General features: G+C 34.3%; 52 protein-coding genes and 1 pseudogene (2 of these 53 cut by a window edge). 32 read left to right on the plus strand and 21 right to left on the minus strand.

Annotated features, from left to right (window positions below):
• Nucleotides 1–797, minus strand: the 5' portion of a protein-coding gene (gene rfbB / locus ABWH96_RS00270) for a dTDP-glucose 4,6-dehydratase (protein ID WP_375579545.1). It extends 259 nt beyond the left edge of the window; the window shows 797 of its 1,056 coding nt (coding positions 1–797); the start codon lies at nucleotides 795–797; the stop codon falls past the left edge of the window.
• Between the two features lie 123 nt (nucleotides 798–920).
• On the opposite strand from rfbB, the gene ABWH96_RS00275 reads away from it, so the two are divergent.
• Entirely contained in the window at nucleotides 921–1,973 is a 1,053-nt protein-coding gene (locus ABWH96_RS00275) for a hypothetical protein (RefSeq protein WP_375579546.1), read from the plus strand.
• Nucleotide 1,974: 1 nt separating this feature from the next.
• Here the strand turns inward: ABWH96_RS00275 and rfbC are convergent, their stop codons facing one another.
• Entirely contained in the window at nucleotides 1,975–2,526 is a 552-nt protein-coding gene (gene rfbC, locus ABWH96_RS00280; protein ID WP_375579547.1) for a dTDP-4-dehydrorhamnose 3,5-epimerase, read from the minus strand.
• A 79-nt stretch (nucleotides 2,527–2,605) separates the two neighbouring features.
• Between rfbC and ABWH96_RS00285 the strand changes: the two genes are divergently transcribed.
• From ABWH96_RS00285 to ABWH96_RS00315, 7 genes are all read left to right on the plus strand, one after another.
• A complete protein-coding gene (locus ABWH96_RS00285; protein ID WP_375579548.1) occupies nucleotides 2,606–3,271 on the plus strand; it encodes a heme exporter protein CcmB in 666 nt (221 codons plus the stop codon).
• Nucleotides 3,272–3,373: 102 nt separating this feature from the next.
• Nucleotides 3,374–4,039, plus strand: coding sequence for a cytochrome c biogenesis protein CcsA (gene ccsA / locus ABWH96_RS00290; RefSeq protein WP_375579549.1), 666 nt, complete (start codon nucleotides 3,374–3,376; stop codon nucleotides 4,037–4,039).
• On the plus strand, nucleotides 4,026–4,280 hold the full coding sequence (locus ABWH96_RS00295) for a CcmD family protein (protein WP_375579550.1): 255 nt from the start codon (nucleotides 4,026–4,028) through the stop codon (nucleotides 4,278–4,280). Before ccsA (ABWH96_RS00290) ends, ABWH96_RS00295 begins: the two co-directional genes overlap by 14 nt.
• Nucleotides 4,281–4,330: 50 nt before the next feature.
• Nucleotides 4,331–4,732, plus strand: a complete 402-nt coding sequence (locus ABWH96_RS00300) for a cytochrome c maturation protein CcmE (RefSeq protein ID WP_308350389.1) — start codon at nucleotides 4,331–4,333, stop codon at nucleotides 4,730–4,732.
• Between the two features lie 15 nt (nucleotides 4,733–4,747).
• A complete protein-coding gene (gene ccsA, locus ABWH96_RS00305; RefSeq protein ID WP_375579551.1) occupies nucleotides 4,748–7,279 on the plus strand; it encodes a cytochrome c biogenesis protein CcsA in 2,532 nt (843 codons plus the stop codon).
• Nucleotides 7,276–8,061 carry a Rossmann-like and DUF2520 domain-containing protein gene (locus ABWH96_RS00310; RefSeq protein WP_375579552.1) on the plus strand — a complete coding sequence of 262 codons (786 nt, stop codon included), beginning with the start codon at nucleotides 7,276–7,278 and terminating at the stop codon, nucleotides 8,059–8,061. The genes ccsA (ABWH96_RS00305) and ABWH96_RS00310 overlap by 4 nt, the downstream gene beginning before the upstream one ends.
• A gap of 379 nt (nucleotides 8,062–8,440) precedes the next feature.
• On the plus strand, nucleotides 8,441–9,295 hold the full coding sequence (locus ABWH96_RS00315) for a geranylgeranylglycerol-phosphate geranylgeranyltransferase (RefSeq protein WP_375579553.1): 855 nt from the start codon (nucleotides 8,441–8,443) through the stop codon (nucleotides 9,293–9,295).
• A gap of 296 nt (nucleotides 9,296–9,591) precedes the next feature.
• Here ABWH96_RS00315 and ABWH96_RS00320 read toward each other — a convergent pair whose 3' ends face one another.
• The 3 genes from ABWH96_RS00320 to ABWH96_RS00330 all read right to left on the minus strand — a co-directional run bounded on the left by ABWH96_RS00320 (nucleotide 9,592) and on the right by ABWH96_RS00330 (nucleotide 12,332).
• Nucleotides 9,592–11,256, minus strand: a complete 1,665-nt coding sequence (locus tag ABWH96_RS00320; RefSeq protein WP_375579554.1) for a hypothetical protein — start codon at nucleotides 11,254–11,256, stop codon at nucleotides 9,592–9,594.
• 84 nt (nucleotides 11,257–11,340) lie between these two features.
• On the minus strand, nucleotides 11,341–12,105 hold the full coding sequence (locus ABWH96_RS00325; protein WP_375579555.1) for a M28 family peptidase: 765 nt from the start codon (nucleotides 12,103–12,105) through the stop codon (nucleotides 11,341–11,343).
• A gap of 8 nt (nucleotides 12,106–12,113) precedes the next feature.
• Nucleotides 12,114–12,332: a hypothetical protein gene (locus tag ABWH96_RS00330; protein WP_375579556.1), complete on the minus strand. Its 219-nt coding sequence runs from the start codon at nucleotides 12,330–12,332 to the stop codon at nucleotides 12,114–12,116.
• Between the two features lie 362 nt (nucleotides 12,333–12,694).
• Between ABWH96_RS00330 and ABWH96_RS00335 the strand changes: the two genes are divergently transcribed.
• Nucleotides 12,695–12,829: a hypothetical protein gene (locus tag ABWH96_RS00335; protein ID WP_375579557.1), complete on the plus strand. Its 135-nt coding sequence runs from the start codon at nucleotides 12,695–12,697 to the stop codon at nucleotides 12,827–12,829.
• 82 nt (nucleotides 12,830–12,911) lie between these two features.
• Here ABWH96_RS00335 and ABWH96_RS00340 read toward each other — a convergent pair whose 3' ends face one another.
• The 3 genes from ABWH96_RS00340 to ABWH96_RS00350 all read right to left on the minus strand — a co-directional run bounded on the left by ABWH96_RS00340 (nucleotide 12,912) and on the right by ABWH96_RS00350 (nucleotide 15,334).
• Nucleotides 12,912–13,373: a MaoC family dehydratase gene (locus ABWH96_RS00340; protein ID WP_375579558.1), complete on the minus strand. Its 462-nt coding sequence runs from the start codon at nucleotides 13,371–13,373 to the stop codon at nucleotides 12,912–12,914.
• Between the two features lie 146 nt (nucleotides 13,374–13,519).
• Complete coding sequence (locus ABWH96_RS00345) at nucleotides 13,520–14,242, minus strand: SIMPL domain-containing protein (RefSeq protein ID WP_375579559.1); 723 nt, start codon at nucleotides 14,240–14,242, stop codon at nucleotides 13,520–13,522.
• Between the two features lie 87 nt (nucleotides 14,243–14,329).
• Nucleotides 14,330–15,334, minus strand: coding sequence for a hypothetical protein (locus ABWH96_RS00350; RefSeq protein WP_375579560.1), 1,005 nt, complete (start codon nucleotides 15,332–15,334; stop codon nucleotides 14,330–14,332).
• A 120-nt stretch (nucleotides 15,335–15,454) separates the two neighbouring features.
• Between ABWH96_RS00350 and ABWH96_RS00355 the strand changes: the two genes are divergently transcribed.
• From ABWH96_RS00355 to ABWH96_RS00375, 5 genes are all read left to right on the plus strand, one after another.
• The gene (locus ABWH96_RS00355) at nucleotides 15,455–16,381 is read left to right on the plus strand and encodes a M20/M25/M40 family metallo-hydrolase (RefSeq protein WP_375579561.1); all 927 of its coding nucleotides are present in this window, start codon (nucleotides 15,455–15,457) and stop codon (nucleotides 16,379–16,381) included.
• 69 nt (nucleotides 16,382–16,450) lie between these two features.
• Nucleotides 16,451–18,238: a glycoside hydrolase family 15 protein gene (locus ABWH96_RS00360; RefSeq protein WP_375579562.1), complete on the plus strand. Its 1,788-nt coding sequence runs from the start codon at nucleotides 16,451–16,453 to the stop codon at nucleotides 18,236–18,238.
• Between the two features lie 63 nt (nucleotides 18,239–18,301).
• Complete coding sequence (locus ABWH96_RS00365; protein ID WP_375579563.1) at nucleotides 18,302–19,051, plus strand: zinc-dependent peptidase; 750 nt, start codon at nucleotides 18,302–18,304, stop codon at nucleotides 19,049–19,051.
• 268 nt (nucleotides 19,052–19,319) lie between these two features.
• On the plus strand, nucleotides 19,320–19,871 hold the full coding sequence (locus ABWH96_RS00370) for a hypothetical protein (protein ID WP_375579564.1): 552 nt from the start codon (nucleotides 19,320–19,322) through the stop codon (nucleotides 19,869–19,871).
• A gap of 233 nt (nucleotides 19,872–20,104) precedes the next feature.
• Nucleotides 20,105–21,250, plus strand: a complete 1,146-nt coding sequence (locus ABWH96_RS00375) for a PDZ domain-containing protein (protein WP_375579565.1) — start codon at nucleotides 20,105–20,107, stop codon at nucleotides 21,248–21,250.
• Nucleotides 21,251–21,380: 130 nt separating this feature from the next.
• Here ABWH96_RS00375 and ABWH96_RS00380 read toward each other — a convergent pair whose 3' ends face one another.
• The gene (locus ABWH96_RS00380; RefSeq protein WP_375579566.1) at nucleotides 21,381–26,111 is read right to left on the minus strand and encodes a CARDB domain-containing protein; all 4,731 of its coding nucleotides are present in this window, start codon (nucleotides 26,109–26,111) and stop codon (nucleotides 21,381–21,383) included.
• A gap of 267 nt (nucleotides 26,112–26,378) precedes the next feature.
• On the opposite strand from ABWH96_RS00380, the gene ABWH96_RS00385 reads away from it, so the two are divergent.
• The 4 genes from ABWH96_RS00385 (at nucleotide 26,379) to ABWH96_RS00400 (ending at nucleotide 29,969) form a co-directional block, all read left to right on the plus strand.
• Entirely contained in the window at nucleotides 26,379–27,296 is a 918-nt protein-coding gene (locus ABWH96_RS00385; RefSeq protein ID WP_375579567.1) for a YihY/virulence factor BrkB family protein, read from the plus strand.
• A 191-nt stretch (nucleotides 27,297–27,487) separates the two neighbouring features.
• Complete coding sequence (locus ABWH96_RS00390) at nucleotides 27,488–28,516, plus strand: carboxypeptidase-like regulatory domain-containing protein (RefSeq protein ID WP_375579568.1); 1,029 nt, start codon at nucleotides 27,488–27,490, stop codon at nucleotides 28,514–28,516.
• 134 nt (nucleotides 28,517–28,650) lie between these two features.
• A complete protein-coding gene (locus ABWH96_RS00395) occupies nucleotides 28,651–29,070 on the plus strand; it encodes a DUF1801 domain-containing protein (protein ID WP_375579569.1) in 420 nt (139 codons plus the stop codon).
• 218 nt (nucleotides 29,071–29,288) lie between these two features.
• Nucleotides 29,289–29,969, plus strand: coding sequence for a hypothetical protein (locus tag ABWH96_RS00400; RefSeq protein WP_375579570.1), 681 nt, complete (start codon nucleotides 29,289–29,291; stop codon nucleotides 29,967–29,969).
• A 150-nt stretch (nucleotides 29,970–30,119) separates the two neighbouring features.
• Here the strand turns inward: ABWH96_RS00400 and ABWH96_RS00405 are convergent, their stop codons facing one another.
• From ABWH96_RS00405 to ABWH96_RS00415, 3 genes are read right to left on the minus strand one after another with little or no spacing between them, the layout of a single operon-like run.
• Nucleotides 30,120–30,716, minus strand: coding sequence for a lipoprotein signal peptidase (locus ABWH96_RS00405; RefSeq protein WP_375579571.1), 597 nt, complete (start codon nucleotides 30,714–30,716; stop codon nucleotides 30,120–30,122).
• A 2-nt stretch (nucleotides 30,717–30,718) separates the two neighbouring features.
• Complete coding sequence (gene ileS / locus ABWH96_RS00410; protein WP_375579572.1) at nucleotides 30,719–34,081, minus strand: isoleucine--tRNA ligase; 3,363 nt, start codon at nucleotides 34,079–34,081, stop codon at nucleotides 30,719–30,721.
• A gap of 2 nt (nucleotides 34,082–34,083) precedes the next feature.
• Nucleotides 34,084–36,522: an RND family transporter gene (locus ABWH96_RS00415; RefSeq protein ID WP_375579573.1), complete on the minus strand. Its 2,439-nt coding sequence runs from the start codon at nucleotides 36,520–36,522 to the stop codon at nucleotides 34,084–34,086.
• 156 nt (nucleotides 36,523–36,678) lie between these two features.
• Between ABWH96_RS00415 and ABWH96_RS00420 the strand changes: the two genes are divergently transcribed.
• Nucleotides 36,679–37,806 carry an NAD(P)/FAD-dependent oxidoreductase gene (locus ABWH96_RS00420; protein WP_375579574.1) on the plus strand — a complete coding sequence of 376 codons (1,128 nt, stop codon included), beginning with the start codon at nucleotides 36,679–36,681 and terminating at the stop codon, nucleotides 37,804–37,806.
• Between the two features lie 36 nt (nucleotides 37,807–37,842).
• Here the strand turns inward: ABWH96_RS00420 and ABWH96_RS00425 are convergent, their stop codons facing one another.
• Complete coding sequence (locus tag ABWH96_RS00425; protein ID WP_375579575.1) at nucleotides 37,843–39,222, minus strand: choice-of-anchor Q domain-containing protein; 1,380 nt, start codon at nucleotides 39,220–39,222, stop codon at nucleotides 37,843–37,845.
• On the minus strand, nucleotides 39,206–40,276 hold the full coding sequence (gene prfA / locus ABWH96_RS00430; protein WP_375579576.1) for a peptide chain release factor 1: 1,071 nt from the start codon (nucleotides 40,274–40,276) through the stop codon (nucleotides 39,206–39,208). Before prfA ends, ABWH96_RS00425 begins: the two co-directional genes overlap by 17 nt.
• Before the next feature lie 253 nt (nucleotides 40,277–40,529).
• Between prfA and ABWH96_RS00435 the strand changes: the two genes are divergently transcribed.
• The 4 genes from ABWH96_RS00435 to ABWH96_RS00450 all read left to right on the plus strand — a co-directional run bounded on the left by ABWH96_RS00435 (nucleotide 40,530) and on the right by ABWH96_RS00450 (nucleotide 43,730).
• A complete protein-coding gene (locus ABWH96_RS00435; protein ID WP_375579577.1) occupies nucleotides 40,530–40,772 on the plus strand; it encodes a YfiR family protein in 243 nt (80 codons plus the stop codon).
• The gene (locus ABWH96_RS00440; RefSeq protein ID WP_375579578.1) at nucleotides 40,756–41,049 is read left to right on the plus strand and encodes a YfiR family protein; all 294 of its coding nucleotides are present in this window, start codon (nucleotides 40,756–40,758) and stop codon (nucleotides 41,047–41,049) included. Before ABWH96_RS00435 ends, ABWH96_RS00440 begins: the two co-directional genes overlap by 17 nt.
• Before the next feature lie 97 nt (nucleotides 41,050–41,146).
• The gene (locus tag ABWH96_RS00445; RefSeq protein WP_375579579.1) at nucleotides 41,147–43,066 is read left to right on the plus strand and encodes a GAF domain-containing protein; all 1,920 of its coding nucleotides are present in this window, start codon (nucleotides 41,147–41,149) and stop codon (nucleotides 43,064–43,066) included.
• 4 nt (nucleotides 43,067–43,070) lie between these two features.
• A complete protein-coding gene (locus tag ABWH96_RS00450) occupies nucleotides 43,071–43,730 on the plus strand; it encodes a DUF3365 domain-containing protein (RefSeq protein ID WP_375579580.1) in 660 nt (219 codons plus the stop codon).
• A gap of 24 nt (nucleotides 43,731–43,754) precedes the next feature.
• Here ABWH96_RS00450 and ABWH96_RS00455 read toward each other — a convergent pair whose 3' ends face one another.
• Together ABWH96_RS00455 and ABWH96_RS00460 are read right to left on the minus strand one after the other, a co-directional pair.
• Nucleotides 43,755–44,156, minus strand: coding sequence for a response regulator (locus ABWH96_RS00455; protein WP_375579581.1), 402 nt, complete (start codon nucleotides 44,154–44,156; stop codon nucleotides 43,755–43,757).
• 34 nt (nucleotides 44,157–44,190) lie between these two features.
• The gene (locus ABWH96_RS00460; RefSeq protein ID WP_375579582.1) at nucleotides 44,191–45,444 is read right to left on the minus strand and encodes a phospholipase; all 1,254 of its coding nucleotides are present in this window, start codon (nucleotides 45,442–45,444) and stop codon (nucleotides 44,191–44,193) included.
• 88 nt (nucleotides 45,445–45,532) lie between these two features.
• Here ABWH96_RS00460 and ABWH96_RS00465 point away from each other — a divergent pair, with 88 nt between their 5' ends.
• From ABWH96_RS00465 to ABWH96_RS00490, 6 genes and pseudogenes are all read left to right on the plus strand, one after another.
• Nucleotides 45,533–46,486 (plus strand): threonine/serine dehydratase, encoded by a 954-nt coding sequence (locus tag ABWH96_RS00465; protein ID WP_375579583.1) that lies wholly within the window; start codon nucleotides 45,533–45,535, stop codon nucleotides 46,484–46,486.
• 12 nt (nucleotides 46,487–46,498) lie between these two features.
• Complete coding sequence (locus ABWH96_RS00470) at nucleotides 46,499–47,164, plus strand: hypothetical protein (protein WP_375579584.1); 666 nt, start codon at nucleotides 46,499–46,501, stop codon at nucleotides 47,162–47,164.
• A gap of 1 nt (nucleotide 47,165) precedes the next feature.
• The gene (locus tag ABWH96_RS00475; RefSeq protein WP_375579585.1) at nucleotides 47,166–47,609 is read left to right on the plus strand and encodes a hypothetical protein; all 444 of its coding nucleotides are present in this window, start codon (nucleotides 47,166–47,168) and stop codon (nucleotides 47,607–47,609) included.
• A 41-nt stretch (nucleotides 47,610–47,650) separates the two neighbouring features.
• Complete coding sequence (locus ABWH96_RS00480) at nucleotides 47,651–48,571, plus strand: Brp/Blh family beta-carotene 15,15'-dioxygenase (protein ID WP_375579586.1); 921 nt, start codon at nucleotides 47,651–47,653, stop codon at nucleotides 48,569–48,571.
• A 97-nt stretch (nucleotides 48,572–48,668) separates the two neighbouring features.
• Nucleotides 48,669–50,483, plus strand: a complete 1,815-nt coding sequence (locus tag ABWH96_RS00485) for a hypothetical protein (protein ID WP_375579587.1) — start codon at nucleotides 48,669–48,671, stop codon at nucleotides 50,481–50,483.
• A gap of 173 nt (nucleotides 50,484–50,656) precedes the next feature.
• A pseudogene (locus ABWH96_RS00490) lies at nucleotides 50,657–52,232 on the plus strand (amidohydrolase family protein).
• Between the two features lie 164 nt (nucleotides 52,233–52,396).
• On the opposite strand, the gene ABWH96_RS00495 reads toward ABWH96_RS00490, so the two are convergent.
• A complete protein-coding gene (locus tag ABWH96_RS00495; RefSeq protein ID WP_375579588.1) occupies nucleotides 52,397–53,815 on the minus strand; it encodes a Glu/Leu/Phe/Val dehydrogenase in 1,419 nt (472 codons plus the stop codon).
• Between the two features lie 43 nt (nucleotides 53,816–53,858).
• Nucleotides 53,859–54,530, minus strand: coding sequence for a 3-hydroxyacyl-CoA dehydrogenase family protein (locus tag ABWH96_RS00500; RefSeq protein ID WP_375579589.1), 672 nt, complete (start codon nucleotides 54,528–54,530; stop codon nucleotides 53,859–53,861).
• Between the two features lie 49 nt (nucleotides 54,531–54,579).
• Here ABWH96_RS00500 and ABWH96_RS00505 point away from each other — a divergent pair, with 49 nt between their 5' ends.
• From ABWH96_RS00505 to ABWH96_RS00515, 3 genes are read left to right on the plus strand one after another with little or no spacing between them, the layout of a single operon-like run.
• Nucleotides 54,580–54,960, plus strand: coding sequence for a RidA family protein (locus ABWH96_RS00505; protein WP_375579590.1), 381 nt, complete (start codon nucleotides 54,580–54,582; stop codon nucleotides 54,958–54,960).
• Complete coding sequence (locus ABWH96_RS00510; protein ID WP_375579591.1) at nucleotides 54,960–55,445, plus strand: hypothetical protein; 486 nt, start codon at nucleotides 54,960–54,962, stop codon at nucleotides 55,443–55,445. The genes ABWH96_RS00505 and ABWH96_RS00510 overlap by 1 nt, the downstream gene beginning before the upstream one ends.
• Before the next feature lie 18 nt (nucleotides 55,446–55,463).
• A complete protein-coding gene (locus tag ABWH96_RS00515) occupies nucleotides 55,464–55,814 on the plus strand; it encodes a DUF4260 domain-containing protein (protein WP_375579592.1) in 351 nt (116 codons plus the stop codon).
• Between the two features lie 97 nt (nucleotides 55,815–55,911).
• Here the strand turns inward: ABWH96_RS00515 and ABWH96_RS00520 are convergent, their stop codons facing one another.
• From ABWH96_RS00520 to ABWH96_RS00530, 3 genes are all read right to left on the minus strand, one after another.
• Nucleotides 55,912–56,349, minus strand: coding sequence for a TPM domain-containing protein (locus ABWH96_RS00520; protein WP_375579593.1), 438 nt, complete (start codon nucleotides 56,347–56,349; stop codon nucleotides 55,912–55,914).
• A 66-nt stretch (nucleotides 56,350–56,415) separates the two neighbouring features.
• Nucleotides 56,416–56,922, minus strand: coding sequence for a peptidylprolyl isomerase (locus ABWH96_RS00525; RefSeq protein ID WP_375579594.1), 507 nt, complete (start codon nucleotides 56,920–56,922; stop codon nucleotides 56,416–56,418).
• Between the two features lie 338 nt (nucleotides 56,923–57,260).
• Nucleotides 57,261–57,671 carry the 3' portion of a LemA family protein gene (locus tag ABWH96_RS00530; protein WP_375579595.1) on the minus strand. 186 nt of this gene lie beyond the right edge of the window, so the window shows 411 of its 597 coding nt (coding positions 187–597); the start codon falls outside the window, past its right edge; the stop codon is at nucleotides 57,261–57,263.

A 57,671-nucleotide genomic window follows, 5' to 3' on the forward strand; every position in this document is an offset into this window, starting at 1 on the left:
ATAACCTTGCACATGACCTTGATCAAATCTAGGTTTTTCCATTCGTTGAAACCACCAATATTGTAAGTCTCTTTGTTTTTGCCCTTGTGATAGACCATATCAATTGCTATTGCATGGTCTATTACATAAAGCCAATCCCTGATATTTTCACCCTTTCCGTAAACCGGAAGAGCTTTATTATTTCTGATATTATTGATAAAAAGCGGAATTAATTTTTCTGGAAACTGATTAGGGCCATAATTATTGGAGCAGTTGCTGATGACAATGGGCAGTCCATAAGTATTGGCATAAGCTCTTACGAAATGATCAGAACCCGCTTTGGAAGCAGAATAGGGTGATTGCGGATCATAGGAAGTTTCTTCAGTAAAAAAACCACCATCATCAACTGAGCCATAAACCTCATCAGTGGAAACGTGGTAAAAGCGCTTGCCTTCAAAATTATCTTGCCATTTATCCTTGGCGGCATTAAGCAAAGTTACTGTGCCAAATATATTGGTTTTTAAAAACTCTAAGGGCTTGCTAATGGACCTGTCCACATGAGATTCAGCAGCCAAATGGATCACTCCATCAAAATCATATTTTTCAAAAAGATCGAAGATAAAAGCTTCATTAGTTATATCTCCTTTTTCAAAAATATAGTTAGGCTCATCTTCAATATCCATAAGGTTTTCCAAATTCCCTGCATAAGTCAAAGCATCAAGATTAACAATTTTATAGTCAGGATATTGGTGTACAAATAATCGAACAACATGGGAGCCTATAAAGCCAGCTCCTCCTGTAATTAAGATAGTTTTCAATGTTTTAGGGTTTTTATTTGAAATCAAAAATAAAGATTGTATTACACAAAACAGGATTCATCACAATTTTTATTTCAATAGTATTCAAAACTTCCGTTTATTTGTAAAAATTTTTAATATACTATGTCAGAAGTAGATAAAAAACCACAAAATTCGAATAGTTCAGACGAAATAGATTTACGGGAATTGTTTTCCTCTATAGGGAGATTTTTTAAAAATATATTTACAGGCATTCTAATGATGATTATTCACTTTAGGAATGCAACCATTAAACATTTTAAAATAATTTTGATATTCGGTATTCTTGGAGGATTTACTGGTATTGCTTTAAATTATTATCTGCCAGATTATTACAGTAGCTATATGTTAATCAATTCTAAGCACTCAAGCGGAAGATTGATGGAGAACTCTGTTGATAAGCTGCAGCAACTTTGCGCAGAGCAGAACTATTCTCAATTAGCTAAAATTTTGGATATAGATAGTTCCCAAGCTAAAAACCTTAAAGGGTTTAGTTATGAGCCTTTTGTTTCGGAAGAAGAAATTGTAGAGTTAGAGGTTTTAAAAGAACAACTTAAAGGCAAAATTGAGGATGAAGAAACTATAAATAAATTTGTTGAAAAGCTGAAATTAGATAATAAAGCTACCTATAAGATTTTTGTTCATGTGTTTGATAATCAGGGATTGGTAGAGTTGCAAGAACCTCTTGTAAATTATTTTAGAGAAAATCAATATGTCTCAAAGAGATTGGAAATTGAGCAAGATAACCTTAAAGATAAAGCCAATAATATAAAGGAAGAGCTATCAAAGTTAGACAGCTTAAAAAGAATCTTGATGGATAGCTATAATTTATTAAGTGATAATGGTAAATCTGGAAGTAATAATGTGATTTTAAGTGAAGAAAAGCTTGATCCGATTGCAGTTTTCGAGGAAAGTAAAATTCAATACAGAGAGTTACAAAGAGTGAAGGAAGAGATTTTTCTAATGCCAAGTTTTGAGCTTATTGATGGATTTACTGTATTCTCGAAACCTGATAGCCCAGGCTTAATTAAACTAGGTTTTTATTCTGGATTAGTCGGGGTAGGAATTGGTTACATCATTATTTTATTACTTGGTTTTAATAAATACTTAAACAAAGTAGAATCAGAAAACAGAAGGAAAGAAGAACTTGCTAGTTAATTTAGAAAGGAGATTTAAAATCAGTAAATATTAGATTTTTCTGATCTTTTTCAGAAACAATTCTTTTTTCTACATCTATTTTCCAATCAATATTTAAAGAGGTGTCATCATACATGATGCCTCTTTCATTTTCTGGGCTGTAATAATTATCACATTTATAAAAGAATTCGGCTTCTTCACTAATTACCGCAATTCCATGAGCAAAGCCCCTAGGGATGTATAATTGCTCTTTATTATCTGCTGAAAGGTGTATTGAGAATGTTTTGCCATATGTAGGTTTGTCTTTTCTTAAATCAATCGCAATATCCAATACTTCGCCCTTCAAAACCCTAACTAATTTGGCTTGCGCCATTGGCGGTACTTGCATGTGCAATCCACGGATCACCCCATAAACTGAGCGTGATTGATTATCTTGAACGAATTCACATTGAATACCTGTAGCATCTTCGAATTTCTTTTGGTGGAAACTTTCAAAAAAATAGCCCCTTGCATCTTTAAAAACAGTAGGCTTAATGATGTATAAATCGTCAAATTCGGTTCGTGTAATATTCATGTTCAAGTTTTTATGCAAAAAAAACACAACATTCGGTTTTTACCATGTCTTATTAGGCTTTATCTATTAAATTTGCAGCGTGATAAAACAAGTGATATCCATTTTTGAAAAAGAAGTAAAATTAGAATGGCGAAATAAAACCGCCTTCAATGGAATATTACTGTATTTAGTAAGTACAATTTTCATCTGCTACCTTAGCTTCAATGTAAAAACAGGGCAGATGCAAACCGTTACTTGGAATGCACTTTTCTGGATTATCATTGTGTTTGCCAACATTAATGGTGTAGCTAAAAGTTTTTTACAAGAAGGCGAAGGAAGAATGCTGTATTATTACACATTATGTAAACCTCAAGTCATCCTGAGCGGAAAGCTTATTTTCAATGTATTGCTATCAGTTTTGATTGCTTTGATTGGCTTTTCAGTTTATGCACTTATTTTAGGAAATCCTGTATCGAATCATATTTATTTTCTATTGACGATATTATTTGCGTCAATTGGGTTTTCAGGCGTTTTGACTTTGGTTTCAGGAATTGTATCCAAAGCCAATAATAGTACAGCCTTGATGGCGGTGCTAAGTTTCCCAATTTTATTGCCCATTTTATTGATGTCAGTAAGGCTTTCTAAAAATGCAATAGATGGGATTGACATTAGCTTAATGAATGACAAACTGTTTACTTTAATATCCGTAGATGCAATTGTTATCACTACGGCATTTATATTATTTCCTTTTATCTGGAGAAATTAAATAGAGCCTATTAGGCAAATACAAGAGATGAACTTGTCTCTGCTTGATAATGAGTACCAAATAATAATTGTCTGTGAAATTTATTATTATTCTATATATGAAATGAGAAAAACTTGGTGGAAAATTATAGGGGTTGCGCTGGTGTTCTACACACTCATAGCTGGATTGTTGATGGATGCACCCCGATTAGCAATTTTAAATGAAACCATTCGTGCCATGCATTTTCATGTGCCCATGTGGTTCGGAATGGTCATCATGTTGACGGCTGCCGTTATTTTCTCAATCCGCTACCTAAGAACAGGCAATCAAAAATTTGATACTTACGCCATTGAGCTAGTAAACACCTCTATTCTTTTTGGAATATTAGGTTTGGCTACGGGTATGATTTGGGCAAACTATACCTGGGGTGCACCTTGGAGTGGAGACCCAAAACAAAATGCTTCAGCAATCGGGATGTTGATTTATTTTGCCTATATTCTTTTGAGAAATTCCATTACCGACCCACAGCAAAAAGCTAAAATAGGTGCAGTTTATAATATTTTTGCCTACGCCACCTTAATCCCATTATTATTTATTTTACCTAGACTCACCGATTCTTTACATCCCGGAAATGGAGGTAATCCAGGCTTTAATGCTTATGAACTGGATGGCAGATTAAGAATGGTGTTTTATCCAGCCGTAATCGGATGGACATTGCTAGGCGTTTGGCTAACGGAATTGAGAATTAGGTTATCATTTATAAAATCAAAGATTGATGAAGAAGATTAAATATATTTTGGTTTTCTCTTTACTGATGATGAGTTTAGGGCTTTCTGCTCAGAAAACTGAAATAGTAGAGGAAGACTATGCCAACGATAGAATTGAAATGGCAGATAGTATGAGAGCAGATGGAAAAATCTATGTCTTGGTTGCTATTATCGTGACACTTTTTGTTGGTTTCACACTTTACGCAATAATGACAGAGCGAAAAGTAAAAAAATTAGAAAAATCCTTAAAAGAGAGAGAATAAAGAATTTTTTGGGTAGTACCTTTGTTCCAATCGGAGAATAAATTTTAGTTATGAAGAAATCGTATATTTTTGGCATAATTGTAATCGCAGCCGCTATTATGATGATTGTTTCCACAGCAGGAGACGCCAGTTCCTATGTTACTTTCAATGACGCGCATGATATGGCATTGGATGGGAATAATACAAAAATCCATGTGGTGGGTGAATTAAAGAAAAGTGCAGAAGGTGAAATTATTGGTTTAAATCCTTCTGACGACAAATTATCTTTCACTTTCATGATGGTTGATGAAAATGGAATGGAACAAGAAGTATTTTACAATGAACCTATGCCAGCAGATTTTAAACGTTCAGAGCAAGTGGTGGTGATTGGATCATTCCAAAAAGGAACTTTTGTTGCGGATAAGATTTTAATGAAATGCCCGTCAAAATATCAAGAAGAAACTGTTATTTAATTTGATTCCAAAAATATGATACATACTACAATAGGTGACATTGGTCACCTTTTTGTTATTATAAGCTTTGTAGCTGCCCTCATTTCAATATTCAATTTCTACAAAGCAGAAAAAAGTCCATTACCCGAACTGCAAAAAGGCTGGTTAAAAAACGGGCAAATCACTTTTTTACTTCACGGATTAGCTGTTTTTGGCATTGTCATAACACTTTTCACTATCATTTCTAATCATTACTACGAGTACTTCTACGCATGGAGTCACTCATCTAGAGCGCTTCCAGTGGAATATATCATTTCCTCTTTCTGGGAAGGTCAGGAAGGGAGTTTCTTGTTATGGTTATTCTGGAATGTCCTTTTAGGTTTTATCATTTTATTAACCAATAAAAAATGGGCGCCATCTGTTATGCTGAGTTTTGCTGTAGTTCAAGCATTCCTTTCTTCCATGATACTGGGAGTAGTTATAGGCGATTTCAAAATCGGTAGTTCTCCATTCATTTTGTTGCGAGAAGCGATGGATGCACCTATTTTCAATATTAATCCTGACTATGTTCCAGAAGACGGAACAGGATTAAATCCATTATTGCAAAATTACTGGATGGTGATTCACCCACCAGTTTTATTCTTAGGATATGCTACCACTTTAATTCCTTTTGCTTATGCGATTGGTGGTTTATGGAAAAAAGATTTTAAAGGGTGGGTTAGACCTGCTTTGCCATGGGCGTTATTTTCTGCTGCTATTTTAGGAGTTGGAATTTTAATGGGTGGTTATTGGGCTTATGAAACTTTGAACTTTGAAGGTTTCTGGAACTGGGATCCAGTTGAAAATGCTTCATTAGTACCTTGGTTAGTTTTGGTGGCGAGCATCCACACCATGATTACCTACAAAAAGAGTGAAACGGCATTGAAAGCTTCCATTATTCTAGTTCTTTCAGTTTTTCTAATGGTTTTATATGCTACTTTCATGGTAAGAAGTGGAGTACTTGGAGAATCATCTGTACACTCATTCACTGATTTAGGCTTGTCAGGTCAATTGCTATTGTATTTATTGAGCTTCTTAATTGTTTCGATTGTTTTAGCAGTTGTTCGCTGGAAGCACATTCCTTCCACTGAAAAAGAAGTTTCTACCTATTCAAGAGAATTCTGGATATTTATGGGAGCTACTTTACTTTGCTTAATGGGCTTTCAAATTTTACTACCGACTTCAATTCCGGTTTACAATTCAATCATTCAATCATTTGGAGGAATCTCCAATTTAGCTCCTCCGGCTGACCAAGTAGAGTTTTACACCAAATGGCAAATGTGGTTTGCTGTAGGCTTAGCTATTTTATCAGGAACAGGCCAATTTTTCTGGTGGCAAAAAATGAAAAAGTCAGAAGTGAAAGAATCGCTTTTATTTCCAATTTTGATCACTTTAATGATTTCCGCTTTAATTATAGTATTGGCAGGGATGACCAATATTCCATATATTATTTTGGTGATTGCAGCGGTTTACACTATAGTGGCAAATGCTAAAATATTCTTCAAAATTGTTAAAAGTAACTATAAACTTTCCGGTGGTGCCATTGCACATATTGGCTTGGGTATGATGCTTTTGGGAATCTTATTTTCCACTGGTTATTCCAGAACTATTTCATTGAATGAAACAGGCTTATTATTAACTAATTCAGAAGAAGTAGAGGATAATTTTAATCAGGAAAATATTCCGCTTTTCATTAATGATCCTCAAACAATGGGAGAATATACGCTTACATATAGAGGGCGATTTTATGAGACTCATAGTGGAGGATATGTAAAAGCTTCTTATTTAGAAGATACACCCAATGAAAATTTTAAAATTGTGAAAAGAGAGATCCAAAGGGAAGATGAAAACTTAATAAAAGGGGATACTTTGGAGGTTTATGGCGCTAATCATTACTATAAAGTAGATTACCTACATGCTAGTGGCGATAAATTTTCACTTTTCCCTCGTGCTCAGATAAATGCTGATATGGGAGGATTGATTTCTTCACCTGACATCAAAAGAACACTTACCAAAGATTTATACACTCATGTATCCTCAGTACCTGACCCAACCCAAGAAATTGAATGGTCAGAAGCTAAGGAAATGGATGTTACCTTTGGCGAAAAGTTTTTCTTAAACGATTTTGTCACCGTTTTGGAAGATGTGAAAAGAGTGGAAGAAATTGAAGGTGAAAAATTGAAAGGAAATGATCTAGCTGTAAGAGCTACAATCAAGGTTTACGGAGATGGAGAAGATTATATCCTAAATCCATATTACCTAATTCGCGATAATATGGCTGGCAGAATATCTGATGAAAATAGAGAGATTGGTGTGAAACTGAATATTGAAAACATCAAGCCTGAATCCAATACTTTTACACTTTCAGTAAGAACTACTCAAAAAGATTATATCATTCTGAAAGCACTAGAAAAACCATTGATAAACCTCCTTTGGATTGGTACTTTGGTCTTGACTTTTGGTTTTGGAATGGCAATCTTCAGAAGGTATTCTGAATTTTATAAAATGAAGCGTAAAGGCTTAGAGTGAAAAATGCTGCTTACCATATCAGTTTTATAGGAGCAGGAAATGTTGCCTGGCATTTGGCACCTGCTCTTGAAAATGTTGGTCATTTTGTGAATGAAGTTTATTCGCCAGATGGGAAGTCAGCTAAAAAACTCGTTGGTAATTTATATAACGCCCAAGTTAAAGCAGATTTAGATTTTTCAGATAGCCCTTCACAAATTTTCATATTAGCAGTTCCAGATGATGCTATCCAACGTATTGCTCAAGAGATCAAACTTCCTGAACAGAGCTTGATGGTGCATACTTCAGGAAGCAAAGGTCTTGATGTAATGGAATATTCATCAGCAGCTGCAACAGGAGTTTTTTATCCTTTGCAGACATTTTCCAAAAGCAAAAAGCTTGATTTTGAAAGGATCCCTTTTTTGTTGGAAAGCGAAAACAAGGAGGCTTTAAAAATCCTTAATAATCTTGCAAAGTCATTAGGCAAAAATGTTCAAATAGTTTCTACTGCCCAAAGAAAACAAATGCATTTGGCGGCTGTATTTGCCTGTAACTTCACTAACCACATGATGAGCATTTCAGAAAAAATCATGAAAAATGCTCAACTAGATTTTGAGCTGCTTCATCCGCTGGTTTTAGAAACAATTGAGAAAGCATTAAAACATTCTCCCAAATCAGTGCAAACAGGCCCCGCTAAAAGAGGTGATTTGGAAACTTTGGATAAGCATATGGAAATGCTGCAAAGTGATGAGAATGTGCAGGAGATTTACAGATTGATTAGCCAGAATATTTTGGATAACCAGTAAGAATTATACCGTATTGAAAAATAACTAAGGTTATTTTACTATAACCACTAAGTGACACCAAGATTTTCACTAAGATCCACAGAGGTAAAAATAACCGAGGTTATTTTCTATTGTGTTCTCGTATGTTTGATTCTTGATTAGGTTAGGACATGCCATGGCAAAGAAATAAAGCTTTATGTAGTTTATTTAGTGACCTTTGTGAAGCCTCTGTGTCACTTAGTGGTTAAAGTAATAGTAGCCTTTGGCTACCTTTTGTTTTGTGGTGGGAATGTGCTACCGAAATTGAGAACATAATAATTTCCGAAAAATAAAAGTCACCCTATTAGGACAAAAGCAATTGATTGGTGAAATTTAAATCATAATCAGTTGAAGCTTTAAAATGACACAGCAGTTGCCTAAAAACTTTTCATTTCCCGGTTTTGTCAAGCTGATTCGTATTCAAAATCTGCTTATCATAGTGCTTACTCAATACCTTACGGCACTATTTTTACTGGATGGAATACACATCTTCAATCTTGAGCTTTTTCTTTTGAGTTTAAGTACTGTCTTTTTAGCAGCGGCTGGCTATATCATCAATGATTATTATGATGTAAAAATTGATTACATCAATAAACCCGAAAAAGTAATAGTCGGAAAAGTAATCAAACGAAGAGTAGTTCTTTTCTGGCATACTTTCCTGAATTTTTCGGCCATCATTATAGGATCATTTTTAGATTGGAAAATTGGAGCCATTCACTTTGGAGCAGCTTTTATGCTCTGGTTATATTCCAATCAATTAAAAAGATTGCCATTGATCGGAAATATAATAGTAGCAGGACTTACAGGTCTATCAATTTCAATAATTTCGCTTTACTTCGGACAAAAACCCATTTTAGTCCATACTTATGCACTTTTTGCTTTTGCTATTAGTCTTATTCGGGAAATTATAAAAGACATGGAAGATTGGAAAGGCGATGCCAATTTTGGTTGCAAAACGCTGCCAATTATTTGGGGAATTCGAAAGACAAAATTGCTTTTGTATATTCTTATTTCAGTTTTTTACTTCTTGATTTTTTATATGACTCAGTTTCTGGAAAATGATATTTTATATTTCTATTTCTCAGGATTGACGCTTTTTGTTATTTATTTTATTCACAAATTAAGTCTTGCGGATACTATTAAGCATTACCATTTTCTGAGCAACTTCTGTAAGGTCATCATGCTAAGTGGTATTTTAAGCATGTTGTTTTTTTAAGCTATAGTTCTCATTATAGATGTTTTAAGGTCTTTTTTTGACGAAATATAAGTTATTATTGAAACATTTGACATTCAAATTAAATCTTGCAATTTCTTTCATTCCTCTTTGCTATTATATAACAATACTTGACCGCAGGATAACAATACTTGACCGCAGGCGTCTTTGACGCAAAAAATGTCTCGCAAAACCTGTCCCGCACTTTAAGTCGGGAGTCGCTAAGCCGCAAAGTTTTCGCAAAGTAATTTTATTTCTCCATATAGGAGGATGGTGGTCTTAATGAAGATATAGGTAACCTAATCATCATTTCCAAAGCCCAATTTCTCCCAGAAGTTTTTATCCTCATCTTCCATTCTCTCTTTCGTTTCCTCGATCTCATCAATGCCAAAAGTAGCTTTAAATCCTGCCACTACACTTTTAGCCCAAAAGTTGAACATGGACTTCCGAGTATCTCTTTCATGTTCAAAACGACCGATTTCCATTTCATCTTCTTCTGATTTTGGATTATTTTGGGCTAAAACCCAATTGCCTACCTTGGTGACCGCTTTATCTAATAATTTTCCTTCTTCATCCTTAATTTCTGATTCAAGCTTCAAACCTGAATAATAAAATCTGAGCTCTCCTTTAGATTTTATATTATCCCCAGAAAAATCGAATTCAACCTTATCTGTTTTCCCTGATTTAACTTTTACGGGATAAATGTTTTGAATGAAATTATTAATTGGCGCAATCTCCATTTCGGATAAGCTACCTTCAATTTGAAAGGCTGAAGATTCTAAAGAATAATTCATAGTGGTTTCTAATTTACCTTTACCATAAAAATTACCAGAAGCTTCGATTGTAAGACTATTCCCTGTGTTTTTGATGCTATCTTTTACATTACTAATGTTGGTGATTTCCCCTTCAACATTATCAAAATGTAACTTTCCTGTCTTTTCCTTTCCCTTTGAAAGCTGTTCATACCCGATAAAAGAATCTTCAACTTTTACTTTTTTAATATAGATAGGAATATCTGATTTTCTTAATTCCTCCGTTAGAATTGGAACAAATCGGTCATCAGGAAGCTCATAATTTTTATCTTTATGAGCATATAAATTACCACCAACTAATGTAATTTCCTCTGCAAATACACCTTCAAGTTCCTTCCACTTCCAATCTGAAACAGTCAGGCTATCGGCTTTAATTTTAAGGTATGTCTTTTCAACTCCTTTTCTTTCAGCAAATCTCTTTTTACTGTATATTGGTTCAAAAACCGCATTCTTCAAACCAATACCTCCTTTACTAAAATTAATATTTACTAATTCAATTTTTGCTCTGTGAAAATCATCCTTTAATCGATAATCAACATTAAATAAAGATGCACCAAAACTAGCTGGAGAGAAATTCTCCAAAGAAAAGTTTTCATCTATCAATAAGCTGTCACAATCTATCTTTATTCCAGTAGTCAAAAGCCCAACCTTTTCATTAGGCTTATCATATAAAGCAATATTTCCTTCATTCAGATTTATGCTTTTAAGAAATAAGATGATTTGTTTTTCAGTTTTCTCCTTAGAATCCTTTATTCGTATTTTTTCAGTATCCATCGGTAGAAATGCTTCAGGATTTTTCAGATTCAAATATTTTATAGAGAGGCTATCCAAAGAGGTGAAATCAAAATAACTATTACCTATCTGGAATGAAATTTCGTCTAAAGTTAGACGTGCAATTGTATCTTCAGGTTTTTCTTTATCAACTAAAGAGAATTTTATATTTGTGATGTTAGCTGATTTATTGAGAAAATTTATGCTTAAATCCTCATAACTGAAAACTGCACTATCCTGAAGCTTGTTACTTATTTCCTTCTGAACAAGAGGTTGGATTTTGGGTTTTAAATTATACTTAAAGTAGAAAGTACCTACTATTATTCCAATGATTAGTAATAGTAAAATATATGCGAAGAACCATTTGAAAAATTTAAGCACAGTATCAAGTTAGTTAAAAAATAAGTTCCTTTTAACTAACTGATAAAATAGGTATAGGTTTATATTTTGATTTAACGCTCCCTATTATTCTTCATATATTACCTGCAATAAAGTTTGCCCTACAGCCTTTAAAGTTTCCTGTGAGATGATATCCATATTGTCCTTATGTGTATGGTGAAAATCAGGAAAGAAATCGCCTGAGGTTGGATCATGTGCAATAATGTCGATCATAGGGATTTTGCCCACTTCATTTACAAAATAATGGTCATCTGTGATACGGGCAACCTGGTTGTTGATGAAATAATTACCATATCCAATTTGATCAGCCGTATTCCATACTTTTTCCACTATACTAGGAGCATAGTTCATGGAATAACCCTCTTTATGAAACTGTGCGTTATTTCCGCCTACCATATCCAATAGGATTCCATAATATGCTGAATAACCCGGGACATGCTTATTTTTGCTCCAATGCTGCGAGCCTAAACACCACCATGTTTTAGATGGATCATTGCTGGCTAAACCTTGAGGTTCCCCATTATCCTCTCCATCAAAAAATATCACATCTATTCCTACATTAGGTTTGTTCTTTGCTTTTTGAATGGCATTAATGACTTCTAAAATCACACCTACTCCACTGCCACCGTCATTTGCGCCATCAATTGGTTCATCTTTTCTATTAGTATCTTTATCTGCTATTTTTCGAGTATCCCAGTGTGCAGCTAATAAAATGCGTTTCTTTTTTTCAGGCTGAATGGAAGCAATGATATTGGTTAAATCCCATACTTCCCCATCATAAGTGTCAGCTTCAAACTTTTGGGTTTGAACTTTAGCCCCAAAGCTTTCCAATTGATTGATTATATATTTTTCCGTTTCGGCATGAGCTGCTGTATTCGGTACTCTGGCAGAAAGTCCACTTGTGATTGAATATATTGATAAGCATTTCCTCCATTAAAAGAGGGAACTTGTAAGTCCTTTTTTTTGGATTCTTCAGGAGTTTCTTTACTCTTATCTTTAGAAGAGTCACAAGAAATGACCATTAAGGCAATAAATATAAATGAGATGAAGTTTTTCATATGAGTATTTTTTCAAAAATAAGGATTTAGAAAGTTTTGATTTAAATTTTTTCTCTAAAAATTAAATTTATCCTGCAATTAACAATTAAATAACATATGCTTTGATGTATTATTTTATGCGCAAAAGTAAACTTTATTAATGTAGCGACAGTTAAAAACCTAAACTTACAGGTAAAACTACAAGTGCTGAAATTTTAATCTTAAGATTTCTACCTTTTAATGATATTTTTACACCGTTTATCGATTTTAGTTCCCAGCAGAGGTAATAAATGGAAGGAAGTAACAAAACAAGCAATCCGTCTTTTTTATCTATAAATATCAACCTAAATTTGTCGTATAAATAATTTAAAAAAAAGAGCCGTATGAAAAAATCTATAAAAATATTCGCAGCAATATCAGGTTTAATACTTTTTGCTTCAGCATGTGCACAGAGAACTTGTCCAACTTATGCATCTGAAGAAGTGAAAAAAGACAGCAACATTGAAGCTACTGTCTAATTTTTGATATTGGAATTATCCCTATTATTAAAATAGGCACTTAAAGTTTAATAAATTCTTTAAGAACTTTGAATATCAAATATTAATTGAAATGATATAGGAATATGAGAGATGCTGTATATGCATGTTTCTTCTCATCTTTAATTTCCATCACTATATCAATTTGTGCTTTGCTAACCCCTCTTAAATCCACTATTGAATTTAAACTTGCTTTCAATCTAACCGAAGAACCAACCTTCACCGCCTGATTGAATTTCATTTTCTCAATTCCATAGTTAATCATCATTTTCAGATTTGTGACATTTGCAATTTGCTCCCATAAATAAGGTGCTAATGAAAGTGTCAAATATCCATGTGCAATGGTACCTCCGAAAGGACTTTTAGCAGCTCTTTCTTCATCTAGATGAATCCATTGGTGGTCTAGAGTGGCATCTGCAAATTGATTTACTTGCTTTTGGTCGATGGTATGCCAATCAGATACGCCTAATTCTTGTCCTTCATAGGCTTTAAAATCTTCATAGCTACTGATTTCAATTGGTTGCATAGTATAGGTCTTTTATATAGATTCTAAAGTTTTATTAGTAAAAATCTCCATGTAGTGCTATCTATTAGACAATAACTCAAGTATTTCTAATTATTGCCTAATAGACACAAATTAAATCAGCTGCAATATATAAGCTTATTTACAATTTACTGAATCAAAAAGACAATATGTACCTCTGCTTTTAATTTGATATTCTTAAAATCTAGGTCAGATTCCATTGAAGCACTTTCATCAGCCGATACTGACATCATGCGGTTGTTTTGATAGGATTTGTAATGAATGGGTTGAAAATTCTGCTGATTTTCAGACACCTCTAAGACTTTTCCTACCTTTTCATCTAAAGGTTTTAACAATGCTTCTGCTTTAGCTTTAGCATTTTTTACTGCCTCCACTTGTAAATCTTGATTAAGTTCATTTATACGAGAATGTGTATATTGGCTTACTCGCACATATTCGATTGCCTTCGGATCAATTTTAGAAAGAATTACATTTAATTTTTTCGCATCTGGCAATTTAAGCTGGAATTGCTTCCTTGCCATAAAATCTTTATTTTCATTCTTTTTATTCCAGCTGTAGTTATAACCATATACATTTTCAACGGTTAAGCTTTCCTTATCTATTCCAGCTTTTTCAACTGAATTAACCAATTGATTTTCCAACTCATTCATTTCGAATTTGCTGCCTGTTTTCAATTGATATTCCTTCAATGAAATAGTAAAATAAATAATATCAGGCTGGATTTCTTTTTCCGCTTCTCCACTAACAGAAATAGTTCTTTGACTTATATCAGATGGTTTCTCTTGAGCTCGCAATTCGGTCACAAAGGAAATCAATAGAATAGCGAGAATAAATACATTAAGCTTTTTCATATTCAATTTTATTAAGTTTTATTAGTAAAACTATGTTATCAAATGTCGTGCCTTTTAAGCTATTTTAATGTCCCATAAAAGAAAGAATTACTTCTTCAATTTAGACTTTAGATTTTCTACATGGTTAATTAGTGCTTCTTGCCAAGTTTTGCCTGCATCCCAACTTTCGCCCAAATATATATCTTTGGTATAAAGTTGTTGTACATAATATTTATGAACATGCTCATCTATTCGGTATTTCATTACCTTATCATTCTCACCATTTCTTACCGAAATCAATATCGTCTCGCCCTCTGATAAGTCATAACCCAACATTCTGCGCAAGCTTTCACCATTATTTTGCAGTTTTTTGAGCACCATCAAATAACCTTCACTTATCATTTCTTCTGTACTCATTTCAGGGTCAACTAAGCCGTATTTGAAAGGATAATGCTCCTTCATAATTGAATCTAATTCGGCATTTGCTTTTTCCACATCTACATCAAGCATAATATTATCTTCAAATTTGGGGACTGCCAGCTTATCTATTCTGATATCATGATTAAAATTGGCTACCCTTCGAGATTTGATGACATTTGTCCGCTTGAAAGTCTCAGGTACGTCAATGATGAGAAAATTTTCTCTTTCCAAATCTGATTTATTCACTAATATCTCTAAATCGGCACCTAATTCTTGTAATGAAGGAGCTTGCATAAAAAACGCTTGCATTCCCTTTTGAAAGAAGCCACCTTCCTCTGGTATTTTAGTGGCATAAAGCTCAAATCCATTTTCGGCTTGATGGACAATCAGCATGTTTTCTATGCTCCTTTCAGTGATATCAGAATAAAAAGCAGTGGTGGCATCTTCCCCGGACATAATATCGGATAAAGCATAATAAGCAACTGCATCCACTCCAATTTCTATAAAACTATCATGGATCTTTTGCGCTTCTTCATCCCATTTCAATGAATTAACATTCATGAAAACAACAGCCCTTTTGCTTAGGAGGTCTTCGGGTAATTGCTTGCTTTTATTTAAAAAAGGAAATGGCTCCTGAGAAAAGCCTGTTAGGCTTAAAAAAATCAATAAAACAGAAAAGATATAGTGTTTCATAAAAGTAAATTCGCAGGAAATTTAAAGATTTTTGGATAATCGGCTGAATCTTAACGTCATTATCTATAAATTTATTCTTTGTCACTCAAAATGAAACAACAAAACAGAACCTTATTTAAGATGAAGTCATTGAAATTTAGCCTTATTTTTATTGCGATGCTGATTACGCAGCAAAGCATTGCCCAAAAAGATTCCACTTTAGTTTTTCCTGATTCCGCCAAGGTAATGAATGATTTATATTTCTTGGCATCGGATTCCTTACAAGGCAGAAAAACGAATACCAATGGAAATGAAATAGCAAGAAGTTATATTATCCAAAGACTACAAAAGTTAGGGGTTTCGGCCTATGTGCAGGATTATACCCAGTCCTTTACTTTTGGGAAAGACACTATACCCGCAGTGAATATTCTAGGATTTATAGAAGGATTTACCGGTGAAGACTTCATTGTGCTTTCTGCGCATTACGACCATGTTGGCATGAAAGACAGTACCAAAATCTTTAATGGTGCTGATGATAATGCCAGTGGAGTGTCAGCTCTTTTGTCTTTAGCTGAATATTTCAGAGAAAACCAGCCCGAAAATAATTTACTTTTCGCCTTTTTTGATGCAGAAGAAATGGGATTGCAGGGGGCAAAGCACTTTATGCAATCTGTGGTAGTGGATACTAGCAAAATTAAAATGAATGTTAACTTAGATATGGTAAGCCGTGGTGATAAAAATGAATTATATGCAGTAGGCACGTATTTCACACCTTTTTTAAAACCTTTGATAACCGAAGCCGCAAAAGACAAAAGTATTAAGTTATTATTTGGCAGGGATGAACCAAAGAAAAAACCCAATTGGGTCACAGCTTCAGATCACGCTCCTTTTCATAAGGCTGAAATCCCATTTGTTTATTTTGGGGTAGACGACCATGAAGATTATCATAAAATCACAGACACAGCTGATAAAATTAATCCTGATTTCTATTTGGAAGCCATTCACCTGATAAAAGATGCAATTGAAAATTTCGATGCCAATTTGGGTGAAATTGTTTATGGCAAATGATGTTTTAGGGCATTTTACTTTTTTCCCATCTAATTATTTTAAAAATTTAAGACTTTAAGAAATAAGAATATGCAAGAAAGACATACCTACAACCTCGGAATGATTGGAAACTGCGCTTATTTGGCGTTGATTGGCAAAGATACCGACATCAAATGGATGTGTATGCCCCGATTTGACAGCTCCTTTATTTTCGGTAGTTTAATTGGAGGGGAAAAAGGCGGGGAATTTTCTATTAAACCTACTTCAGAAAATTACAAAATAAACCAAGCCTATATACCGAACACAAATGTTCTGGAAACAACGGTTGAAACCGATGAATTTGCTTATAAGATCACTGATTGTGCTCCACGATTCCGTCAATTTGACCGCTATTACCGTCCGCAAATGCTCATTAGAAAAATTGAGCCTTTACGTGGATTGCCGCAATTGCGAGTAGTCTGTAATCCTGTAGGAGATTATGGACAGAAGAAATTGACCCGAGAAAGAGGTAGCAGCCATATTCGCTATTTTGGCTTGCCTGAAACCTTGAGGCTTACGACTAATATTCCTATTAATATGTTAATGGACAGCAGTCCTTTTGTGCTGACCAAAACCCGTTATATGGTGATGACCTATGGTGCGCCATTAGAAGCTGAATTACAAGAAACAGCAGAAAATTTCATTAATAAAACTGTTTTCTACTGGCAAAATTGGGTGAAGTCTACCAGTATAGGTCAACATTATCAGGAAGAGGTGATTCGCTCCTCTTTAGCATTAAAAATTCATCAATATGAAGATACGGGAGGTATAATTGCTTCACCTACTATGTCATTGCCAGAATCTCCAGGAAGCACCCGAAACTGGGATTATCGCTATTGTTGGATGCGTGATACTTATTATACACTTACCGCTTTTAACAATATTGGGCACTTTGAAGAGATGGAAAATTATTTTCTTTATTTGACCAATATTCCAATGAGGGGGAAGCAAAGAGTACAGCCACTTTATAATTTGGTTGGTGAAGAAACCATAATCGAAAAAGAATTGGATTTGCCTGGCTATATGGGAAATCTGCCCGTTAGAGTGGGAAATGATGCTTATACCCATATTCAAAATGACGTTTATGGGCAAATATTATTGGCTATTTTGCCACTTTATACGGATAAGCGATTTGCTAATATGGAGAAATCGCAATCGTCTTATTTGCTGAAAACCATTTTGGAAAAAATTGAATTCACCATGGATGAAGCTGATGCTGGGCTGTGGGAATTCAGAAACTTAAAGCAAAAGCATGCTTATACTCATCTTTTTCAATGGGCAGGAAGTCACGCGGCCATGAAAATAGCCAAAGAAATTGGGGAGCTTGAATTGGGAAGAAAAGCGGAGAAGTTATTAAAACAAGCAGCTACGCACCTGGAGAAATGCTATGCGCCAAACCGTAAGGCTTATGCACAAGCTGAAGGTGTGGATAGAATGGATGCCAGTACATTGCAGCTCATTATGATGAATTATATTCCACATGATAGCCAAAAAGCTAAAGATCATTTAAAAGCTTTGGAGGAAGATTTGAGAGTGGGCAAAGGACTGTTTTACCGCTACAAACATGCAGATGATTTCGGTGAGCCAGAAACTACTTTCTTGATTTGTGCATTTTGGTATGTAGAAGCACTTGCTTGCGTGGGAAGAACCGAAGAAGCTATGGAAGCATTTGAAGAAGTGATAGGTTATTCAAACCATGTGGGCTTATTAAGTGAGGATGTAAAATCATCTGATGGTTCTATGTGGGGAAATTTTCCCCAAGCCTATAGCCATGTTGGTTTGGTAAATGCCGCATATAGAATCAATAATAAGTTGGATAAACCTGATTTTCTGCCTTAAGTTTTGGTTGATAATATATTTTTAGCAATTGCTTTATCATTTCCATTATTGATTGTCCTTCTAATGTTGAAGGCAGTAAGGGATGTGATAAAAGCAACCTTAAACTATTTCGGTATTTTCGGCCGAGGCCGTCTTAATCAGGAGCAAGTAAGGAAGGTGAAAAAATATTCTCCATATTTTAGGCAACTCAAATTGAAACATCAGAAAAAGTTTATTTGGCGTGTGAGCCAGTTCATAACTGCTAAAAAGTTTGTTTATAGAGGGATGGAGGAAGTAACAGAAGAAATGAAAGTAGTGGTGGCTGCTTTGTCTGTTCAAATAACTTTTGGGCTTCCTCGCATTTACCTATCACATTTTAAAAAAATTCTAATTTACCCTGATAATTATTATTCAACTATAAACAATCAATATCATAAAGGCGAGGTGAATCCTCGATTTGGGATTATAGTCCTGTCATGGAAGAACCTAGTAGAAGGTATAGCAAATGAATCGGATGGCGTGAATTTAGGCATACATGAATTAGCCCATGCCATCCATCTTGAAAACAGGATTTCCAATCACGAATACGGTTTTATAGATTCTAAACTTTGGAAGAAATATTATGATTTGGCCGAATATGAAATGTTTAAAATAAAAGAAGGAGATACTTCTTTGTTTAGATCGGCAGCAGCCATCGATCATCATGAATTTTTTGCGGTGCTTCTTGAAAATTTCTTTGAAAGACCCAAAGCTTTGAAAGCCTATAGTCCTAATCTCTATCGAAAAACTACTTTGCTTTTAAAGCAGGATCCACTGAAAATTCTTATGAAATGAGCATAAATTTTTAGAATTCTCAACATACCAACCGAGGATAGCTTGCCTGCCTCTGGCAGGAATAAAATTTATTGAATTCCATCCCGATAAATACGGGACAAGTTGTGACCATTTAAAGAAAACACTATACACATGAATAGCTAATTAATTTAACAAAAGTGAATAGTAAAGACAGGATAAAAATTGATCATAGAGGTTGGTCTGGAACCATTCTGAATACTATATTCAATAGTTTAAACGTTAAGAATTAGTATCAACCGACCAATCTGTGAAAAGGACATTAATATTAATACTATTCGTAATTGCACCCTTCTTTAATACTGTGGCTCAACAATCTCCTAGTTTTTTACATAAAAACAGCCTTCAGTTAGAATTAGGAGGACATGGGCTTATTTATTCATTTAATTATGAACGTATCTTAGTTGATAAAGGAAAACATAAAACAGCAGGACAAATTGGGATAGCTTACTATCCAGCTTCAGTTGGCTTTAGAGATTTTTGGATGCCCGTTGGTATAAATCAAATTTATAATTTCACTTCATCTCATCACTTTGAGGCTGGATTAGGTATGGTTTTAATTAGGGAAGCTCTAAGAAATGAAGATAATGAGGCAGTAAACTGGTTTTGGGATGCATTTATCTCTGCTCGTTTAGGATATCGTTACCAAAAACCGAATGGTCGCTATTTATTTAGAGTAGGTTTGACACCCGTTTTAGAGACTTATTTATTTAGGGAAATAGTTCCAAAACCCACTTTTGGAAGGAGGATTAGTTCGGACTTCCATTTTCTGGCTGGGGTAAGTGTTGGTTATAGTTTTTGAGGCGATAAGCTTAGCTATTTTTATTCACGAGAATTCATCACTTAATATTTTGTTTATTTCATGAGTATGAATAGTTTTAATCAAAGTTTGATTAAACTGTTTTCACTTTAAATATCCTTTCAAAACGAACCATAATTACAAGATTTTAGTAAAAAATGATAAAAAAAAGTCTTAAAATTTTTTCGATTTCATTCGCAGTCTTGCTACTTCTATTCATTTCATTTTTCTACTTGATGTATTCTAATTTTGAAAAGTTAGGACATGCTGATATAGTGAATGAAAATCATAATGATACAATTCCCTTTTACTATTCAAATTCAGGGCATATTTTAATAGATGTAAGCCTAGAAGACAATACGACTACATATCCTTTTATTCTAGATAGTGGGGCAAGTAATATAATCTTTAATAAGGAAAATTCAGATATTGAACTAGAGAATAATGGTTTTTCATTTGGAATAGGTGCAAGTAGAAATCTCTTCTGGTCAAGAATAAAGAAGCTGGATAAGATTCAACTGGGAAGTTTGACTTTTGAGAACATTCATCTAAAGTCTGTAGATAATAATGCAGAATGTTTTGAAGCTTATGGTTTAATAGGTACTGGAATTATGCGCCATCTTGATTGGCAAATCGATTTTGAAAAGAGCGTGATCATTGTTTCTGATGAAATCAATAAGGATTCTATTTCTCCAAATGCGTTGAAATTCAAACTTTCGGAAAACTCTTTTGGACATCAATTGAGAATACCTATTAAATTATCTGAATCAGGACAAATAATAAGCCCTTTAGTTGATTTGGGTAGTAATTCAAATTTGAGTATTGAAGAGAAATATATTATTGAAGATTCATTATCATTTGATTCAAAAAGGTATTATGGTAGTGGTGCTTCTGGTTTAGGCGATGCTGAAGATGAGAAATTTGAAGGAAGGGTTTACCTAATTGACACGCTCAGTTTTGTGGGTTCGGGTCATAGTATAAATAATTTCCCAATTACCGCAGAATCTAATAGTTTAAATTTATTGGGTCTAGGGTTTCTCAAAAACTACAAAACTACCATCAGCTGGAAAGATGATTTACTTTTACTTGAGCCTAATGATTCTGTTCAGAATTTCATTGGTAAAACTGCTGGGATGGGAACTCGTTTTGTTAAGAAGCATAAAAAAATAATGATCAGTTCATTAACGGAAGATACTCCTGCTACTAAATCGAACTTATCAATAGGAGATGAAATTTTATCAGTAAATGGCTTAAGCGCATTTAATGAGCAAGAATACTGTGATATGCGAAATTCTATTTCTGGGAAAGATACTTTTATGATAGAAGTAAAGCATCAAGATACTATTAGAAATCTGCAGATTATAAAACAAGCTGTATTTTAAGGATTTCTAGTAGATAGAACTTCCGTACATTTTACAAGCAATAGCTGTCCAGTTCGTAAATTCAATTATTTCTTTCCTCTCCGCTGGAGCTAGCATATAGCTCCTGTCAATTATTAGCAGTAATTTAAGCTTACTTCTTAATTACTTTTTTATAAACCATTTTGCCTTGATACTCAATAACCAATAGATAAACGCCAGCACTAATATCACCCAAATTTTGGAAGCCAGTTTCTTCATGATATGCTTTAATTAATTTTCCATATTGATTATAAAGTATAGCATCATCAAAGTCACCTATTATACTTATATGATTCCCGAATGGATTAGGATATATATTATATTCTGGAATTAGCTCCTCTTTGTTGGAGGTGATTTCAGACTCAGTAAATACTGTGAAATCATCTGAAATTGTCGCAGAATAATTACTCATATATTTTGTAATGTAACTAAGCTCAAATAAATATTCACCATCCTCAAGAGTTGAGGCAAAGGATAATGGAATATTAATACTGATTGAACCAGATTTTTGAATGGTTAAGTCTTTAGTAATTATTGTGTCAGATAATATTTTATCCTTTTTTAATAAGCTCAATTTGAAATCAGTTTGAAGCAATCGGATTATATCATGGTTGTTCCCTGAAACCTTTATTTCGCAGTCAATTTCATTTGTATTACTAGATATTTCTTTAGGGATTATTATTTCTAAAAGCTCAATTGATGGATCATTTACCCTAAAATTAATAGCAGATTTCTTACTATAAATATCAATTGGGTGTTTTAATTCAACAACCAATTTATAGTCGCCAGGATTAAGATCAGAAGTAAGCTTATCTTTTAAGTCAATAGACATTTGAAATTCTTCAGTGCCTGATCTTGGAATATTTAGGGTAAAACCCTCTTCCTTGTGAATTAAGGTGTCATTTTCTTTAATAAGATAGCTTATTAATTTGATGTTTTGGTTTTTGATCGAATCTTCATTATTAGCACTTATACTAAAGCTAAAATTCATCGAATCAGAAATTACAGAAAGCTCGTCATTAAGACTTAGGTTATTTATTGAAAGTCCTTTGTTTTTAACTCTAAAGGTAGTCTCAACCAATTGTTGGTTAGATTTATTATGATGATAAGGACTAAAATATGTAATAAGCTTATAGTCTCCCAACTCCAGATTGGTATCTAAATTTAAAGTATATGAATATGTTTTGGATTCCTCATTTCCTATATCAATACTATTCTGATGATTTTGTATAGTAATCGTATCAGTCCCTTTTATTAATTTATGTTCATAATATACTTTGAAATCTGCCAATCTATCATTACTTCCAATCAATTGGAATTTCAATGGAATTTGCAACGCATTTTCCAAGAGCTCCTGTTCAAGTTGCACCTTATTTAAGTTTATACCAGCATCTAATATTTCGATAGGAAATGCATTGCTTTGAACAAAGCCATTGGTGTACTGAGAAGAGTAATTTACTTTTACATCATACATCCCAGCATCTAGAAATGAATCCAATAAGAGAGTTTTATCCAAATCTTCAAATGTATTAAAATCAAGCATCTCAGAATAGAAAAAACTAAGAGAATCAGTACTTTCTTTTGAAATCAGATCTATTCTAAAATCAAATGATACTAATTCATCAGGGAAAACACTTGAATATTTATCTATATCGAAAGCCATATTGAGCTGGCTCATTTTATTGTAGTAAGTGAAAACAGAATCTTTTTTCACCATAAAATCATAATCATATTGATTAAGGGATGTACTTGAAGAATTGATTTCCATTTGATATAGGTCATCCTGCTCATTTATGACCAAAGAGTACCATTTTTCATGATCTATTGTGATGTCTTCATCATCGAAAAAGAATAAATACTCACCAGACTCAAAATTCTTGATTTCAAAATGGTTATCTTCAGTATAAGAAGTTCTGATAACACTACTATCTGCAGCGTTTGCTATTATTACTCTAGTTTCATTAAAACTAAAGTTGTCATCATCGAAATTGAATAACACCTTTCTATTACCATTTAATACTTGAGAGGGGTCATTTACAAGATTAATTTGATGCTCAGTATCAGTTGTTAGTGTTTGAATGTCATCGTCTGAAAAATAGTATTTCTGATTCTGAAAACTTGGTATTAAATGTGGATAACTCTCCTTTTGAGGTACAACTCTAATAACATAATCGCATGTGGGTGTGTAAAAACTGGCAGATCCATCTTGCGAAACTGTTTTTTCCTCAAAAAGTACAGCTTGTCCCGATCCGTTTATTTTATATAATTGGATTACTCCTGATGTCACGGGTGATTGCTGTGAATCTAATGCAAAAGCTTTAATGTTATAATGTGGTTCAATCACATTAAAAGTTCTAGCTGATCCTGGAACTTCAGTATTTTGATAGGGAGTAGAAAAATATAATTCAACTTCATATTCTCCTATATCTAATAGGCTTGTTAAATGAAGTGAATTTTTAATGTTTAAGGTGTCATTCTCGTTAAGGGCTAAGTTTTTCTCAAAAGCAAGTGAATCAAGGATTACATCATTTTGCTTGATGTAGCAATAAAAAAATGCATCTGAAATAGCAATACTATTGTGTTTGTAGAAATTAGATAATCTGTATTGAATCGATAAATTATCTTCATCGGCTTCCATATCCCGAGTTTCTAGATCAAATGCAGCTATTTCCATTTTTAGGTCTTGAATGTCTACTTCTCCATTTTCATCAATTGTTAAATTTACAATGTCAGTAGATTCGTCTACATTCACATTTGCTGTGATATCATTTGATGCTAAGATATCCCCGTCATCAAAATACACATCATAATCTCCATTCTCCACATTTGAGAAAGAGAATGCTCCACTGGCATCTGTGTAAGTAAAAGCTACTACTGAATTTTCTTGGGTTAAATAAACTGGAGTTTCATCAAAGGAAGCGCTGGCTGTTTGACTGTAAGTCATCCTTCCTGTGGCGGTTCCTGCCACTACATTTCCTTCAATTATTTTGCTTCCGCTTAGGGCATTTGGATCTACATAAATCGGTTCAATTTGTATGGTGGCATCCGAATAAATTTCTGTGAAACTAGTCTCTTCTAATTTGAATGTATTACCCGAAACCGTTCTGATGTAATTAGGAAATTCATTTTTGTCAGGCACTACAAAAAACATATAGTTTCCTGCGCTTTGTTGAAAGCTTACCGTTCCTACTCCATTATTCTCTTCAATGTTTTTACTGCTTATAAAATTGATAGCACCATCTGGCGTTTTTTCATAAAAGTAAACTATACCCTCATTGATAATATCTCCATTTTGCCCTACTATTTCTACCTCTATGTTATATTCTGAGGCTATAATTTCAATCTCACTTATGAAGGGGCCTGCACTACCGTCTTTATTGTCTAAATTAATATTGGTTGTAACATTATATATTCCAGCGGTAACACTTGGTCTGTTTGGAAGACTTAGATTTAGTTCATCAGTTCCATATTCATACATATAAATACCTTTTCTTACGCTATAATTCTCTGTGATTTGACCATCTAAGGACTCCAAAGTTATATCGATAGTAGCGGATTCATAAATTGAATTCTCATTAGGATTTTCAATCTCTATGGTAATTGGTATTTCAGTGTCTTCAGTTTCTACAGGACTGTCGAGGTAAACATCTGAGATATTGAAATTATAATTGTAAGTGGGTTTACTTCCAATATATATTTCTACTTCACTTATGTATGGGTATTTTGGGTCGTTGTTTCCGATGTAAATATAATTACCATGTATTTCATACTCTTCAATATTCACGTACTCCGATGTGCTTTCACCTGCTTTTATTCCTTGCCCATAATAATTTATAGTGTTATAGCCCATTCCACCTGAATAGGACGATACATAGTAATCCAAATAAGTTACGTCAGTTGACCCGGTATTTTCAATTTCAAATGATATACTGACACCGTACTCAGTCCATTGAAAATCTACAAAATGCTCAGGTATTATTAGGGATGCATTGGAGGAAGCAACCTCTATATTACCTGCTTGATAAACATTATTTGCTTCATCGATTTCTTGTATGATATCGTAGCTATCAACCTTTAAAAAAACGTAATATTCACCTGGAGTTATGTTAAAAGGGATTTCAAAATCATTTAATAAAAAGTCAGTCAGCTCATTTTGATAATCAAATCTTAAATATTCAGCCCTCTCTAATTGTAAATCTTCCTCATCAAATACCATATCGTCTGATAAGTATGCTTCAACATATACCCCTCTTATAGTTGAACCAGGATTAGATGCATCCACATTCAGCGCTAACTCTTTTCCTTGCACATGATTTGATGCATTATTTAAACTAAAATTATTTAAAAGGATGTCAGCAGTAGAAGCTGTCACCTCAGTCACACCTGCTTGATATTTATTATTTGAGGGATTTACATCAATAAAATTATATGCATTTGGGTCAATAATAACATTAACATAATATGAACCTACTTCTTTATCCAAATCATCTAAATATTCTGATCCACCTATTTCAAACTGCATGGTGACTGTTTCATCAGCGTCTAGAGCTGGAAAATAGTCTGACGTGAAGAAACTAGAGTAGTCTGAAGCATCATTACCAAAATAAATTTTCAAAACTCCTTTACTGGAAGAAATAACGCCTATATTCTTAATACTAACACTATAGGTAAAAGCTGAATGCTTATGATAGCTGGCTTCAATGGTCATGGATTCAATAATTAAATCCTGGCTAAAAGCTGGAAATGCTAACAAAAAGATAAGGATTGGAAGAAGTATTAATTTTCTCATGATAAATTGTAAAAAACCTAAGTTTAAAACTACAAAGAATAATTCTATTGGCATATATGAAGTAAGTTTAAATAACAATTTGAAGGAGTTTATCGACTAATGTTGTAATTATATCTATGAAATTGAAAAGCATCTCTATAAAATATAAAAAAGTCATCAACTCAATTTTAAACAGCCCTCATAGCTTTCGTTGTATCTACTCAATTGGAACCTTAAGTGCAGTCTTTAATAAGTTGAAATTGGAATAATTAAAAAACTAATCTTATTCTTAATTTGCTCGTTTGTCTTATTATTAAAATAACTAATCGGGAAATTATAGGAATGGCAAAATTTTTAAAAAAGTGGTTTCAAATATTTAAGAATTCGGGTATTAAATTCTTTGAAGAAAACCCTTTTAAACATAGTGCTTCTACTGCTTATTTCACCATTTTTTCTTTGCCTGCTATTGGCTTGGTCGCTATTACTGTCGCAGGATATTTCTACGAAGATGATGTAGTTAGAACTCAGTTTTTGGATCAGATTAATCAATTAATGGGTGAATCCAGTTCAGAGCAAATAGACAGTTTATTATCCTCTGCAACTGTGCAAACTGATCGGGTTTTATTTCAAATTATTGGGATAGGAACTCTGCTTTTCAGTGCAACCACAGTATTTATATCTTTACAAGATAGCTTAAATACCATTTGGAGCATCAAAGCAAAACCTAAAAAAGGTATCATTAAATTCATCATTAACAGATTGCTTTCTTTGGCCATGATAGCTGCATTAGGCTTTTTATTGCTAGTATCTTTGTTAGCAGATACGGTCATTTCTTTTATTCAAACACATATAAAAGAGATTTTAGATGGAGCCACCATTTATATCATTCAGATAATGAATCTTGCTATTTCTCTCGGTTTTATCACCATAGTATTTGCCATAATATTTAAAATACTTCCTGATGCTAAACTTAAATGGAGGGATGTATGGGTAGGTGCTTTTGTAACCACCGTTTTGTTTGTGGCAGGTAAATTTGCTTTGGGCTTCTATTTAGGAACAGCTAACCTGACAGACTCTTATGGAGCAGCAGGTTCTTTTGTAGCGATTCTGGTTTGGGTTTATTACTCTGTATTAATTCTATTATTTGGTGCACAAGTGACTTTCGTTTATTCGAAGGAAATGGGAAGGATTATTCTACCGAAGGAAGGTGCTGTTGCCGTGAGTATTACAGAAGTTGAAAGGGAAAGGGGGACAGGTTGAATAAATCATTCAAAAAATGAACTTATTTATTTTTTTATAATGATGTACAATTACTTTTTTCCTAGACTTTTTCTATTCCCAATGAAACTAAACAACACTTCTTACCTCTCTGGACTTTTGGAATTTAAATGTATATAGTTGAGATGATGGTATCATTTTTGACGGTGCATTATACATTTTAATTCCTTCACATGAATAAACAAATACTGATCATATTTCTATTTCTTTCTCTATTTATATCTTTTGAACTATTATCTCAAAAAATCTCAGGGACAGTAATTAACCCTTCAGGCGAACCCTTAACTGGGGCCTCAGTCTATATTGATGGAACTACCATTGGAGATATAACAGATGTAAATGGAGCATTTAGTTTTAAGATAAAACCTGAAATCAATGCTGTTTTGATTGTTAGTTTTGTTGGTTATAAGACATTATATCTAAATAAACCATCAACAGAGAAACCATACACATTTCAGCTAGAAGAGGATGTATCTGTAATGGGTGAAGTAAAAGTTTATAACAACCCATTTTCACGAAAACAGCTTATGAAAGCATTCAAAGAACAATTTATTGGAGATAGACGGCTACAAAGAGAATGTATTATTTTGAATGAAGAAGACATCAGATTTCGATATAACCCTGAGTCCTTAATTTTCTCCGCTTTTGCCGATCAACCACTTGAAATCGAAAATCTATATTTAGGCTACAATATCACATATAACCTGATCAAATTTGAAGTACAGTTTAAGGATTTTTCTTTGAAAGAAGACCTCATTAAATCCAGCCTATTTTCTGGTACAACACAGTTTAAACCATTGCTTTCAAGCAAGAGAGTTGAAAAAAGGAGAATGAAGGCTTATCAAAACTCTTCTTTATCGTTTTTTAGAGCCTTGAAAGCAAGTAAATTAGATGAAAATGGGTTTCGCCTTTATCATAATGGCTACCGTACAAGTGCAAAGAATCTGATGGATTTCCAAGAAGTAGGAACAATCACGAAAATTAAGGTGAAACAGCAAAAAAGAGGGTTTAATGGTAAAAATTTTGTTGCCAGATTTGACATCCTGTTCAATGGGAAGGAAAGATCTTCTGTTAGCTTTTACACCAGTAATTTTATGATTGATGGCTATGGATTGTATTCCAATTTTGATAAAATATTATTTTCAGGAGCTATTTCGGAAAAAAAGATGGCCATGATTTTACCCGCTGATTTTGGAATGTGAATTTATCTTTAAATTGTTCACAGCATTCTAAATGTTAAAGTTGCTTTTTAAGTAATACAAAAAATGTGAGGAGCTATAAGTTAAATGGTCGCTAAATTTCATATATTTTTGAATTATAACCTCAGCCAACTAAAATGGAATTAAAAAGTGATCTAAGAGTAAAGGAAGTATTTGATCAATATCCAGAATCGGTAAAATCCCAATTATTGGATTTAAGAGAATTGGTTTTGAATACAGCATCGGAAATTGATGGCCTTGTGAAACTAGAAGAAACCCTAAAATGGGGAGAACCAAGCTATTTGACAAAACATGGAAGCACACTTAGAATGGATTGGAAAAAGAAAAACCCAGAACAGTTCGCTTTATATTTTAAGTGCACTTCAAAATTAGTGGAGACTTTCAAAATACTATATAAAGACAAACTGAGATTTGAAGGGACAAGGGCAATCGTATTTCATATTGATGAAAAACTTCCTGAAAAGGAAATAAAACATTGTATTACACTAGCTTTAACTTATCATAAAATAAAGCACCTTCCGATGTTAGGGGCATAAATAATTTATATTTTGAAAACGCTCTAGTTTTTGATAGTATAAAAAAATTAAATATTGATTCTGAATTAAAATAGAACGAAGTAAGTTTCCCTAACAAATGATTTAATAATAGAATACGCTATATCCTTTTCATAAGCTTTAGGTTTTGTACCTTTGCATTTCAAGCATACTAAATGCTCATAAGCATTAGGTCTGAATAATTCTAAGAATATATTACCATGGGAAAAGAGGAGAAAATGAAGGAGGAAAATAAAAATAGTTATGAAGCACTTAAAGCTTTATATTATTCGGGTAAGGTAAGACCTTCTCTCAATAAAGTTACGGCAGAATTAGAAAATGATACTGAAAACTTGCCACTCACGCTTTTGGCATGCCAAATTTTAGAAAGAACTAAAGAGTTTGATCGTTTATCCACCTATTCAGATGCAGTTATTAAGTTATCACCTGAAATTTCTGATGGTTATTATTACAAAGGTGTGGCGCTACAATTCGTGAAAGGAAAAGAGCAAGAAGCTTTAAAAAACTTGAATAAAGCTCTAAAAATTGAACCAGAAAACACACTTTACCTAAAAACAAAAGCCTCCACTCACCTCTCACTTTTTAAAGATTTTGATTTACCCCTAAAATTTGCAGAACAGCACAGGGTAAAATCTGAAACATCGTTATTAAAAGTAATTGAGTTAATTGAGAAAAAGGAAAACCCTAGCTATAAAGAATTCTATATTCTCGCTGAGGTAAATATGATGATCGACTTAGCTTTAAATGCCAAAATGTATTACTTAAAAGCAGTAAATGCTTATGAGGCAACTGATGAATCAGAACAGGATAAGAATATCTATAAAGACATCATTAAAGCTCAAAAGAAATGCATTAAACAGCTAGAGAAGTTTACGGAGTAATCATTCTAATGAATTAAAAACTATTTAATTTCTGAATTCAATTTTTCTAATTCTAATAAACCCAAGTGCAAAAGAGGACATTTGCACTATCTCGTTATTTTAGATGAAGGAGTCTCAAAAATTATTAATTAAAAAATTACTAATTATTAATTATCCTGCAGTTTCATTCTTAACAGCCTTAAAGAACTTCTTTTGGAAAATTAAAATTACAGCTACACCAGTGAAGATAGCTGCATCGGCTACATTGAATATAGGCCATAGGGAAATATAATCTCCACCCCAGAATGGTATCCATTCAGCTACTCTTCCTTCCCAAATATCGATATAGAACATATCTACTACTTGGCCGTGGAACCATGGGGAAATAGCATTATAAGGAGCATTATCCAACCAAACCCCATAGAAAATACTATCAATTAAGTTACCAATTGCTCCGGCTAAAACCGCTGCCATACTCCATAGAACACCTGGGTGTGTTTTTTCTTTAGCTAATTTATAAAGATAGTAGGCAATGAAAAACATAGCGACCAAGCGGAATAAGCTTAAGCCTAATTTGCCATATTCAGAGCCAAATTGCATGCCAAAAGCCATACCTGGATTAAGCGTATAGTATAATTTAAACCAGTCGCCAAAGACTTCGATTTGACCTGCTATGCCCATTTCCATATTCGTATGAACCCAAAGCTTAACGGCTTGGTCAAGGGCAATTAAAAAGAATGTCAGTAAAAAATATTTTGTGTATTTCACATTTATTGGTTTTTCACCACTAAGGACAATTCAATTTTCAAATCGTCTATCTCTAATTCCGTGGTTTCGGTTAAATTTTCAGCCAAATCTAATGAAACTGCCTGAGTTTCGGAACAAATGTAATCTTTGTTTTGTGAAATTGCTGTGTCCACTAATTCATTTCCTTTTTTGACAGCCACTGCTATTTTATCCTGAACCTCCAACCCTTTCTCTTTTCTTAGGTTTTGGATACGGTTCACCAAATCTCTAGCAAAGCCTTCCCTTCTTAAATCATCATCTATGCTAATATCCAAAGCAACCGTAATGCCTGCTTCAGAAGCTACTGACCAGCCTGGGATGTCCTGAGAAGTGATTTCTACATCTTCCAAAGTCAATGTATGTTTTTCTCCATCCACTTCTATATTAAAAGCATTATTTTGCTCTATTTTAGCAATTTCTTCCTGTCCCCATTTATTGATGATTTGAGTAACCACTTTCATTTTAGGACCAAAATGCTGCCCTAATTTTCTGAAGTTAGGTTTTACATTTTTCACTAATACACCGGAAGCATCATCTATATATTCGATAGATTTCACATTTACTTCAGAGATAATCAAATCTTCTACTGCTTCAATTTGCTTACGTGTTTTATCGTTTAAAACAGGCACCAATATTTTATGTAGCGGTTGTCTTACTTTGATTTTCTGTGCTTTACGAATAGAATGAGTCAATGAACTTATATGCTGTGCCAAATACATTCGCTCCTCCAAATCTTTATTGATGACATTTTCATCTGCTTGAGGGAAATCCACCAAATGAACAGATTCCTCCGACATTCTACCGCTCACTTTATTTAAGCTTTGGAATAAATTATCCATATAGAAAGGAGCAATTGGCGCACTTAAAATAGCAATGCTTTCCAAACACTCATAAAGTGATTGATAAGCTGCTTTTTTATCTTCATTATATTCCCCTTTCCAGAAACGCTTACGGTTCAATCGCACATACCAATTACTCACATCATCTTGAACGAAATCTTGGATTAATCGAGCAGCACGGGTAGGCTCATAATCATCATAAGCAGCATCAACTGCTTTCTTTAAGGAATTTAGTTTTGATAAAATCCATCGGTCACTTTCTGTTCGTTTTTCTAATGGAATGCTTTCACCTTCGAAAGTGAAGCCATCCAAATTGGCATAAAGCGCGAAGAAATTATAAGTGTTTTGTAGAGTACCGAAGAACTTACGCTGTACTTCTTCTACTCCCTGCAAATTGAATTTTAGGTTATCCCAAGGATTTGCATTGGCAATCATATACCAACGAGTGGCATCGGGACCGTATTTCTTCAAGGTTTCAAATGGATTGATCGCATTGCCCAATCGCTTGGACATTTTATTTCCATCCTTATCCAATACCAACCCATTGGCGATAACATTTTTGTAAGCCACTGAATCAAACAACATTCCTGAAATAGCATGCAATGTAAAGAACCAACCACGGGTTTGATCCACTCCCTCAGCTATGAAATCAGCAGGATAGTTTTTGTCGAAAGTCTCATTATTTTCAAAAGGATAATGCCATTGTGCATAAGGCATAGCTCCGGAATCGAACCAAACGTCAATCAAATCAGGTTCACGGAACATTTTCTGACCAGATTCACTGGTTAAAATCACATCATCAACATATGGGCGGTGCAAATCGAAATCTTCAGCCAATTCTTCTCCCATAAAACTTGCTTTCACAGATTTTCTTACTTCATTTCTTAACTCTTCTAATGAACCAATGCAGATTTGCTCTTTGCGATCTTCTGTTACCCAAATTGGTAAAGGAGTCCCCCAATATCTTGATCTACTTAAGTTCCAGTCCACTAAATTCTCTAACCAGTTACCAAAACGACCTTCACCGGTAGAAGCTGGCTTCCAGTTAATAGTTTTATTTAATTCTACCAATCTATCTTTCATCGCAGTGGTTTTGATAAACCAAGAATCCAATGGATAATATAAGATTGGCTTATCTGTTCTCCAGCAATGAGGATAGGAGTGCTCGTATTTTTCTACTTTAAAAGCCTTATTATCTTCTTTTAGTTTGATGGCAATCAGAACATCAGTCGGTTTGAAGTCAGGATCATTACGAGTGGCATCGTCATAATATTCTTCCTTGACATACTTGCCAGCAAAATCTGTTACCTCAGTAACAAATCTTCCTTTTTTGTCTACCAAAGGCGTATCTTTTCCTTGCTCATCCTTCACCATTACGGCCGGAACGTTATTTTGCTGCGCTACTTTAAAGTCATCTGCACCAAAAACAGAAGCGGTGTGTACAATTCCAGTACCATCCTCAGTAGTTACGAAATCACCAGGAATTACTCGGAACGCATTTTTCTCTAATTCCTCTGAAGTAACATAAGGCATCAATTGTTCATAGCGTGTTTCCACTATGTCTTTACCCTTGAAGGTTTGGGCAATCTCAAATGGAATTAATTTATCTCCAGCCTTATAATCTTCCAGTTTTAAGTCCTTTGCTTTGGCGTTAAACTGTTTGCTTACCAAATCTTTAGCTAGAACCACAGAAACTGCTTCGTAAGTATATTGATTGAAAGTTTTCACTTTCACATAGTCAATTTTTTCACCTACCGCCAGTGCACAATTGGAAGGCAAAGTCCAAGGCGTGGTAGTCCAGGCTAAGAATCGAACATCTTCCTCTTCATTTTCAAAAAGGAAAGCCGATTTATCATCTTTCTTCACTTTAAATTGCGCAGTTACCGATGTGTCTTTCACATCACGATAACAACCAGGCTGATTCAATTCATGTGAACTTAATCCAGTTCCTGCAGCAGGGGAGTAAGGCTGAACAGTATAACCTTTATATAATAAATCTTTATCGTAAAATTTCTTCAGCAAATGCCATAGGGTTTCCATGTATTTGCGATCGAAGGTGATATAAGGATCATCCAAATCCACCCAATAACCCATTTTTCGGGTCAAATCATCCCATTCGCCTTTGAATTTCATGACTGCCTTTTTGCATCTGTCATTATATTCGGCAACGGAAATTTTCTTTCCAATATCTTCTTTGGTGATGCCTAACTCCTTTTCTACCTGCAATTCAACAGGCAAACCATGAGTGTCCCATCCACCTTTTCTTTTTACTTGAAAGCCTTTTAAGGTTTTATATCTACAAAAAATATCTTTTACTGCTCGCGCCATCACATGGTGAATACCAGGAGTACCATTTGCTGAAGGTGGTCCTTCATAAAAAGTAAAAGTCGGTTTTCCCTCACGGGTAGTCATTGATTTTTGAAATATGTCATTCTTATTCCAAAACTCTAGGACTTCATCTGCCAGCTCGGCATAATTCAGATTTTTGTATTCTTTATATTGACCCATTTTTATGATTCTTTCTGATCCTCTGGCTTATAAGGAACTTTAGGTTCTGCTTTTTTAATTCTTTTTATATTGATCTCTTCGTCTTCAGCTTCCATATAGAAGTCATCATCATATTGCTCAATCAGCGGATGGCTTCCTTTTCTGCGTTTTCCATCATCAAACGTTAGCAATAGAGAAGGTAAAACTAGCAAATTGGTAAGCATTGCCACCAGAAGTGTGGTGGAAGTTAAAGCTCCCAAAGCTACTGTACCTCCAAAACTTGAAGTCACAAAAATAATAAAGCCAGCAAAAAGTACAACAGATGTGTAAATCATACTTTTACCGGTTTCCTTTAAGGTTTTAGTAACAGCTAATGGAACAAAGAAATTATTGGCAAAAAGCTCTTGCCTGTATTTTGCTAAAAAGTGAATAGTGTCATCCACAGAAATACCGAATGCGATACTAAATACCAATACTGTACTTGGTTTTAGTGGTACTCCCAAATAGCCCATTAATCCACCCGTAATTAACAAAGGAATTACATTAGGAACTAAAGAAATGATAATCATCCTAATATTCTGGAAGAGAATCCCCATCACTATTGCTATAATACCAAAAGCAATTAAAAGGCTGAACCTTAAATTCTCAACCAAATATTCATTCCCCTTTATAAAGATAGGCGTGGTACCGGTGATTTGAATATCAAAATCATCTCCTTCAAATATTTCGTTCATTCGAGGTTTTATAGAACCTTCTAAAAGTGCGTTCATCTTATCGGAACCAATATCCGCAATCTTCAATGAAATCCTCATGGTTGAGAGCTCCTCATTGGTAAAATTATTCATTACAGATATATTGTCTTCATCTTGTTGAAGATAACGCATAATGAAATTATAGTCACGCGAAGTAGGTAAATCATAGAAAGCGGGATTCCCGTTATAATATGCTTGGCGAGCAGCTTTCACCATATTGACAACTGAAATAGGCTGGCTTATAGATGGAATACTATCCAAAAACTGTTGAAATTGATCAACTTTTCTTAACGTTTTTCTTTGAACGATTCCTCTTTTATTCTTGGTGTCAATTACGATCTCCAAAGGCATTATTCCACTGAAATTTTCTTCAAAGAAACGTAAATCCTTAATGGTTTTTCCATCCTTTGGTAAATCATCCACCATATGACTGATTGAATTCAGTTGGAATCCACCAATAAAAGCAAACACTACAATTACGACAGTTATAAAATAAATAATGGTTCTATGGTAATGCACCGATCTATTAAGCCACCTTAAAGCATAATCTGTCATTTTGAAGTTCATATGCTTCAATTGCTTTCTTCCTGGCTCTGGCAAATAAGAGAATACCGCAGGAATTAATATAATACTGACAATGAAAGTGGCAAAAATGTTGATCCCCGCTACTATACCAAATTCCGTTAGCAGTTTAATTTCCGTAAATGCTAAAACTAAAAATCCTACAGCAGTAGTGAAATTGGTAATCAATGTCACAATCCCGATTTTTCGTGTGATAGTGCTTATGGCTTTTATTTTATTGCCGTGCTCCTCAAATTCCTGATGGTATTTATTCAATAAATAAATACTATTGGGTATCCCAATGACGACTATAATGGTCGGTATCAGACTGGTCAAAATGGTGATTTTATAGCCCAGTAAATCCAAGGTTCCTACAGACCATATTACCACAGAAAATATCACCAATAAAGGGAAAAGTACTGCATCCCAAGAGCGGAAAAAGGCTAGCAAGATAAGTGCTGTAACAATTACAGAAAGCACTAACAATTGAATTATTTCCTGTCGGACTTTACTCATCATGGTAGAACGCACGAAAGGCAAACCTGCATAATGTAATTCTATACCGGTAGATTCTTCAAAAGCATCTCCTAATTGGGTGATATCAGACATTAATCTCTCTCTTTCAGGAGAATTGAAGATTTTTTCGTCTAAGGTGATGATTACTGCTGTAGCACCATTGTCTTTATTCAGCAATTGTGAAGAAAAGAATTTTTGACTCTCAATTTCCTGCAATAAAGTATCAAGCGTAGCTTGGTTTTCTGGCAACTCATTTATTAGCGGTTGCATTTCGAATTTACGCTCTTCAGAGTTTTTTTGCAGTTTTTGTAGATTGGCAATCGAAAGGATATTATTTACTCCTTTAACATCTTTTAAAGCATTAGAGAAATATTGAAGTCTTGCAAAATTCTGTGGAGTATACAGTGCACTATCTTTTATTCCAAGGGCAAGTATGTTATCATCTACTCCAAAATTTCTTTCAAACTCCTGTAAAGCTTTATAATCTTCATCAGTTTCAGGAACTAGTTTTGCCAAATCATAATCCAGTTCTACATTTCGGGCACGATAACCCATGAAAATGGTCACCAAAACCAAAATGATGATGAGAGGCAGTCGATATTTTATTACGTTATGCGCTAGTTGTGTCCACATATTTTTAAACAAGCCACAAAGGTAATGATTTTTCCAGTCGAGACACTCTGAAAACCATGCTTTTCAGCTTAAATGTAGTATTTTTATAAATTTTAAATTTAGATTGTAAAACTACTTGACGAAGAGAGTGTTTAAGAGTTAAATAAAATTGAGATTTTGGATAAAAATAAGTTTCAGGTAATAGTTGTCGGTGGAGGATTGGCAGGATTAATTTCTTCCATCTGTTTGCAAAGGTCAGGAGTGAATACGCTATTGATTGAAAAGAAATCTTATCCTTTTCATAGAGTTTGTGGTGAATACATTTCTATGGAGGTAAAACCATTTTTAGAACGCATGGATTTATTTCCAGAACACTTAAAACCTTCATTACTCACTCAATTCCAATTATCTGATATTAAAGGAAATACTACTGAAGTGGAATTGCCTTTAGGCGGATTTGGCATCAGTCGCTTTAAGCTGGATGAATTTTTATTCCAGAAAGCATTAGATGCTGGAGTGGATGTGAAAACTCGAAGCGAAGTAACGAATATTTCTTTTCAAAAAAATGAGTTTTCCGTCCATCTGAAAACTGGAGAATCCTTGACTTCAGAATTTGTAATCAACGCTTATGGTAAAAGATCGAGATTGGATAAAACCTTTGACCGGAATTTCATCAATAAGAAATCTCCCTTTTTAGGTGTGAAATATCATGCAAAAGTTGATTTTCCTAAAGATGTTATTGGCCTTTATAACTTCAAAGGAGGCTATTGTGGTGTAAGTCATGTTGAAGGTGATAAAGTTAATATTTGCTATTTGAGCAGAAGGGAAAATTTGAAGGGACATGGAGGCATAGCCGAAATGGAAGAAGCCATTTTACATCAAAATCCAATCTTGAAAAATATTTTTGAAAGAGCTGAAATGCTATTTGAGAAACCAGAAGTCATTAATGAAATCTCTTTTGAGCGTAAAGACTCAGTGGAAAATCACATGCTGATGGCAGGGGATACTGCAGGGCTCATTACCCCACTTTGTGGAAATGGAATGGCAATGGCGATTCATAGTGGATATTTGGCGAGTACCTCTATCCTCAATTTTTATGAAGATAAATTAAAGACCAGGCAGGAAGTGGAAACAAAATATAAAAATATGTGGCAGAAGAATTTTTCAAAAAGATTGTGGGTAGGGCGTAAAACTCAAAATCTATTTGGGAATCAAATGCGTGCGGGTATTTCAGTTAAATTTGTGAAAAACTTCCCTCTACTAGCAAAAAAGCTTATTCAGCAAACGCATGGAGAGGTTTTTTGAGGGAAATAAATGCTTTAATTAAATTATTCCTTTTCCTTATTCTACTTTAAATTCAAAAGCACCTATATCTGGTTTATCATCCCGTGTATTTCCTTTTATATCAAAATTAAACTGTGTGGATAAACCTGCATCAATCACAGGAGAGCTCTCTAATAGGTTGAAATCTTCATCATTGACTTCAACAAAAGCAGGATCTTGATTTCTTATGGAATTATTCTCACTAAGAACTTCAATTGTACTTTTGAATAAATTATGTGAAAAGGAAAAGTTTAAATTACCCCCTACTTGTTCAAAAAACTGAATCTCATCCGTAATTCTTCCATATATAATAGTATTCAAGAGTTGAACCTCCATTGGGGCAATAATCTCATTTTCATTGTTATCAAGTGCCGAGTCCGAAAAGAAAGCAGCTGGGTTTTCTCTATTAGTATTTAAATAATTAGCAATAGTGCAATGAGTATAATAGGCGCTTCCTCCGCCTGTATGTGAAACAGTACCAGAAGCAGTATTGTAGAAAACAGAATTCACAGCAGCAAAATCACTATTTAAAGATATGACAGAAGAAATGGCCATATTGCCCACAAAACAATTTTCCAGAGTCACATCTGGGTCATTGTCTGGATTAAAAATATTGAGATTTAACCCAAAAAGAGCATTTTTTATAGTAGTGTGTTTAAGGTAATTGTCTTTACTGTTTTCAAGAAACACAATTCCTCCCCATTGTCCAGGAGAACTTGCAAATGGTTCATCTAGTCGATCATTTGTAAAAATTATAGGGTTTTCAAGGTTTCCTTCAGCCTGTAAGCTTCCATCCACAATAAGAAATGTTTCGGTTGCACTGTAAATTTTGGTGCCTGGCTCAATGCTCAAAACACATGAAGAATCTACCTGAATCGATCCTGATAGAACATAAGGTTTTTCAGAATTCCATCTTGTATCACAAGATAAAATAGAATCTGAGAGATAATTAGCATTTTGTCCCCATGCTTCAAAAACCACAGATTGAATGTTTTCTTGATTTTCTACTTCTAAATAATCTCTAATAACGAAAGGATTATTTTCATTTCCTTGATCAATATTGGCAGAAACTAACAAAAGCAGGCTGTCCTCGGCTAATAGTAGCTGGTCCGAAAAAGATGATTGTGTTCTACCATTTAAGGTTAGTTGAAAGGATTGGCTTTGATTTCTTAACCTAATAGATGAAATAGTGATCGCCTGACTAGTTGGGTTCTTGATTTTAAGTCTTTTGGTAATGCTTAACCTTTCTGAAAATAAAGTGTCAAATTGTAGTGTGTCTGTAGAAAAAGATAGATTTACTGGTTCAGAAGTTGGTTCTGGCTCATAAGAACAAGAAGCAAATACTGAGAAAAGTAAACCACAAATTACAATTAAAAAGTCCTTACTCAGCCGTTTCATCCAATTTGCTAGCGTTTTCGGCAATCTGTAAATTTTCGATAAGGTCTTCGATTTCACCATTCATGATATTTGGTAAATTATGCACCGTATAATTTATTCTGTGGTCGGTAACCCTTCCTTGCGGATAGTTGTAAGTTCTAATTTTATCTGACCTATCTCCGCTTCTAACTATACTTCTTCTTTGTGCACCTACTTCTTCATTTTGTTTTGCTAATTCTATCTCATACAAACGAGAACGCAATACTCTTAGTGCCTTATCAAAGTTTTTAAGCTGAGATTTTTGATCCTGACAAGTCACCACCAAACCTGTAGGTTCGTGAGTTAACCGAACTGCTGAATATGTAGTGTTCACTGACTGACCACCAGGCCCAGATGAACAGTAAGTATCTTTTCTGACGTCATTCATATCAATTTCAACTTCTACATCATCAATTTCTGGCAACACCGCAACAGTTGCTGCTGAAGTGTGCACCCTACCTTGAGTTTCAGTTGCAGGCACTCTTTGGACCCGGTGTACGCCAGACTCATATTTTAGTGTACCATAAGCATTTTTTCCAGTAACAGTGCTGATAATTTCTTTGTAACCTCCAGCTGTACCAAAGGTCAAATCCAATACCGTCAAGTTTAAGCTGTTTTTATCACAAAAGCGCTGATACATTTTGAAGAGATCACCAGCAAAAATAGCAGCTTCATCTCCACCTGTTCCAGCTCGTATTTCCAATACTGCATTTTTAGAGTCGTTAGGATCTTTAGGGATCAGCATCTTTTTCAATACATCCTCAAGCTTTTCTTTTTCTGGCTTTAATTCTTCCCATTCCATCTTGGCCATTTCCCTAAACTCTGGCTCTTTTTCATTCTCCAGAATATTTTTTGCTTGCTTGATGTCATCCAAAACTTTTGTGTAAGCATCATATACCTCCACAACTTTTTCCAAATCAGCATATTCTTTACTGAGTTCAGTAAATTTTTTCATGTCCGCCATAGCATCAGGTTGAACCATTAATTGGCCCACTTCCTGAAAGCGTTCTTTCATACGTTCTAATCTGTCTAACATCTAGCAATCAATTTATAGATGCAAAACTACTAAATATTAATCAATACATTAAAGCACAAAATTGATCATATTTAATGATTGTCAAAAGACAAGGACTTAATTCGAAGATTTTTCAGTGTGGTTCAGCGATTATTTCTTCTTTTTTCAGCGAAAAATGACTACTTTTTCACTTCAAAATAAAATAACAGTAGGTCAATTAACAGTTGAAAATAAAATTTACCTATAAATTATAAATAAAGAAGTTTATTTGCAGATGCGTCAATTTAAAATCATTGCCTTATTTTTTGTGTTTCTATTTGTCGCTAAAGACAGCATAGCACAGGAAAAAAACTATAGGTTTCACAAAGTGTTTTTCTATAGTTTCACAAAATATATAGAATGGCCTGAGGAAAAGAAAAAAGGTGATTTTGTAATTGCAGTAATGGGCAATTCGGAAATCATCCCTTTGTTAGAAGAAATGGCTGAAATCAAAAAAGTGGGTGATAGGCACGATTAAAGTTGTTCAGGTAAACAGTATAAATAAAGGAGACTTTTATCATATTTTATTTGTTCCTTCTGAACAGAATCAAAATTTTGCTGGATATAAAAAATCCTTAAGTAATCAACCTTGTTTATTAGTCACTGAATCTTCCGGAATGGCAAAAAATGGGTCTATGATAAATTTTAAAGATGTTGACGGTAAGCTTCGATTTGAAGTGAATACTAAAACATTGGAAAGCTCGGGTTTAAAAATGTCTCAAGAGCTTACTCGTTTTGGAGAAGAAATAAATTAAATATTACATAATAGCAGATGTAGATTTATTGGATTAAATTTATAATTCAATAATTTTCATTAAGTTTAAAAAAGAATAATTTTTTAAAGGCCAAAAGATGAAAAACTTTCGATTTACGATTGGTAATAAAATACTAGGCGGGTTTATCACCCTTATTTTAATTTTTATAGTGTATGCTGGCATCACTATTTTTACTGTTTCACAAAACAGTAATTTAACTGAAACAAATTCCAATGTAATAAAGCCTTCTTTAACTGGCATTAAGGATTTTAATCTTTTGATTATTCGATCTAAAATGCTAGTAACTAACTGGGTATATCTTCAAAGTAATGAAACAGATAAAGAAAGTTTAAAAGCTATTCACGAGGAAGAATATCCTGCCATGAAGGAAGAGATCACTGCTTTAAAGGAAAATTGGGATGATGAAGAACAAAGACTAGAAATGGACACGGTTTTCACTGAGTTCGAAAACCTAATGGAAGTTCAGAAGGAAATAATGGGCAGTCTGGTTACTTTTGAAGATTATGAGGATCCTATTGTCAAGTTTATGGCATCCGAGTCTATTGAAAGAGAGGTAATTCCAAGAACTGATACCGTAATTGCTCACTTAAATAATATTTTAGTTGAAAAACAACAGGAATCTGAGCAATACGAGGCTGAGGTTTTAGATTCTTCTAATAGTTTGAGAAATACTTCTATTATTTTGGGTGTTATTTTTGTGATTTTAGGATTGATCGGTGCCTTCTGGTTAGCTTCTTCCATCACGAAACCTGTAAATTATATTAAAGATATCATCGTGAAATTAGGTAAAGGAATATTACCTGAAAACAATGAAAGGAAATTCGGAAATGATGAGATTGGTGAAATGGCGGTAGCCGTTGGTCAATTAGTGGATGGATTGAAAGACACTTCTTATTTTGCGGAGAATATAGGAAATGGTAAATATGATTCTGATTATGAACCATTGAGTGAGGAAGATGTATTAGGAAATGCCCTTATAAACATGAGAGGCAATTTAAGAAAGGTAGCTGAAGAAGATAAGAAAAGAAACTGGTCTACAGAAGGGTTAGCCATGTTTGGAGATATTTTAAGAAAGAATAACGATAATATTGCTCTTCTTTCGGATGATATAATTTCGAACTTAGTGAAATATACTAAATCTAATCAAGGAGGTATTTTTGTTATCAATAGAGAGGACGATGATGACCCGTTTTTAGAATTAACGGCTTGCTATGCTTGGGATAAAAAGAAATATTTAGAACAGAAAATATACGAAGGAGAAGGATTGACAGGTCAAGCCTGGTTAGAAAGTGAGACTATTTACATGACTGAAGTACCACAAGATTATGTCATGATTACTTCAGGTCTTGGAGAGGCAAATCCTAATAGTATTTTGATAGTTCCATTGAAAGTAAATGAGGAAATATACGGTATTATAGAGCTGGCTTCTTTCAACGAATTTGCAGAACATGAAAGAGAATTTGTGGAGAAAATTGCAGAAAATATTGCCTCTACTATTTCATCTGTAAAAATTAATGAGAGAACTTCCAAATTGTTAGAGGAGTCAAGAGAGATGACTGAGCAAATGCGTTCTCAAGAAGAAGAGATGCGTCAGAATATGGAAGAACTTCAAGCGACTCAAGAGGAGATGGAACGTTCGCAACGTGAGAGAGAAGACAAAGAGAAAATCATCAATTATACCAATATGATGATTGAATTGGATGGCTCATTTTATATTAATAGCATTAATAATATTACTTCTGATAAATTAGGGTACTCCTCATCTGATTTAAACGGTTCTGAGCTATCAAAAATCGTTGAATCCAAAGATGTTTTAAAATCCATGAAAAGCTCTTTAGAATCAGGAAAAACTTGGTCTGGAGTAATAAAATTAAAGAATAAAACAGGTGAACTCGTAAATGCCCAATTCTCTTGCGGACCATTAAGCGGCCAAGACTCTGGTGGAAGCAGTTACTTATTGATAGGAGCTATAGTTTCTAATGAAGAATTAACATAAAATTATGTCAGCATTCTCTAAATTATCATTTGCACTTATTATTATGGTAGTTTGGTCATGTGGTTTCTCCACAGAAAAAAGAAGGCCTAAACAAATAGAGGATACACAAGAGCTACGTGAAGTAAAAAAAGTTTCTGAAGCTGATATTATCAATAAAACCACTAAGCTTGGTGATTCTATTTCTCAGTTAGCAGGTTCCGTTTTTATGGGTAAAATATCAGAGAAATATGCTGAGGGAGGATATAAAGCCGCAGCTGAATTTTGTAGTATAAATGCTTATCCGCTGACTGATAGTCTGGCAAATGAATATAAAGTTTTTTTAAAAAGAGTTAGCAACAAAAACAGGAATCCTGCAAATGCACCAACTGAACTAGAAAATCAAGTTTTGGAAGCCTATGAATATTCTGTAGAGCAAGGTGACAAATTAGGGGCCAATGTTCAATTTATTCGGCCAGGAGATACAATATTATATAATAAGCCCATCCGTATTCCATCTGAGCTATGCCTTAATTGCCATGGAAGCCCAAGTCAAATTTCAGAGGAGGTTCAATCTATATTAAAAGAAGAATATCCTAATGATAAGGCTACGGGCTATAAGGTAGGTGATTTAAGAGGAATGTGGAGTCTTAAGTTTTTGAAAAAAGAAATAGTTCAAGGATTATAATTTCATAAACTAAAATAGATTGTATCAACCTTTTCTGGGCATTTTTATTTTATTGAGATGATCTAGGCTTAGTGGTTTTTCTACATAATCTATTACCATATCATACTTTTCAGCCTTAACTCTGTCAGCTTTATTAATTGAAGAAGTTAAAATAATCACAGACACATTTTTGTCCATTCCCTTTTTGATAATTTCATCCATAACCTCCCAACCATCCAAAATGGGCATGTTTATATCTAATAGAATACAGTATGTTTTGGCATAACTGAAATAAGTATTAAAATAATCTACAGCATCTTTACCATTGTAAAAGCTTTTAGGGGCAGGATGAAAGTCATTTTCTTTTACATGTATTTCATGCAAAAAAACAGTCATTTCATCATCATCCACAATTAATACTTCAAAATTTCCGTCTGTTGATGACATACCCTAAAGTTAATAATATTTTATTTTAAATAATTTATAGACCAGAAGCAAAATATCTTGAAATAACATCTGAGAAGAATCTTCCACCTGCAGCTCCATGAATATCTTCCCGTGGAACATCACTACCAAATTCATAGGTTTCAAATAGTACTTCCTCACTCCCATTTGCAGTTAGGTTTTCAAAAGCATCTACAGAATTGAAATAAGGTACTAAGGCATCTTCTCTGCTATGATACAATTTAATTGGCGCTTCAGCTCTCCAATCATGTACGTCATTATCTGCTAAGGCAGCTCTAAATTCACTATCAGGATTATTTACTTCAGCAATAAACTCATCTGTGAAAATCTCTTGTGGGTTGGTATTTGAAATGGCAAAATAGCCATTATCACTTACTTCAGTTGCAAATGGTTCTTTTAAATAGTAACCCATACCTCTTTGAAGATATACTTTGTCATAAGTATCCATCACCCACAAATAAAGACTTATTGAAAAGTCTAATTCTCCTTCAAAATTGAATATGTAATCTCCAACTGCAGTTTTGTGATAAGCTCCTGCGCCCATTGCACTACGAATTATTTTAAATTCATTGCTATGATTTTCTTCTATGTATTTGTGTAAGGCCATAGTGGAATTTCCTCCTTGAGAATAGCCTAATAAGTGCAATTCTTCTACTTCTGTTTCCCCTTCTGTTCTCATATTGACTTCCAGGAATTCTGCATACTCTCTTGCTGCTACTAACATATCGTAACTTGTGGTGGCTGTCGTTTGCGCATGTTCATAGGGGTGAAACAAATCTCCTGTGCTGCCATATCCGATATAATCAGGTGCTGATATCATATAACCATTTGATGCAAAAAGAGCTGCTGATAGATGTATTTCTACATTATTTTCAGGTAAATATGAAGGAGCTCTATCTTCTTGATCTATTGAAGGGTTAGGGTCTTTTGCAAGAGTACTATGTTGAAAGCTGGTTAATTTCGCAGATCCTTTAACAATTGGGATTAATACTAATCCTGATGCCTCCACTTCTGACCCATCAAAATTTTGAGTCATATAGGTGATTCTATGCGCTGTAATATCGAAATTGACAAAACCAGAAACTAAATTATTGCCTCCAAAACGTGCAGATATTTCATCAGTAGAAATAGAATCTAAAAACTCATAATTGACTACATGTTGAAATTCAAAATCATTTTCGAGATCATCTTCCATGTCATTATTACAGGCAAAAAAGAAAACTGGAAGCAAAAGGAATGTAAATAATCGAAGAAACTTATTAGATTGCATATTCAGATTTTGTTAATTATTATTAAAGTATGATCTATATCAAGTAAAATTGTAAAGCAATATATTAAATTAAAACTAACTAAACCTTATGCTCCTTCAAGAAATCCCCAAAAAAGAAGATATACTTTCTGCGGAAAAAAGGATACATGATTATGTACATAGAACACCTGTATTCACTTCTAATCAATTAAATGAAATGTTGGGGGTAAATGTGTATTTCAAATGTGAAAATTTACAAAAAGTAGGCGCTTTTAAGATGCGAGGAGCTTCGAATGCAATTCTTTCATTAAGTAAATCTCAGTTGAAAAAGGGAGTAGCTACACATTCATCTGGAAATCATGCTCAGGCTGTAGCCTTAACAGCTAAATTAGCAAAAATCCCAGCCTACATTGTGATGCCTCAAAATGCCCCTGAAGTAAAAGTGGAGGCCGTGAGAAGATATGGAGCGGAAGTGATTTATTGCGAATCTAACCTAAAAGCTAGAGAAGAGACTTTAAATGAAGTAGTGGCGAAAACGGGTGCAAGTTTTATACATCCTTATGACAATTATGATGTGATTGCTGGACAGGCAACATGCGCTAAAGAAATGCTAGAAGATACAGACCATTTAAAAGCACTTTTTGCTCCAATTGGCGGTGGAGGATTAATGGCAGGAACCTTATTGTCATCTCAATATTTCGGAAATAAAACTCCTGTTATTGGAGCTGAGCCAAAAGGGGCTGATGATGCTTACAGATCTTGGAAAGCAGGTGAGTTAATTCCAATGGAAAGCCCAGATACAATTGCAGATGGTTTAAGAACATCATTAGGAGAAAGAAACTTTCCAATTATTCAAAAATATATAAAAGATATTGTTACTGTCAGCGATGAGGAGATAATTGAAGCTATGCGCTTAATATTTAATTATTTAAAATTAGTAGTAGAACCTTCAGGAGCAGTTCCTTTTGCATCCATGATAAAGATTAAAGATCAGTTTAAAGGTAAAAAAGTAGGTGTGATTTTATGTGGGGGTAATATTGATTTGAAAAAACTCCCATTCTAATTTCTAGTTTACATGAAAGTTGTTCATCGCTATTATATCTTGCCAAAAAGAGACCAAAAAAGAAAATATTGGTCTTTTCTTTTTAATTTACTCATCATTATTGCTGTGATTGTTTTTATGGCCTGGAGCACTAAAGTCTGGTTAATATTGATTTTGGTTCCTCTCGTAATTTCTATTTATGCTCCATTTATTGATGTGCCAACCGGCAGGAAAAAAGGTCAAATTGTGTATTATTCTCCACTTCTTTTATCATACGCAATCAAAAAAAATAAAATACAACTTCATGGTGGTACTCTATTTGATTATTATTACACCCTGAGTATGCAAAAAAGTGAATCTAGGAATAAGAAAGCAATCCTCTACAGCTATATGGAAGGCATAATTAATATGTTGGATAGCTTCAATGAAAAGCAGGACGATATTAAAATTGAAGCCAATGCATATTTTATAAATCCACATACTGCTGAGAAGTTGGGTTTCAAGAAGGTTAAAACAAAGAATTTTCAAAAAATCATCATGCTATTTAATTACGTCCCCATCACTATTAGCTATTCTATTGCTATGGGGAAGTTAAGTTTCCCTAATATTTTATCCTTGAAAAGTTATGAATGTACAATGGGTGATTTAAGAAAAAATAGAATGAAGTTAGAAGCCATGATCGAAAGGATAAACCATTAAGATGAAGGAAGAAATTATTGAGAAATGTAGGAAGGATTTGAAAGCTAAAAAGCTAAATATTTCTAAGGAAATTGAATCGGTGAAAGATTCTATGGGTTCAGATACCAAAAGCTCTGCTGGAGATAAATATGAAACAGGCAGGGAAATGATGAACCAGGAAAGAGACAAATTACAATCTCAATTGGGCGTAATAGATCGGCAACTAGAAAGCTTAAACCAAGTAAAGACCAATAAGAAATTTGAGGAAATAGATTTTGGAGCTTTGGTGAAAACCACCCTAGCCGATTACTTCATATCGATTTCGTACGGAAAGTTTTCCATGCATACTAAAGATGTATTTATGATTTCGGCTGTTACCCCTCTTGCTCAATTAATGATGGGTAAAAGAGCGGGAGATAAAGTAAATTGGAATGGAAAGGAGATTTTAATTGAAGAGGTAAGTTGAATTATAAACAAAACCCTCAAATTCAGGTTTTATAGGTTAATATGCTTAAAACCAATTTTCTACATATTTTCATCACTATTTTGGTTATTTCCATCTACCCATGGTTGGAAACTTTAGCATTTGACACCCAACTAAAAATCACTTTAGCACTTATTTTCCTTTTAGGAATACCGCACGGTGCTATTGATCATATTTTATTGAAGAAAAAGCAACAAAGTAAAAAGGCTCAAATTCGCTTTTATGTGTTCTATTTGGGCTTAATTGGACTTTATGTAATTGCTTGGGTACTTTTTCCTTATTTCAGTCTGGTTGTATTCTTTTTAATTTCATTTTACCATTTCGGACAATCTCAATTTAGCGATGTAAAAATTGATGAAAAAAGTAAGAGCAAGAAACTACTATATCTGTTTTGGGGAGGATCAATTATTAGCGGATTATTCTACCATCATTATGATAAGTTGATAGAATTCTTTTTAGAAACTTCTCACTTCGATCAAACAGCTACAGTCATAACTCCAGTTAGTTTGTACTACTTCTTCTTAATGAGTTCAATTGGGACAATTCTCTTAATGGCATATATCCTTTTAAAAAGAGCCCATGCAAAGAAAAGATTTTTAAGTGAGATTGGGGTATTTCTATTATTACATTTAGCCTTTTTTACCATACCTCCTCTCTTGGCTTTTGCCTTATACTTTGCGGTATGGCATTCTTTGAAAGTGCTCTATGAAGAATATCAATTTTTAGGAAGGAAAAGAAAAAAGTTTAACCTTAATAACTTTATTAAAGAGTTATTACCCTTCACATTAATAAGTGTTATAGGCGTAGTTTTATTATTATTTGCGTTTTCTTATTTCGAATTTTCAATTTCGCCATTTTTCTTAACCATAATATTTTTATCTGTTTTAACACTCCCTCATAGCGTTGTGATGGATAGCTGGTATCAAAAAATGCAAAAGAAATAACATTTATTTCGGTTTCTATTGTAATAATCTTTTCTAATTCTTTATCAATAACAATCATCTTAACTTACCTTTACCTGCTAAAGTAAATTCCAAAAAAATGACCATAGCGGATAAGTCTGAATTTTACAGCCAAAATATAAGTCAATTTCAAAGCGAGGTAGAGAAAAATAGAAAGCTCACAAATCGATACGGAACTATCCGCGTTTTATACTTTTTAGCTACAATAATCATATCTGTTTATTTCATTAATGAAAGAAATGGGTTGGCTACCGCATTAACACTTTTACCTTTTCCAATAATTTTTGGCTGGTTAGTAAATCGTCATAAATCAAAGAAAAGATTGCTGGATTTGGGACGAAATAGAATCATAATTTTAAATGAAGAAATTGACAGATTAAATCTAAAATTAGATAAACTTCCAACTGGTGAACGATTTAATGATGGCTTGCATGAATACGCTCCCGATATGGATATTTTCGGTAGGCATTCTGTATTTTCTTTAGTGAATAGAAGTGCTTTGGTTTTTGGTCAGGAGAGTTTAGCGAATTGGTTTAAAAGTCCCGCTACCAAAGAAGAAATTTTGGACAGACAGCAAGCGGTTGAAGAAATCAAAAATGAATTTGAATGGCGATTAGAATGGTGGGCAGAAAGTCGTGTAAAAGAAAACAAAAAGCAAGACGATAATTTGAAAGGCTTCTTTGACTTCTTTTCCAAATCAAAGGAGGAGAAAATTAAGCCGATATTTAAATTCGTTCCTTTCATTGCAATAGTTCAATTAGCTATCTTTTTCATTTTGGCATTGACTGGGGTTTTACCTTGGTCGTTTGTGGGTTTAGGTTTTTTAATTAACATTCTCTTATTAGCTCCCATTCAGAAAACGATTATGCGACTTCAGTCTGAAACTGAGCACATAGCAGTTCATTTAGAACAACACAAAAATTTATTTAAGATGGCAGAGGAAAAACAAGTGGAAGCCTCATTGTTTAAGAATCTTCAAAGTCACTTTCAAAACCCTAAAGCCTCCCAAAAAATTAATCGCCTTTCTAAAATTCTGAATTGGATGCATTCTCGTGCAGGCATGATGTATTGGGTAATTAATCCATTCTTATTAATTGATTATTGGGTTTTAAATAATGTGATCAACTGGAAAAATCATTATGGAAAATCAATTGAAAACTGGTTTAAAGCTATCGGTGACTGGGAAGCCATTATGAGCATGGCTGATTTTGCTTTTGCACATGACAATTATAAAAATGCTGAAATTCTGGATACAAAATGTGATTTGAAAGCAAAGGATTTAGGACACCCGCTTTTGGCGCATGATGAAAGAGTTTGCAATGACTTTGAAATGATTGGACCAGGTGCTGTGACTTTAATTACGGGTGCGAATATGAGCGGTAAAAGTACTTTTGAGCGCTCTTTAGGAGTAAATATGGTATTGGCGCAAATGGGCGCAGTTTGTTGTGTGGAAAGTTTTGAACTAAGTCCTTTGCAATTATTCACCAGCATGCGAACCCAAGATAACCTGGAAGAAAATACTTCTTCTTTCTATGCGGAATTAAAGAGATTAAAGCAATTAGTGGACATGACCAAAGTGCCACAGGAAAGACCAATATTTTATTTACTTGATGAAATTTTAAAAGGAACCAATTCAGAAGACAGAAATATTGGAGCCGAAAGTTTGATTCGACAATTGATGAAAACCAACAGCATGGGATTAGTTTCTACTCATGATTTATCTTTAGCTACTTTGGAAAATGAATTAGAAAATTTCCAGAACTACAGCTTCAATAGTGATGTAAGCGGTGATGAAATTCTGTTTGACTATAAATTACATAATGCACCATGCCATACATTTAATGCCGTGCCATTGATGAGAAAAATGGGGATTGAGATTATTAAGAATGGTTAAACTGTCTTTTCTAGCCTAAGGGTCTCGCTTAAACTTTTCCGCTTGGTTCAAGCGAGACGCTTGAACCAGTTTGGGGAAGAGTTAGCGTAATATCTAAAGATCCACTCCTCAAATTCTTCACTGCCCTTCAAACAAACTTTCTTATATTTAATTTCTTAGCAAAAACATTTACTATGAGAAAGATACTACTAATACTATTTGCTTTATTGATTCAATTGCCTGTTTGGGCACAAATCAAAGATGCACCAGAAAGATCAGAGGGAGACTTGGCCTCAATTGATTATTCGTGGCGTTACCCTAATTAATGGAAATGGAGCTCCACCTACTGGACCGGTAGATATAGTGGTTGAACAAAATAAAATTGTAGAAATCAAAACAGTAGGCTATCCTGGAGTGGAAATAAAGGAAGATAAAAGACCACAGTTAAAAGATGGAGGAAAGGAATTGGATGCCTCAGGCATGTATTTAATGCCTGGTTTTGTAGATATGCACGGCCATATTGGCGGAGAAGCTCAGGGTGTTCCAGCCGAATATGTTTTTAAATTATGGATGGGACATGGAATAACGACCATTCGTGATCCATCTGCTGGAAATGGATTAGATTGGGTATTAGACCACAAAGAAAAGAGTGCCAAAAATGAAATAACAGCACCAAGAATTTTGGCTTATACTGCTTTTGGTCAGGGAAGCAAATCTGATATTAGTTCTCCTGAAATGGCAAGAGAATGGGTGCAGCAAAATGCTAAAAAAGGAGCTGATGGCATTAAGTTTTTTGGCGCAAGACCAGAAATTATGCAAGCAGCATTAGAAGAAAATAAAAGTTTAGGTTTACGTTCTGCCATGCACCATGCGCAAATGGATGTAGCACGTTGGAATGTAGTGAATTCAGCAAAAGCAGGTTTGACCACCATGGAACATTGGTATGGTTTACCTGAAGCTTTATTCACAGACAGAACAGTTCAGCATTACAAATTAGATTATAATTACAATAATGAACAAGATCGTTTTTCTGAAGCTGGTAAATTGTGGGAACAAGCTGCCCCTCCTTATTCCGATAAATGGAATGAGGTGATGAATGAATTATTGGAGCTTGATTTCACTTTAGATCCTACCTTCAATATTTATGAAGCCAGTCGTGATTTGATGCGCACAAGCCGAGCAGAATGGCATGATGAATATACACTTCCCTCTTTATGGGAATTCTATCAGCCAAGCAAAATCTCACATGGTTCTTATTGGCATTACTGGGGAACCGAAGAGGAAACCAGCTGGCGAAAAAATTATGATTTATGGATGACTTTTGTGAATGAATATAAAAACAGAGGAGGAAGAGTAACTACGGGTTCTGATTCAGGCTTTATTTTTCAGCTATATGGATTTGCTTATATCCGTGAAATGGAATTATTAAGAGAAGCAGGCTTTCATCCTTTGGAAATTATGATGTCGGCCACTTTAAATGGAGCAGAAGCTTTGGGTATGGAAGACAAAATTGGCACAGTGGAAATCGGTAAGTTGGCAGATTTCGTGATTGTGGAAGAAAATCCATTAGAAAATTTAAAAGTATTATATGGAACTGGAGCCATTAAACTAACTGATGACAATGAAGTAATCAGAGCTGGAGGTGTGAAATATACTATCAAAGACGGCATTATTTACGATGCCAAGAAATTGCTGGAAGACGTAAAGGAAATGGTAAAAGAAAAGAAGGAGGAGACAGGCTATGAAATTAAGCAGCCTGGGATGAAATAATGAACACTATTATTTTCACTCTCTAGGCTCTCTAGTCTAAGCGTCTCGCTTAGACTTTTCCTATGCTATAAATAATGGTTTATCTTAGCTAATAATGGGTCCAAGCGAGACGCTTGGACCAGATAAGGTTCATTTCAACCTGACAGATTTTTAAGAATAATGGATCAAGGGAAAATCCCCATATCCGTATAACTAACTGCTATTCTGTCAATTGCCAGAATAAAGGCAGCAGTTCTCAAACTTTTAAGTTTCTTTTCTTTTCGCTTTTCATTCATATCATGATAAGCCGTCACCATGGTTTCTTCTAATCCAGAAATTACCAAATCTCTTTCACTAGCACCTTTCACAATGGCATCTCTTTGTTCTTGATTGAATGCGTCTCCGGTAGCGGTTTCAATACTATCAATCAAGAATTTATATTTTTCCATGTCATAACGCTTCTCAAGCTTTCCGAATGAAACTCTTGAAAGATTTTTCAACCACTCAAAATAGGAAACCGTCACACCACCAGCATTCAAATACATATCGGGAATTACCAAGATATCCTTATCTAATAAGATTTTTTCAGCTTCCTTCGTAATAGGGCCATTGGCAGCTTCTCCTATTATTTTTGCTTTAATTCTAGGAGCATTCTCTCCTGTGATTTGATTTTCTAAAGCAGCAGGAACTAGGATATCACAATCATATTCCATGATTTCGACAGAGTTTTCAACAAACTTTCCTTTTCCATAGCCTTTGAAGGATTTATGCTCAACTTGATAGCTTTTTAAGGCTTCAATATCTATGCCTTCTTCATCCCAGATTCCACCATTCCATTCTGCCACGCCAATTACTTTGGCTCCTGCTTCAGTTAAATACTTTGCAGAATAGAAACCTACATTTCCTAAGCCTTGGATGATCACTTTTTTGTCTTTAAGACCTGTGGTTAGGCCTAAGGCTTTCATGTCTTCCTCTACGCTAACTGCTTCACGAATCCCGATATAAACTCCCATACCAGTTGCCTCGGTTCTGCCCTCAATTCCGTGTTGGGAAAGTGGTTTACCTGTTACACAAGCTTTGGCATTAATAGCTTCTGGATTAAAAGCTTCATAAGTATCCACGATCCAAGCCATTTCCCTTGCGCCAGTTCCATAATCAGGAGCCGGAACATCAATGGCTGGCCCAATAAATTTCTTTTTAATTAATTCAGATGTATATCTTCTGGTTACTTTTTCTAACTGTCGAGTGTTGAATTTTAATGGATCAATATTTACTCCACCCTTAGCTCCTCCAAATGGAATATTAACCATAGCACACTTATAAGTCATTAGAGCAGATAGACCCATTACTTCCTGCTCATTTACCATTTCACTATAACGGATACCACCTTTGGTAGGAAGTTTATGATGAGAGTGTTGTACTCTGTAGCCTTTCACCACTTGATAAGAACCATCCTCCATGCGGATGGGGAAGTGAAATTTATAAATACTGTTGCATTGTTTGATCTGGTCTAATAAACCGGGGTGTAATTCCATATGCTGTGCAGCATCATCTACGAAACTACAAACATCTTCAAACAAGCTATATTCTTCATTATGTGCCATAGTAAGTTTAAATTTTTTGTTATACTTTTTGTTATACTTTTTGTTATTCAATTACAGCTAAATATTCTTTCTTTAATCTTGGACAGATTTTATATCTTTCTTCTTTAGTATCATCGTAAACGAAATCTAAAAGTTCATAAACATTTTCAATTCCTATTTTCTCACACCACTCAAACGGTCCGAAAGGATAATTGGTACCGAGCTTCATACCTAAATCAATATCTTCTCTTTCTGCTGTGCCTTCCTGAACGGTATAATAGGCTTCATTAATAATCATGCAAATTATTCTGGGTGTTACCATACCGACTCTATCCTCCACTATTTCAAAATCAGTTCCTAGTTTCCCACAGATTAACTTTAATTTCTCTTTCCCCTTCTCATATTGAAGGGTGCATTCCAAAACACTTCTATTGATGAAAGTAGGTAAGCCATTAAAACCGTAAACGGTATTTTGAGTTTGGTTCTGATAAATTTCTAGATTCCCAAAACAGCTCTTCGCCATATTGGTAAATATAGTTAAATCAGGTCGTTGCTCGTAAAAATCAAGTGCTTCGGGTTCCTCTGCCACGAAAAAATCAAAAACTACATCAGCTTCAAAAAAAGCTTCCTTTGTAATCTCCGTTAAATCGTCAAAAGAAATGATTTGGTGTTTATCACCAAATTTTGCTGTGATTTCCTCTTGGTTTTTGGGGTCTCCAACAACAAGTATCTTCATAATTTGTTAGTTTTGAACCAAAGTTAAGGAACTAATCATAAAAAGCGAGATGAGTAAACAAATCATTCAAACAAAAGAAGCACCAGCACCAATCGGGCCTTACAATCAGGCGATTTTAGCGGGTGATACATTATACGTTTCAGGGCAAATAGCTTTGGATGCTCAATCAGGAGAATTAATAAATGAAAATATTACTGAGGAAACACATCAGGTAATGAAAAACCTAGAAGCCATTCTTTCAGAAGCAGATTTAGGCTTTTCTGATGTGGTTAAATGCAGCATATTCGTAAAGGATATGGGTAATTTTGCCACAATAAACGAAGCTTACGGCATGTATTTTAAAGAAAACCCACCCGCAAGAGAAACAGTTGAAGTAGCTCGTTTGCCTAAAGACGTGAATGTCGAAATTAGCTGCATAGCGATAAAATAATGCAATTATGGCCAGCTAAATCGGAAATGTTTCTGAGCCCTCATGGGCAAGATGAGATTTTTAGACGCATGGAGCTGGCCGTAAAGCCTGTTAAGTTTCAATCTTTCAAGAATAAATCTTTGGGAGATTTAGAAGAAGAGGCATATTTATTTAATGGAAAGGTCGGTAAAAACGGATTTGCAATTTCTCAAATCATCAGTAGACCCAATAATTTTCTTCCTCTTATTAAAGGAAAAATAGAAGGGGGGCAAAGTGGTAGTCTGGTTCATTTGGAATTCAGTTTATTCCCTAGCATCAAATACTTTTTGTTTTTCTGGATAATATTGATGCTTTTATTTTCAATTATTTCTATGGCTCAAGGAGATGATTTATTGACAATAATCTTTCCTCTTATTATCTTGTTAGCAAGTTATGCTTTAATCATTTCGCGCTTTAATGATGCCTATCAAAAAAGCCGAAAGGAGTTAATGCGCTTAATTGGCTAAAACACTATTTAGATTCGCATGAAAAACTTAATCCGATTGGAAGAGGCTGCAATGTTTGCTTTATCCATTTTACTTTTTGCCGAGCTTCCTTTTGCTTGGTGGTGGTTTCCTGCCTTAATCCTAGCTCCCGATCTCGGTATGATAGGCTATGCTTTCGGGGATAAAATGGGTGCTTATGCCTATAACCTCTTCCACCATAAAGGATTTGCCATTTTGATATATGCAATTGGCTGGTGGATGCCTAACGACTACTTATTGTTTTCTGGTATTATATTATTTGGTCATGCCAGCATGGACAGAATATTCGGTTATGGCTTAAAATATGAAAAAGGCTTTAAGTTTACGCATCTTGGAGAGATTGGGAATTAAATTCAAAATGGTTACTCAAACTCGTATTTCCAGCTAAGGTCTCTTTCATTTAGCTTTACGAAAACGTTGCGTCTTCGCGTCTTTGCGAGAGATTTGATCAATTCTTCCCAAATGAAATCTCATTAGGCAGCTCATTCTCATCATCATTCTTATATGGAAAGTGCGCAGCTAATTGCTCACCAGCCATTTTGATGCCTTCGCTGAGACCAGCCGTTAAATCTCCATTCTTAAAATGAGCAAGCATATGTTCTTTGATGTCGTCCCAGAAGTTTTCAGGGACCTTATTGTTGATTCCAGCATCTCCTAAAATAGCAAATTTATGGTCTTTAATGGCCATATAGAATAAAACACCATTGCGCAATTCAGTTTTGTGCATTTTCAATGTTTTGAAAATATAAGCTGCATGATCCTTCACATCTTCCTTGCAGTGGTTTTCCAAATGAACCTGGATTTCACCTGATGTATTTTTTTCCGCTTCTTTAATAGCGTTTACAATTGTTTTCTTTTCCTCTTCGGTAAATGCGTCTTTTGCCATGATGTAAAAATAATAAATCTTGAGAGGAATACGGTTAAGAAATACAATAGTTATTGATTATAGCAATTACTGAAATCGAATTCCATCAGGTTCAATATGGTGTTGTCTTTCAATCTCTTCAAAAGAGGCTTTCCTAACAGAAATTATATTCCCCTTAAAAAATAAATCTTGTCCAGCTAATGGATGATTAAAATCTACTTTGACTTCTTTTCTGCTTTTGTCTATAATTTGTCCACTTTGGGATTCTTCACTGTTTTCGTATCGGATATAAGCACCTACTTCCAAGGTATCTTTTGTATAGCCCTCCTTTTCCGTAAATTCCTCAATAGGGATTGATTTTATTAGGCTTTCATCTTTTTTGCCATATGCAAAATCGGCAGGTAATCGGAATGCAAATGTTTCATTTTGACTTTTCCCCTTGAGTTGCTCTTCAAAATAGGGGAGCATTTTTCCCGTTCCGAATAAAAAACGAAGAGGGTAAGATTGTCCAGAGAAATCCACCAATTCTCCTTCTTCATCTTTCTTTCGGACATGATATGATAAAGTAACAACTGTGTTTTCTTGAATTTCCATACTATATCAACTTGTGAGAAGTGCGGATGTTTTGCGACACTTAATTATTGTAATGGGGATTACAGTAATCTCCATTACAATAATTTTTTTGCTTTAATTTTAACAGCATATTAACAAATAAAGGCTTCTGAAAATCTCCCAGAAGCCTTTTGTATTCAAAATCCTGTTAAGCTAAAACTCTTCCACTTTTGGGTGTTTTCACCCAAAAATTTGCAATGATCGCCTCTTGAGTCTCTCAGAATCTTGAAGGTGAGAACACCTTCAATGGAGGTAGGTGGATTAATAGAAAACACCTTTAAGACTGAGAGATGATAAGCCTTCTCTAATCAGTAAAATTATTAATCAAAACTCACTTCAGGTACTTCATCTGCCCCTTGATCAGCCTCAAAATAACCTTTCTTTTCAAAGCCATACATGCCTGCTAACATTGTTTGGGGAAATTTCCTTATGTAGGTGTTGTATTCTTGAGTTACCTCATTGAATCTTCTTCTTTCCACCGCAATCCTATTTTCAGTTCCTTCCAACTGATCTTGCAATTTTACAAAATTCTGATTCGCTTTCAAGTCAGGATATCTTTCCACAACCACCATCAAACGGGATAGAGCTGAACTCAATCCTTGTTGCGCTTGCTGGAACTGCTCCAATTTTCCTGGACTTAAATCATCCGCATTAACGTTTACACCTGTTGCTTTAGATCTTGCCTCAATTACACCTTGCAAAGTTTCTTGCTCAAAATCAGCATATCCCTT

This window comes from Marivirga tractuosa (assembly GCF_042140215.1).
GTDB lineage: Bacteria > Bacteroidota > Bacteroidia > Cytophagales > Cyclobacteriaceae > Marivirga > Marivirga tractuosa_A.

Bases quoted from the DNA above. Each gene is read 5' to 3' on its own strand.
- ABWH96_RS00485 (WP_375579587.1), top strand. From the start codon at position 48,669: ATGACCATAGCGGATAAGTCTGAATTTTACAGCCAAAATATAAGTCAA.
- ABWH96_RS00380 (WP_375579566.1), bottom strand. From the start codon at position 26,111: ATGCCAATAGAATTATTCTTTGTAGTTTTAAACTTAGGTTTTTTACAA.
- ABWH96_RS00275 (WP_375579546.1), top strand. From the start codon at position 921: ATGTCAGAAGTAGATAAAAAACCACAAAATTCGAATAGTTCAGACGAA.
- rfbC (WP_375579547.1), bottom strand. From the start codon at position 2,526: ATGAATATTACACGAACCGAATTTGACGATTTATACATCATTAAGCCT.
- ccsA (WP_375579549.1), top strand. From the start codon at position 3,374: ATGAGAAAAACTTGGTGGAAAATTATAGGGGTTGCGCTGGTGTTCTAC.
- ABWH96_RS00425 (WP_375579575.1), bottom strand. From the start codon at position 39,222: ATGAAACGGCTGAGTAAGGACTTTTTAATTGTAATTTGTGGTTTACTT.
- ABWH96_RS00520 (WP_375579593.1), bottom strand. From the start codon at position 56,349: ATGGCAAAAGACGCATTTACCGAAGAGGAAAAGAAAACAATTGTAAAC.
- ABWH96_RS00435 (WP_375579577.1), top strand. From the start codon at position 40,530: ATGCGTCAATTTAAAATCATTGCCTTATTTTTTGTGTTTCTATTTGTC.
- ABWH96_RS00505 (WP_375579590.1), top strand. From the start codon at position 54,580: ATGAGTAAACAAATCATTCAAACAAAAGAAGCACCAGCACCAATCGGG.
- ABWH96_RS00375 (WP_375579565.1), top strand. From the start codon at position 20,105: ATGTATTCTAATTTTGAAAAGTTAGGACATGCTGATATAGTGAATGAA.
- ABWH96_RS00480 (WP_375579586.1), top strand. From the start codon at position 47,651: ATGCTTAAAACCAATTTTCTACATATTTTCATCACTATTTTGGTTATT.
- ABWH96_RS00460 (WP_375579582.1), bottom strand. From the start codon at position 45,444: ATGCAATCTAATAAGTTTCTTCGATTATTTACATTCCTTTTGCTTCCA.
- ABWH96_RS00510 (WP_375579591.1), top strand. From the start codon at position 54,960: ATGCAATTATGGCCAGCTAAATCGGAAATGTTTCTGAGCCCTCATGGG.
- ABWH96_RS00350 (WP_375579560.1), bottom strand. From the start codon at position 15,334: ATGAAACACTATATCTTTTCTGTTTTATTGATTTTTTTAAGCCTAACA.
- ABWH96_RS00395 (WP_375579569.1), top strand. From the start codon at position 28,651: ATGGAATTAAAAAGTGATCTAAGAGTAAAGGAAGTATTTGATCAATAT.
- ABWH96_RS00355 (WP_375579561.1), top strand. From the start codon at position 15,455: ATGAAGTCATTGAAATTTAGCCTTATTTTTATTGCGATGCTGATTACG.
- ABWH96_RS00470 (WP_375579584.1), top strand. From the start codon at position 46,499: ATGAAAGTTGTTCATCGCTATTATATCTTGCCAAAAAGAGACCAAAAA.
- ABWH96_RS00360 (WP_375579562.1), top strand. From the start codon at position 16,451: ATGCAAGAAAGACATACCTACAACCTCGGAATGATTGGAAACTGCGCT.
- ABWH96_RS00495 (WP_375579588.1), bottom strand. From the start codon at position 53,815: ATGGCACATAATGAAGAATATAGCTTGTTTGAAGATGTTTGTAGTTTC.
- ABWH96_RS00445 (WP_375579579.1), top strand. From the start codon at position 41,147: ATGAAAAACTTTCGATTTACGATTGGTAATAAAATACTAGGCGGGTTT.
- ABWH96_RS00415 (WP_375579573.1), bottom strand. From the start codon at position 36,522: ATGTGGACACAACTAGCGCATAACGTAATAAAATATCGACTGCCTCTC.
- ABWH96_RS00390 (WP_375579568.1), top strand. From the start codon at position 27,488: ATGAATAAACAAATACTGATCATATTTCTATTTCTTTCTCTATTTATA.
- ABWH96_RS00330 (WP_375579556.1), bottom strand. From the start codon at position 12,332: ATGAAAAACTTCATCTCATTTATATTTATTGCCTTAATGGTCATTTCT.
- ABWH96_RS00300 (WP_308350389.1), top strand. From the start codon at position 4,331: ATGAAGAAATCGTATATTTTTGGCATAATTGTAATCGCAGCCGCTATT.
- ABWH96_RS00455 (WP_375579581.1), bottom strand. From the start codon at position 44,156: ATGTCATCAACAGACGGAAATTTTGAAGTATTAATTGTGGATGATGAT.
- ABWH96_RS00295 (WP_375579550.1), top strand. From the start codon at position 4,026: ATGAAGAAGATTAAATATATTTTGGTTTTCTCTTTACTGATGATGAGT.
- ABWH96_RS00345 (WP_375579559.1), bottom strand. From the start codon at position 14,242: ATGAAAAAGCTTAATGTATTTATTCTCGCTATTCTATTGATTTCCTTT.
- ABWH96_RS00500 (WP_375579589.1), bottom strand. From the start codon at position 54,530: ATGAAGATACTTGTTGTTGGAGACCCCAAAAACCAAGAGGAAATCACA.
- ABWH96_RS00385 (WP_375579567.1), top strand. From the start codon at position 26,379: ATGGCAAAATTTTTAAAAAAGTGGTTTCAAATATTTAAGAATTCGGGT.
- ccsA (WP_375579551.1), top strand. From the start codon at position 4,748: ATGATACATACTACAATAGGTGACATTGGTCACCTTTTTGTTATTATA.
- ABWH96_RS00465 (WP_375579583.1), top strand. From the start codon at position 45,533: ATGCTCCTTCAAGAAATCCCCAAAAAAGAAGATATACTTTCTGCGGAA.
- ABWH96_RS00315 (WP_375579553.1), top strand. From the start codon at position 8,441: ATGACACAGCAGTTGCCTAAAAACTTTTCATTTCCCGGTTTTGTCAAG.
- ABWH96_RS00450 (WP_375579580.1), top strand. From the start codon at position 43,071: ATGTCAGCATTCTCTAAATTATCATTTGCACTTATTATTATGGTAGTT.
- ABWH96_RS00400 (WP_375579570.1), top strand. From the start codon at position 29,289: ATGGGAAAAGAGGAGAAAATGAAGGAGGAAAATAAAAATAGTTATGAA.
- ABWH96_RS00340 (WP_375579558.1), bottom strand. From the start codon at position 13,373: ATGCAACCAATTGAAATCAGTAGCTATGAAGATTTTAAAGCCTATGAA.
- ileS (WP_375579572.1), bottom strand. From the start codon at position 34,081: ATGGGTCAATATAAAGAATACAAAAATCTGAATTATGCCGAGCTGGCA.
- ABWH96_RS00525 (WP_375579594.1), bottom strand. From the start codon at position 56,922: ATGGAAATTCAAGAAAACACAGTTGTTACTTTATCATATCATGTCCGA.
- ABWH96_RS00475 (WP_375579585.1), top strand. From the start codon at position 47,166: ATGAAGGAAGAAATTATTGAGAAATGTAGGAAGGATTTGAAAGCTAAA.
- ABWH96_RS00365 (WP_375579563.1), top strand. From the start codon at position 18,302: ATGTTGAAGGCAGTAAGGGATGTGATAAAAGCAACCTTAAACTATTTC.
- prfA (WP_375579576.1), bottom strand. From the start codon at position 40,276: ATGTTAGACAGATTAGAACGTATGAAAGAACGCTTTCAGGAAGTGGGC.
- ABWH96_RS00335 (WP_375579557.1), top strand. From the start codon at position 12,695: ATGAAAAAATCTATAAAAATATTCGCAGCAATATCAGGTTTAATACTT.
- ABWH96_RS00515 (WP_375579592.1), top strand. From the start codon at position 55,464: ATGAAAAACTTAATCCGATTGGAAGAGGCTGCAATGTTTGCTTTATCC.